Raw genomic sequence first — 55947 nt, forward strand, 5'->3', positions numbered from 1 at the left:
GAAAATTTTTAGGTCGAAAGTCGCCTGGATTTTCGAAAAATATGGTTGAAATTTCGAGCCAACAACGTTGGCAACACTTATTCACGGATTCAGGTTTTGTGTAAACGGTCAGTTGTCGAGAATCGCCCCCCCCCACAAGGAGACGACATGACCGCACGCAAGACACTTCCCGTCGACCTGATCGACCCCCTCTTGGCGGACGATAAGAAGCCTGAAGACCTTTTCGGCGAGGAAGGGCGTGACCTGCCGGGAAACTTCGGACCACTCAATTCTTGAGGGTTTCCCCACGGTTCAGGTTTTTTCCATACTGCCGACAGAAGTGTTCGGGCGTCATGTTGATCAGGTGGCCACGACCCAGTCCTTGCTTCTGGCAGCTTTATAGGAGCTTGTTCCCGCCGGGGTGCTGATCAGTTCGGGGAAAGGCGTCTTTGCTCCGCCGGAGTTTTTGAAACGGATCGATGGGCCAGGCTGTAACTTCGAGGCTTGCATGCCAGTATCGCAATCTTCTTCGTGTGCTGAAATTTGGCTTCCACGATCTTGACAGGATCGAAGGGAAACGCCTATTTGCCCAGTTAATTAGATATGACTAATTATTATATTTTATTTATTCATTTAAATTGTTAATATTAATCAGTTTTTAATATAAATATGAAAAAAATATTTAAGAATATCAAATTTTGCGAGGGCTCAGAACGCACTGTCGCCAAGATGAGTGCACAATCGCAGGGCTGGCCCTGTCAAGAATCGGGAGGTCTGGAATGAACATGTTCATGGATGGATTGCAGGGAGGAGAGACGACCGGGGTGACGGTTCCCCGGCGCAGGAAAGTCTGGGAAATCGATCAGGTTTTCAGATGTCCGGTGGTGGGCATGTGTCTGAGCATTTCCGAGCAGCGATCGCTTTGCCGCAAGGTCGGGGCTGGGGTGCATGCAAAATCCGATTTTGCCGTGCACGAGATGGTCGTGTCCACCATGGATGCGGAAAACCCTCTGTCCCGAAAGCTCGAAAGTCTTCTGTCCCGCAAATACGAAGCCGCCAACTCCACGTATCTGTCCATGTCCGAAGAGGAGTTTTTGGACCATTGGCGTGGCAGTCTTGCCCGGGGAGATTACGCCGGAATGCTCTGGGCGGCAGCGGTGCGCCCCCTCAGCCATGTCGGGCTGGTGGAGGTTTTCGGCACAATGCACATGAGCATGCACGAGCACGTCAAGGCCTACGGAACGCTCAAGGCATCCCTTGCGGTTGCCGAGCGGAACCATTGCGCTGCGCGCTCCGACAAGCGCGATGCAGAAAAGCAGAACGTCGTTCTGCGCTCGGAGAACTCCCGCTTGCGCCGGGCCTTGTCCAGTACTCAGGCCATGCTGGAGCAGGAGCGTCGAGCGGAACCCGTCGAGCAGACTGCCGCGAACATGGACACGGGCAGTGACCCCGAACATGACCGTTTTGCCGCTCGCCTGGAGCGTCTTGAGCAGGAGTTGGCCGTCAAGGACCGCGAGCTTGAGGACTTGCGCAAGGCGTTGCGCACGGCGCAAAGGGAAAAGCACCGTTTGCAGGACGAATTTCTGTCTCACCTGGCAAAGGAGGAGAGTGCACCAAAATCCTGTTCGGGCAGCGACTGCGGGCGCGTTGATTGCACCCCGCAATGCCCGTCCTATGACTTGTGCAGGAAACGGGTGCTCATCGTCGGCGGCATTGAGCGCATGGAAAAGTCCTACCGCAAGCTTATCGAGGAGCGCGGCGGCGTGTTCGAATATCACGCCGGTCATATGAAGTCGGGTTGCAAGGGGCTTGAAAACAGCGTGCAGCGGGCGGACCTGGTCTTGTGTCCGGTCAACTGCAACAGCCACGGCGCGTGCCTGAAGGTCAAGAACCTGGGCAAGAAGTTCAAGAAGCCCGTGCACATGCTCAGCAATTTCAGCCTGAGTGCCGTAGCCCGCACCATGGAGGAACTGCATGGTGCGAATTGAGATCGTCCTGTTCGCCTATCACGTTCTTTTTGTTGCTATCAGTCTCCGTGAAACATTGATCAATTGAAATCATATCCAAATCAGCAAGGTTGAAGAATAATGAAGCCATCGTCCGTCATGAATGCTCTTGAAACCCTGATCCATGTCCAGCAGCCCGTGTTTCTGTGGGGCGCGCCCGGAGTGGGCAAAAGTCAGGTCGTGGCTCAGGCCGCGAAAAGGCTCGGCCTTGAACTGGTGGATGTTCGCGCCGTGCTCCTCGATCCCGTGGATCTGCGCGGCATCCCGCGCATAGACGATAACGGCAATGCGATCTGGTGCCCACCGTCATTCCTCCCTCGTCAGGGCCGGGGAGTTCTCTTCCTCGACGAACTCAACACAGCCCCGCCCCTGGTGCAGGCTGCCTGCTACCAGCTCATCCTGGACCGCAAGCTCGGGGAATACACCTTGCCCGACGGCTGGACCGTCATCGCCGCCGGGAACAGGGAGTCGGACCGCTCCGTAACCCATCGCATGCCCACGGCCCTGGCCAACCGCTTGGTACATCTGGATTTTGAGCCTGATCTGGACGACTGGCTGGCCTGGGCTGAAGGGGCGGGTATCGACGCTCGGCTTTGCCACTTTCTGCGCTTCCGCCCCAAACTCCTGCATTCTTTTGATCCGACGCGGGCGGAGAAGGCATTTCCCTCGCCCAGGTCCTGGGAGTTCGTGTCCCGTATTCTGGGTGCAGGAACCCGCTGGAACACGCTGCGCGATCTGCTCAAGGGAGCGGTGGGCGAGGCCGCGGCGGCGGAATGCATGGGATTTCTCAAGGTTCATAGCCTCATGCCCGATGTGGAGCAGGTGCTGGCGGATCCTGGCGGAGTGGCGTTGCCTGGTGATCCGGCGGTTCTGTACGCCATGTGCGAGGCTCTGGCCCGCAGGGCTTCGGAACTGACCATGAACAGCCTGGCCGTCCTTGCGTCACGCCTGCCGGTGGAGTTTGGCGTGTTGCTCATGCGCGATGCCGCCGGAACGGATCCGGACATCGTCGAGACCGACGCGTTCCAGATCTGGGCCTGCGCCAACAGCGACGTATTGGTCACCGCATGAGTCCGGCCGAATGGAAGATGATCAAGGCCCGGGCCGAGCTCATCCTGGACCACCCTTTTTTTGCCACTCTGGCCTTGCGGCTGGAGCTGCGCGAGGATGACGGATGCGCCACGGCCTGGTCCGACGGGCGTATCATGGCCTTCAACCCCGCGTACATAGAGGCTCAGTCCCTGGCCCGAGTCAAGGGCATGCAGTGCCACGAGGTGCTTCATCTGGCCTGCTCGCATCATACGCGGCGTGGGAATCGAGATTCCAGACTCTGGAACAAGGCGTGCGACTATGCCATCAATCCCATTCTTCTCGATGCCGGTCTTGAGCTGCCGGACGGCTATCTCGACGACCCCGCGCATCACGGCAAGAGCGCCGACGCCATCTATGAGAATCTGCTGGCGGAGATGGACGAGGTCCGGGGTGGAGCACAGAGCGGGGCCGAGCAGGATGCCGAGTCCGACGAGGACATGGACGCAGCGGCAGGCGGCGACAGGAGCCTGGGAGGTCGCGACAGTGCTGCTTCCGGCGGTCGGCCCGAGAATCGCTCGCCCGGCCTGACCCCGGCTGGCGGTGGCGGCGGGCAAAGCGCGGGCAGCGGCGACAACGCCGATCCCGGACAATCCGGGGAAGTGCGGGACGCTCCGGCCCAGGCAATGGGTTCCGCCAATGACGGGGACGGTCCCGACCAGGAGGACGAGTGGCGCATGGCCGTGGCCCAGGCCGCGCGCGTTGCCAGGGAGGCCGGCAACATGCCCGGCGCACTGGAGCGTTTGCTGGACTCCACCCTTGAGCCCCGCCTCGGATGGAGGGAACTGTTGCGCCGTTTCGTGACCGAGTCGGCGCGTAACGACTTTTCCTGGGTCCGCCCCAATCGGCGATTCATCCATGCCGGGCTCTATCTGCCCGGGCTGGACAACCCCGAGCTGGCCCGCATCGCCGTAGCCGTGGATGTCTCGGGCAGTATCGCAGAGGAGGCTCTGAACAGTTTCGCGGGGGAGCTCTCGTGCGTGCTGGAGGAATTCGATACCGAGCTCTGCGTGATGACCTGCGACGTGAACGTGACCGCCTCCCGGCGCATGAGCCGTCATGATCTGCCATTGCGGCTCAGCGCCGGCGGAGGAGGCGGCACGGATTTTTGCCCGCCCTTCGAGCTTATCGAGAAGGAGGGCGAAGTCCCGGCTTGCCTGATCTATTTCACGGACCTGCAATGCAACCGCTACCCCGAGGAACCCGGTTACCCCGTGCTGTGGGTGACTGCAAAGGAACCGCAGACCCCGCCCCCTTTCGGGGAGGTCGTGGTCATGGAGCACGCCTTGTGAACATCGAATGGAAGATCGAAAAAAAGCGCGGCAATTATCGCCCCCTTCTGCACTATACCGTTACTCTGAATGAGTTCGAGCGCGGTCTCTGCCTGCCCGCCGTGCGGGTGCAAAGCGTCATTCCAAAGCCGCCCGAGTCGAGCTGGAGCTATTGCTGGCCGGGACAGAATGAGAGGGGAGAGTGGATTCCGTCGGACTGGTATCTGCTCATGACCCCTTCCCACAAGGACGGAAGTTCATCTCATACTTTAAAGCTGCCTTGGCGTGAAAGCAATGCGTACCCTGAAGTGGAGGAATCCTTCGCTCTGCTGCGCGAAGCCTTTGAGCGCGAATTGTTCCGTGCCGTTGATAGCGCCCCTTTGAATCTGAACGGCAGTATGGAAATGTCTTCGAGCATGCGCAAAAGCGTTGCTCCTGCCTATGCGGCCCAGCGAATCCTCAGAGCCGTGAACCGTTAAAGAGAGAATTCATGAAGTCCCTCTTCTTTTTTATTTCAATTTTATCTAACGTTTCAGAAATTCTATATTCATTTTATTCTTGGTCTCAGAGACTCAGTCGTCCCGCAGATTTATTCATTCCTGAGTCTATGAGACCTGATTCCGGATTTGAGGTTTTGCACGTGGGTCACACGACATGACGTATTGTTTGATCTCGTGAGCAAAGTCCGATTGTACGTTTATGGTTTCGTATTCTGTTTGTGGGGAATTGATAAACTGGAGGATGAGATACTCCTTGCGGTCATATACTGGACAAGCCCCGGCGAAGAAGAATCCCATGTCCTCAAAAGCTGAGGTCATCGTCCTGGTGGCCGGGTCCTCAAGCGGGAGGGCCATCTGGATTGCCGTGATTCCCTGTGCGCAGGCGTGTCGCACTCTTTCAGACACCTGAGCCAGTACGTCACGTCCATATCCATCTATGCCGATCATGGCCCATCCTTCCACTATATCGAGTGTGCTCCACAGGGTCGTCTCGCCACCTGGAGCAAAATCGTTTGGGAGACTGTCTTCCATATTTACCACAAAGCCGTGCTGCGCATATATACGCTCGACAATCTGCCGATGACGATCAGGGACATGAAGTACTTTTGCGGCAATACCTTTGAGGTATTTGATGTAAATCACATTCCCAATTCGCGGCCTGCCAGCTTCACTGTCCACCCAGGAACGGGACGCGGAGCTTGTGTCCAAGAGCAGTCCGGATTCTAAAAATCCGTTGCTCAGAACTGATCGCTGCGAATGGACATGGCTGGTCACGGCAAACACCTCGATGGCGTATACTCCACGCTCCACAGCGTTCCTCTCCAAGAAGTTCGCCATGGCGGTCGCGCCGCCCCGGGACCTGAAGCCCGGATTCATAATCCCGAACGTCATTTCTTCGACATGAGCCTCCGGAGCGCTTTTGACGAGCGCCCCATGGCCAACAATCTCGCGCCTGCTCGCAGTCTCCAGCACAACCGAGGTCATTTCTTCGGAACGAATCATTTCCCGGACACGGTCAGGGTAGTAGATGTTTTCAGTGAACAGGACATTCCCATGAGATTGAAAGGCCAGGCGGGATATGGCTTCGGCATCTTCCGGCAGCGCCTGGCGGAGGATTGGATCTGCGCTGTCATCTGGTTCCAAGGGTCTCGCAGCTTGTGCAGTATCGGCAGCGATGTGCGCCGGGAGGTGCTTGTCCATGGATACAGTTCGTAGACCGTCAGGACCAGAAGAAAAGGATGCGCTGTCGAGCATCCTCTCGATGAGAAGGAGGCTTATGCCCGTGACATCGCCGTATTCCAGGGCTCTGGCCGGATCGTACTTGGGCAGCAGCTCGACGTTCAAGGGCAGGCCGTGGAATGTGGTCGCCAAGCGGATGCCCAGAGACGTGCGGGAGATCGTAATTTTTAGCGTCTCCCTGTCGCCTCCGTAACCGAATTCAAAGGCATGCACGCATGCCTCCTCCATGGCCAGGCAAATCCTTTCGACGTCCTCGTCCGAAAAGCCGATCCTCTGTGCGCAGTGCCTGGCTGCAAAGGTCGCAACGGGGATATACGAGGCGTCCGCAGGTAAGTCTAAGGTGAGAGAGTCTATTCTTTTCATGTTTTGTGTTGCCTGTACTTCGCCAGATTTTTTTTCAGGTTCTTAACCTTGTACAATTCAGCTTCGGATCTGTAACAGGATTTCCTGGATATATAGTATTATCGCCATAAAATGAAATTTTTGCCACTTCTGAAATAAACATGACTTCAAATTATCAGATTCAAGGTTTTATTCTTTGTTTATATTTCTAAAATGTTTTGGTGTTAATAAAATGGCGTTAAGCACCTGTTTCTTTGTGCTTTTTCTTTGTCTTTCTGGAAATTATTGCTTTATGTCAGCCTCGCGATGAACTCGGACGGCTCAAGTACGCATCGATTTTCAATATAGCCATATAGTGTAAACATTCGGGGAGTCTCTCGAAAATTAAAAACGCGGTATAAATAATATTTAGAAGAGTGCTCTCTTGAAAAATTGAGTTCATTGGGCGTAACAAAAAAAGGAGTATTCTTGCCATACTTGGTCGTTTTTGCTTCGATAAAGCGGTCTGAGCCGTTATTCTCGAAAGATCGTATGTCAAATCCGGCATGTGGTCCAATGGTTACGGACACTTGCTCTACACGATCAGCTAGGGATTCATTCCCTGCGTGTATCAACCGGGCGCGTTCATAATTGATGACAAATTTTTCGCCAGTTTCTCCGAGAGACCTATTTCGTGCTTCCTGTTCCAAGTAGTTGATGCCTCCCGGATTGTAGATTGCCCGTGGTTCGGAAAAATTTGGAATTTTTTTTCCTTCTGATACGGGTGGATCTTCCAAAGCAGAAAGAAAGTCTTCAACAGTTGGAAATGAAGGAGTTGCGAGTGAGTCAGTATCGAATAATGTCTGGATCTCCGGGTTAGATTTGAGATAATTGACCACTGCGTCTGGAAGCAAAGATCGCTGGTAGTTAAAGCGAGGTTTGTAGCCATTGATGTATGGAATTCCCATCTCAATCAAAACCGCGCTAATATTCTGATGCTTGAGTTCCACTGAGGCAGCAGAACGATTGTTTAATTTCATCATTAGAGTTCTTCGATGCTTGGTCTTATTGTATTTACAAGCAGACAGCTCTAGTCGAAGCATGCTGAAGTAGGAATCTACTGTATTTTCGACTTCTGAGTATGACCAGTGGTTAGTGATAGGCACTATAGAAGCCTCACAAAAATATGAGTTCAAACATAAGGTTTGGCCGAGTTGACGTTAATTTTCGTCGAATCATATCTTCATGAACTCGCCAGCATTCTTGAAGGCCGCTTTAACCCACGCTTTTGTTTCAGGAAGTGGGCTTTGGGCTCCCTTTTGAACGAACATACTCGACGTCGCATGAATGGACGTGACGTTGCCCTCTTTCGTCTGAGAACTCAAGGTAATAAGGGCTTTTTTCGCCTCTGATTGTGGGCCAAATAAGTCTTCGTAGCCCTGCCAGGTCGGGCCGGTGACGATGACGTAGCCCAAGTCGGTACGCGGGAGCGTCGTAGTCAATTTTTCATTCGCACGAACGCAGGCCCGCAAGGCGAGGGTCTTGGCCTTGTTGTCGAAGAAAAGCAGTATCACATTCTGTCCTCGATCTTCCTCAAAGACGAAAGCGATCGTCTTTGCAGAATTGTCCGACGATACCGCGTGAGTTAGTGGAAATGTTGCGGGTTGAATTGATTGCTGTCCATCTGGGATAGGCTTTGCTGGGGCCTGCTTGGTTTGCGTTTGTGTGCGGCTGAAAATGCTGGTCACTGTGGCCTGAATGGTTTTGAAGGCACCGATCAAAAGGAGGGCGGCCAGAGCGCATGCTGCTAATTTGAGCGTCAGCGCAGTCCACTTAGTTTGTTGGGTTGACGATTGTTTGTGTTGCGAATCCTGGTCGGAAAGAAGGGCTTGCAATGTCGTGGTTAAGTCCTTGGGGGCTGCCGCCTGGGAGGACGTGCTGCCGTGAGGTGAATTCGTCTGGGCGCGGGCGTAGATGACGCCGCATTTCGGGCATTCGCCCGCGCTAAAGTGCAGATCATCGTTTTGTGTGCGTTCATGAAAGCATTTCGGACAGATAATGCCGCCGGTCTGGGACTGAAGGACCATTGGGCTGGGTTGCGCTGCCTGGTTGGACAACGCAGCGGCCAGCAGGGGGATGATTTGATCCCTCGCCTGGACCGGAAGACTCCCGCGCTGCGAAAGAATATACGGCCGCAGGTAGCCGACATTGAGCACGGCCACGCCCCGCACCGGCCCTCGAATTTCAACGAATCCCCGCGAGAAGCAAAGGATTGGCTTGATCGACAGTCCGCGCAGTCTCTCTGCGTTCAGGTGATCCCGGAGCGAGTAGGCTTGGCTCCAGCACTGCTTCAAAAAATCCTTGAAGAATTTGCGTCCGTTTCTAAGCAAGACGTCGTGTTCCTGAGTTATGTTCCCTTTCTGGCTTTTGGTCTCAACCAAAAAGATGCCGTTGGGGCCGAGGACAACATGGTCGATGTTGAAACCAGGGAATTCGAGGTCATGGAAGACGTAGTAATCGTCAGGGAGTTCCTGAAGGGCGTCGGCGACGGCTTGTTCAGCTTTGGCGCCTGTGTCGGCGTGGGAAATGCGTTTTTTGAGCTTGATTCCGGTTTCTTCAAGCGACTCGATGGAGACGACATAGATGACAGCGACCACCGCACTCCAGAAAAGGTGGCCACGTGTGAGCAGATAGTATCCGACAGGAAGTAGCAACAGAAAGGACAGCATGGGCAGGACGATGCGGGAGATCAGGTCCTGGTATCGAGTTTCCCCCATGGCAAAAGCACTTTTGCCCGCTGATCCATAGACCTGAGCCATTTTCTCCTCACCCGCCTGATGCATGAGCATCTGAAATATACTGCGCATTTTATTGCAGCCATTCTGATAAGCCTCACCTGCGCAAGAGTGTCAAGAATTATAGGATGTAAGACATGTTGAACGGTGTTATTGAATTCGTGTCGAAAAATAGCGTTTGTCAGACGCGAGGCGAAACAGAGTGTTTCTAATACGCCTTCCTTGGGGCTTTTTCGTCTTGAATAGTGGACATCGTTTCAGGCTGTTGGGACGATGTCCGGATCTGGCATCAAATTTGGCCGTCCAGCTTTCGCTGAGCGGCCTTGAGAGGTGTCTAGAATCTGTCGAAGATGTCCGCGACTGTGGTTTTTAGCCTCGGATATACCCTGATTCTCATGCCAACCCGGTGGGGTAGCCGCTTTCTTGTCAGCTTAAGACCTATTTTGTCCCTCTCTGTTCAGCAGAGACTCCGGGTATGCAGAGCTTGCAACTCCGATCATGAGATATTCTAGAAATGTGAGGCGTGTTGGTCCGAAATTATTCCATATGCCGACTTCAGAACTCCGCCAAGCCTTGGCCCAAAAATGAACAGGAATTTTTAGTTTGGGGTATTGTCTTGGAAATTCTTCAAAGAGTCGAGAAGCCCAATTGGTATACTTGGATGTTACCTTTTCGCGCGGATGATCAAGCACAGCGACAGCACTCAAGTCACCTATGTGGTAAGCGTAACCATCTCCCCATCGTGCGAATTTTGATTTGTCTCGGTGTAGGTTAGCAATATTTGCAGAAAGATTTCCGCCATTTTTTCCAATACTCTCAGCTTTTCCGATGTATAACGGGATTACATCATCGTGGTTGCTAATGGTGTACATGAGATAAATTAGACCGTCGTATTCCCCGCGTCCGGATTTCCAGTCATCAATTAGAATATCAGATTCAGCCAGAACAAGGGTTTCCATTTGAATGCTCCGCCGAAGTACCTGTCTCGGTCGAGAGCGGCCAATTGTGTCCGTTGAGACAAATTTTTTATCGAATGTGTCAAACAGAGGTACGCCATTTTGGGCAACTTGTTGAACGAGACAGAATTTATTCCATATCTCCAGATGGTTCATATTACTCACTGAGTAAATCTAATAACTATTTTAATTAACGAATTAAATAAGTATGATGCATTGAAATTTCATAAATGTGTCGCTGATTATGATAAAAACATCGGCTCAATCGAGTTTGAAACGATGCCGATGCCACTCCAGATTCTCCGTTGCAGGGTAGTAGCACTCCCTATCCGGCAGGATCATGGGTCGGTGCGCAAACTGCTGGATATGTCCGGGAAGGTTGCCGTCGCGGGTTATCGAACGGGCGACAATGACGCGGTAGTCGTCGTCGAAACCCACCAGGCCGCTGTCGAAGGTCCAGTGGCAGAGCTTGCACAGGGCCAGGCCGTTGGTGGGGCTATCGTCGTGGGACACGGCCCAGTCCTTGATGTGGGCGGCGTCCACCACGGTGCGGCTATCCGGTGAGATGATGCGGATGCCGCACAGGGCGCAGCGGTGGTCGTAGACTTTGACGATGACCCTGCGGAACGCCTGGTCGCGGACGGGCTTTTCCACCGGCTTTTCGTAGGCCGCCGGAGTTTCCCGGAGGAGTTTGGCGGCATAATTGAAAGCCGAGACCTGGGTCTTGGCCAGATCGAGCAGGGGCTTTTCCAAGGATGGCACGAAGCATCGGCGGATCAGTTCCAGTCGGGCCGTTGCGCGGGTCAGCGGGTTTTGGAGTAGTTCGAAGGCTGCCTCGTCCAGGGAAGCGAAGGCGTATCGCTCCCGCACGTTCTTCCAGGAAGACGGTTCGGTTGCGGGCAGCATCTTGCCGGGAAGAGGGTGCAGTACCCAGAAACCGTCCGTCTGCAGATAGAAGAAGGGCAGATGGATGCTCGGGCGCAGGCGGTCGGGCAGGATGGCGTTCCAGTAGAGCATGAACGCGTCGGTCAGGTCTTCGTCAGGCACGATCCGATTTTCCGTGATCCTGCCAGCATCCATGAGGTCGAGCACGGCCAGGAGCAGGAAAGGCTTGTACGGCGCCCGGCCAAGGGTTTCCTCCGTCCAAGTGCTTCTGTTGGTATCCTGCCTGATGGATGGGAACGTGAAGGGCGGGTTAAGCATGGGGCCTTTTAGCGCCCATGGTAGGAAATGTCAGTAGCGGATCATGAACTTCAGCAACTTTTCATGCTCATGATGACAGCCGAGGCAAGATTGGTGCAGTTTTGAACCGTTCCTCCCCCTTACGATCAATTTCCCGGCGTCAGGAAATTGATCCTTGAATTCGACAAGGTGATAATCTGCGTTCATCAGCGCAATCCGTGGAGTATTTATCATTGTCAAAGGGGGTGATTTCGCCCCCTGACCTGCCGGGAAACTGCGAACCTTCAATATTTGGGGGGCCTCACGGTTCAGGTTTTTTCCATATTGGCGACAGATGTGTTCGGGCGTAGTGTTGTCCAGGTTTGAATGTGGGCGAACGGAGCTGTAGCGCCGTCGTCCAAAGAACGACGCGAAACGTGGAGGTGTAAGCGTGAATTATGTGGGATCGTGTCTGTGCGGCAAGGTCGCCTTCGAGGTCGAAGGCGAATTCGAGAGTTTCTATTTGTGCCATTGCGAACGGTGCCGCAAGGATACCGGGTCGGCCCATGCGGCCAACCTGTTTTCGTCCACGGCGAATCTACGCTGGCTATCGGGCGAGAACCTGGTGAAGACCTTCAACTTCAACAATACAGGTCACATAAAGAGTTTCTGTGCCGAATGCGGCTCTGCCTTGCCGAACATCCAAATGGACGGCAAGCTGCTGGTGCTCCCAGCGGGCAGTCTCGACTGCGATGCCCCAATTCCGCCCACGGCCCATATCTTCGTTTCCCGTAAAGCCAATTGGGACAAGGGGATGGAAATGCTTCCCACTTTTGAGGAACTGCCTGAGTAACCCGTTTCGTCCTTCTTCCATCCTGGAGTAATGGCTCAGGCCGTCCAGATGGCTCGTCGGACTTCCAATGCGCACAAAAGTGGAATTAAGCGTCGAGCTTTGTGAATAAGTATCAGCAAGTTAGTTCAGGCCATCAACCTGGTTTTGAAGCGTAATTGGTGCCTGCCATGGAGCGGTAGATGATCTTCAGCCATTTTGGTGAGCAGGTGTCGTCGCCCAGGGCGTGCAGGAGCCGGGTAGGTAGGGTTCGAGCTTCCCTTAGTCGGGGGAGAAGTCTTCGACTGTTTCGCATACGGATGCGCACGTTTCTGGCGCGTGCCGCGTTTGCGTGAGGGAAGCCTGAACAACACGAAGGCTCACTCAGGGCCCGGTCGTGCAAAAGGGGGAAAGCAAGGCCGCCATTTCCGCCTGTATGGCCTGATGGTCCACGAGTCGTTCAAACCAGTCATCGACTGTCATGCCGCACGACAGGCCGACAATGCCTCCGAGCACCGCGCCGCGATGGGCGTTTTCGCCGCCCAGGTTGGTGTTGGCCAGCAGGGCGGCCTTGAGATCGGTGCGGTATTTGAACGCCAGGAACAGAAGGCTGGGCCATGAATCGCTGATGTAGCATGCGGTGGAATACCTGCCGCCGACGATATCCCGGTCTGTCCGGGCGCGTTCGGCCATCTGCGCGAGATCAAGGCCCATGGTTGTGCGGGCTGCCTCCAGCAGATGGCGGTCAGGGGACTCGTCCGCCTCGCGCAGCAGCAGGCCGGCGACAAGGGCGACATACCCGTCGCAGATGCGGCCCAACGACTCGTCCGGGTGGGTCAGGAAGAGGTGCTCCCGGCAGGTCGCCTGCACCGTGGTCAATGCGGTTCCCTGCAGCAGTTCGCTGATGGCCAGGGGGCCGATGGTGACCAGCCCGCCCATGGACGGGGTGTCGTGGGTCCGTGCGCCGCATTTATGGGGAGGCTTTCCGGCGACGAGGTTGGCAAAGAAGCCGCGGTGGTACGATTCGGCGTAGGTGTCCCGGTGCCGGGGCGGGTCGGCGGTCATGAACTCGATGTAGGACTGCAGGAAGTGGTCGCGGCTGTAGCGGCCGTCGTTCTCGATGATGGAACGCATGAGCACCCGGGCGCAGTGGGCGTTGAGGGTGTTGTCGCCGGCTTGCATGCCATGGTGATAGTGCCGGTTGGCCTGGCCCCAGAGGTGTCGCCGGCCCTTGAGGATGACCGATCCGATGATCTCCGGAGAACCTGGCTGGCCTTGGTCCTGCCCCGACCGTCCGCCACGCCGGGTGGAATGGAGCGACATGATCGATGAGGGGTGGAATTCCGGCGCGGCTTCAAGGTCTTTGATGCCGCCGGGAAAGGCGCGTTCGATATCGGCGGTATTGTAGTACCAGTGCACCGGCATGGCCAGGGAGTCGCCGACAAAGAGCGAGGCGAGGGCCGCCGACGCCCGCTGCAGGGATACGGATGGCGCAGGGCGGTGGTTTTGCGTTGGTTCCATGGGAACATCCTGCACGACCTCCGCCTTGATGTCCATGGTGCCTGCCATGGATAGATGGTCGTCACCGATTCCAGTGAGAGGCATCGTCGCCCAGAGTATGCAGGAGTCGGAATATGTCCAAGACGCGAGCCACGCTTTGCGGGTCGTCGACTGATCATGCCGAGCAACAAGAGAGGGTAAGAGCGAACATGGCCGGGCGGGGGATAAACGTGGTCAGCGTTCTTCAGCATGAATTCAACTTGTCGGCATTCATTTTTCGAGATACTTAATTTTGATGCTTGAATTAACACTCTGTCTTCCTTAAAGGAAAAACAGCAAATTCAAGATAATAATTTAACCCCTTCAACATGCCAACATTTCGCCATTATGATTTGAGCCTGCTCAACCCCGCCTTTGACTCGCCGTTGGTGGACGTGCTGACTGAACTGGAGCACTTGCGTCGACTGCGCCTGGTAGGCACCACGATATTGGATACTTATGTCCAAAACAAGGTTCGCTGTCGCCTTCTTGTAAATTGACTTGTACGTAATGTGTCCCGACTTCTTTGATCTCAATCTGGTCCAATTGAATCGTGATTTTTAAATGACCTTATTTTTCCCAGAGATTTCTTTTTCAATACACTCGACAACAAAAGAATTAATGCTCTTTCCGCGCATTGTCGCTGCATTTGAAACAGTTCTATGCAATTAAGATGTCATTCGAATTTAAATTTTTTCACAGTATGGTTTTTCTGGTGTCTTGCCAAGCGCTGCACAATGGTCAATATAGTCATCTATCGCATCCTTCATCGCTTCTTTTAGATCATCGACAGATTTTGCATAAAAAGTGATCGTGTCGTTAATATCCAGTATCTCTCCTCGTAATAACTCGCATTCATTGTCAAATTCAATAAGAGCAGAATATCCGTTATATGCCATTGGACTGTTCATGGTGTTACTCCCATTTTTTGTCTGTCAGGGCCGAGCCCGATTGATGCCTCTGTTAACGTGAAGATAGCTCATTGTTCCCAATTCCAAACCAAGCCTAGATGAGTAAATTCCTGCCCGCCAATCTACTCACTTCCCCCAACGCTACGCCTGTCCCTTCGAGTTTAATCCTGCCAGTTGGTTCCATTTTCCCAGGGCACGACGATGATCGCCGCAGGAGGAGCTTCGGCAAGAAAAAGCCTCGGAATCCGAGGCAATTGTTTTTGAACCACCACTTTTCATACGCGTTTTGTGGCCACGGTCTCTTTTTCCTTGTCCCACAACAGGGTGGGTTTGGGATATTTTTTGTCCAGTTCGTAGGCTCGCTGGAAATCGCGGTAGGCTTCGGTGATGTTTTTGAGCTTCAAGAGAACAGTGCCGCGCTGATAGTGATAATCGGCGACTCCCGGCCTGAGGTTTATCAGCTGGCTCAAGTCCTTGTAGGCTTGTGCGTGCAGCGCCATGCGACGGCAGAGCTGCGAGCGGCCGTAAAGCGCCTTGGCGTGGTTTGGGTCCAGGGTGACCGCCAGGGTGTATCTGACAAGAGCCTCCTGAAAGTGCTCGGCCCTGGCCAGAGCCTCTCCCAGCGCAAAATGGGCATCCGCCGAATCGGGAGCCTGATTTGCGGCTTTGGTGAATGATGCGATGGCTCCTGCAAGGTTTTGTCCTTCTTGCGATCCTTGTTCGACTTTCATGTTTTGACTTGCCTGTGTTGCCGCCATGCGCGCATTTTTTACGTCAGGCGATGCAAACGATGCCTGATCTTTCGCATGGAACTCCCCGGCTCGGCACATGATCGGGCCGACGAGAGTCAGGAATGCGAGAGTAACCAGGCAAATGAGTAGGGTGGAGTTTTTCATGTTTCCTCCTTGTGTATGTACGTACGTTGTTGTTTTTTGCGGGACGCAATGTTTCCAGTTTTTCCTGGATTGACCAAAAATACCGATTAGTATTTATTTGATCGTCATTTGGTGTTATTAATTAAACCGTATTTAATATTTTTTATGTATTCTAATGATTATAATTTAATAACATGCTTAATTTTTTAATGATTTAAATTCTTAAATTTGGCGATTCGAGCTCTTTTATACGTGTTTATATGTATGAAATTTTATAAAAAAGTAAACACTAATAACTAATTTTCTTCCAACAAATAAAAATACCTACATATATTTTTCATAAATGAATTTAATACGTAGGTATTTATTTTTAAAAACAGATTTGTTTTTCCGCCAAACGAAATTCAAAGTGTCTTTGTTTGTTAAGTTGAGTATACATAATTTTTCAAAATAGTTAGTTATGTTTATTTATTTCAGGCTGATTCTCAAATTATGTTGAACGCATTTAATAGAGACATGCACATGCTTTCCGATACATATTTTCAATATGTTATGGGGAAGATGCAAAAAGCCGTGAGAGAACCTGGACGCAATGTCAGCGAAGGCGGAAATCGAAGCGTTTTCTTGGTGGTTAAAAAGGCGCGGGTTTTTTTTTGAAGGGACTAACGGCTTTTTGTAGTGAACTCTGTTCTGAAATAAAGCGGAAAAACTTTTTATCCAGGACTTGCCATGAACACGGATCAGGAACCAATGCAGGATGTTGAAGGCTGCACAGATGATGATTCGAAACTCCAATCAGGCCAGAAACCTTACGTGATGGTCGTTCCCGATGCCGAGTTGTTGCGTCATGAGCGGTTTCGCGAAGCCGTGAAGCAGGTTTTGTCGCAACAGAGCAAAGCGCTCAATGAACCGATCAAGAAGGGCAGGGAAGGGGCGGGGCGCTACAAGAGTTTACTGACAAAGAATGAGCTCAATTTTCTGTTGAAGTGAAATTTCGTTGTAAGGCGCAGTACAAACACGAATCCCCGGGGCAGACGGCTGTCCCGGGGATTCGTGCTTGTCAGGCCGTCCAAAAACGGCAATCTGCTGCGTCAGCGGAATAATCCAGACCGCTTATGTATGCCAAATACACTGCGCGCCCTGGATTTTTTCGCTTCCTTGCATCTCGCCATTTTTGAACGGCCTGCGAATTTTGAATTTTTTCAGTTAGTTGTGGTGAAGCAAAAACGGCAATCAACCGGCGCAGGCCCTCGGGCCAGTCATGCACAGAGCCTTGTGCAGCGCAACCTGCGCCTTGGCGAACTGGCTGCGTTCGACCACGAACTGCATGTTGGTCTGGCGGGCGGTCTGCGAGACGGCCAGGATGTTGATCCCGTCGGTTGCCAGCGCGCTGGCCGCCTTGGCCATGATTCCGGGCTGTCCGATGTTGGAGCCGATGGCGCAGACGATGGCCACCTTCTGAAGGGTGATCTGCTCGAACCTGTCTTGCAATTCGGCGATCATCTCGGGGCGGCAGTCGCGATCATTGATGATCATGCCGATGGTGTTGGCGTTGGTGGCCTTGCTGATATAGGAAATGTCATGCTTGGCCAGCACCTGCAGGATGCGCAGGTCAAAGCCGACCTCGCCGACCATGCGCGTGTCGTGCACTTCCAGGCAGGTGACCTTCTCGGAGCCGGTCACGATCTCGACCATGGACTCGGGTGCGATGAAATCCTTGGTGATGAGCGTGCCGCTGTGGTCGGGATCAAAGGCGTTCTTGATCCGGATGGGGATATCGTTGACTTCCAGCGGTTTGGACGCCTTGGGATGGATGGCCTCCATGCCTACGTCGGCCAACTGGTCGGCCACGTCGAAGTTGGTGTTGCAGACCGGGTGGATGTTTTCCTCGCCGATGAGCACGGGGTCGCCGGAACAGAGGTGATATTCCTTGTGGATTATGGCTTCGCTCGCGCCCAGGATCACCGCGACCTTGGAGAACGTGACCTCGGAATAGCCCCGGTCGAATTCGCGCATGATGCCTTCGGTGCCCTTGGTGTAGCCGGTGGCGAAGCAGATGGTCGAGAAGGGATCGATGCCTTCGAAGCTGGCCCTGATGCGCTCGTCGATGGTCAGCTGCCTGCTGTCTTCCCAGCCGCTCAGGTCCACGAAGGTGGCATCGTAGCCGCGATTTTGCAGGATGTTGGCGGAGTTGAAGGCGCTGTGCATTTCGCCCAGGGACGCCAGCAGCTCGCGCGCCGCCAGGAACAGGGCCGTGCGTGAAACGTAGCCCGAGGCCAGCACGTTATCCATGCTGCGCAGGATGTTTATGGCCAGATCGATGTGGTCGTCGACGAACTCATTGGCGGCGGCCAAGTCGAGTCCCGCGGGCACGAAGGTCTTGTTCAGCTCGAAGAGGGTGTCGCGCAGGGCGAGCATCTTCCTGGCGTAATTTTCCTGCTGCCGGAAGAGCTGGTAAATGCCGGGCTGCCCGGTTTTCTTGTGCTCCAGCAGCTCGTTGGTGACTCCTCCGTAGGCGGAGACAATGTAGATCCGGCCAAAGATGTCGGCAGGATTGCGAAGAATGATATTGTCGATGATTTGCGGGAACCGCGACATGGATGTTCCGCCGATCTTTTCAACACGAACTTTAGCTTTCATGGACTTTCCCGGACTGAAGTGATGTTGACGGGCGCCGACGGCCAGGGCCGGCTGCTCTGGATAACCCCTGAGCGATATTGCCTAAAGTGCCAGGGCGTCAATATGAAGGGAAAAGAAAATCGATTTTCGACAACCTCTTCGTCGCCATGCCCGGCCAGTTCCTTGTTTACGCGCCGGACTTGTTTGACGCTCCCGGCCGCTACGGCTAAAAGGGCGCAAATTCGCCAACTCAAGCAGGTTCATCATGAAGCATCTTTTCCTTCTTGTCCTTCTCCTCGGTACTGTCCTGCCTGCGTCGGCAGGGGATTCTTTTCACGCCCTGGCCATGAACGGACAGCCCCGTTACCCTGCTGATTTCAGCCATTTCGACTATGTCAATCCCGACGCGCCCAAGGGCGGGCAGGTGCGACTGGCCGCGACGGGCACCTTCGACAGCTTCAACCCCTTCATCGTCAAGGGCAACTCCGCCGACGGCCTGGGACTTCTTTTCGACACCCTGACCGAACAATCCCTCGACGAGCCCTTTACCGAATACGGCCTGCTGGCCGATCGGATCGAGGTGGCCAAGGATCGCTCCTCCATGACCTTCCATCTGCGCGAAGGGGCCCTGTTTCATGACGGCACCCCGGTCACGGCGCAGGATGTGGCCTTCACCTTCAAGATCCTCGTGGAGCAGGGCAACCCCCACTACGCCCAGTATTACGCCGATGTGGAGCGGGTTCACATTGCCGATGCGCAAACCGTGACCTTTTTCTTCAAGCCGGGCAGCAGTCAGGAACTCCCGCTCATTCTTGGGCAGTTGCCGGTGCTGTCCGAAGCATCCTGGAAGGGCCGGGATTTTGCCGCTTCAAGCCTGGACATTCCCGTGGGCAGTGGTCCGTATCGCATCGGGGAATTCAAGGCCGGACAGCGCCTGACCTTCGTGCGCGATCCCGAGTATTGGGGACGGGATCTGCCGGTGAACAAGGGGCGGCACAATTTCGACACCATCATTTATGACTACTATCGCGACCTGACCGTGACCCTGGAGGCCTTCAAGGCCGGGGAGTACGATTTTCGCCAGGAATACAATTCCAAGCAGTGGGCCACGGGCTACACCGGCCCGGCGGTGAATGCCGGGCTGATCCGCACCGAGAACATTCCGCACAAGCTCTCGCAGGGCATGCAGGCCTTCGTCTTCAACACCCGCCGCGACATTTTCTCCGACCCCCTGGTGCGCAAGGCGCTCAATTTCGCCTTCGATTTCGAGTGGAGCAACAAAAGCCTCTTCTATGGCCAGTATGCCCGCTCCACGAGCTTTTTCTCCAATTCCGACATGGCTTCCTCCGGTCTGCCTTCGGAACAGGAGAAGGAGCTGCTGAAACCCCTGGACCTGCCCGAGGAAGTGAGCACCCAGGCATTCTCCCTGCCGGTCAGCGACGGCAGCGGCAACATTCGCGACAATCTTCGCGAGGCCGCGGGGCTTCTGCGTCAGGCCGGGTGGAGCGTCAAGGATGGCAAGCTGGTCAAGGACGGCAAGCCCTTCGTCTTCGAGATGCTGCTGGTGCAACCCGATTTCGAGCGCGTGGTCCTGCCTTTCCAGCGCAACCTTACGCGGCTCGGCATCACCATGAGGGTGCGCATGGTGGACACTTCGCAGTATCTGGAGCGGCTGCGCGGCTTCGATTTCGACATGATCGTGTCCAGCTTCCCGCAGTCACTGTCTCCTGGCAACGAGCAGCGCTCCTTCTGGCATTCCTCCTCGGCGGACATGCCCGGTTCGCGCAATTATTGCGGCATCAGGAACCCAGCCATCGACGCCCTGGTCGACCTGGTCATCGCCGCTCCGGATCGTGAGGCGCTCATCCTGCGCTGCAAGGCCCTGGACCGCGCCCTTTTGTGGGGCTGGTACGTCATCCCGCACTGGCACGCCACGTCCTGGCGTGTGGCCTATTGGGACAAGTTCGGGCGGCCGGAGAAGCCGGCTGATTACGGACTTGATTTTCAGTCCTGGTGGATCGACCCGGAGAAGGAACGGGGATTGGCGGACAGGCGCGGGCGGCTGGGGCTCAAGTAGGGCCTGGACATTGATCCGGCCGCCATCATGGACCGCCATGGACCATCATTGATTTGGCGAGATTGATGCATGAATCCTCGCCGTCGCGGGGATGACACAGTGGTGATGTGGGCGGCTTGCGCCAGAAGATAACTCGATTTCGAGTCGAGTTTAAAACAGTGGATCCCCGCCTTCGCGGGGATGACGCCGGGACGATGTGGGCGGCTTGCCATAAGAAAAAACCGTTCTGCCGCGCGGGCTGATACGTCATTCCCGCGCAGGCGGGAATCCATGTCTTGCAACAGAATTAACGATAAAATCCGGAACCAATGTTCACATACATTCTGCGCCGCCTGGCTCTCATCATTCCGACCTTGCTTGGCATCCTGACGCTCAATTTCTTCATTATCCAGGCCGCGCCCGGCGGGCCGGTGGAGCAGATGATCGCCCGGTTGCAGGGGCTGGACGTTGCCGCCGCCGCGCGTGTCAGCGGATCGGGGGGGGAAACGGCCGGGGCGAATGTCTCGGCCCAGGCGTCCTCCAAGTCCGCCTATCGCGGCGCCCAGGGCCTTGATCCGGACGTGGTGCTGCGCATCGAGCGCATGTACGGCTTCGACAAGCCAATGTGGGAGCGTTACGTCCAGATGCTGAAGAACTACGCCACGTTCGATCTGGGCGAGAGTTTTTTTCGCAGCAAGGGCGTGCTTGAACTCATCGGCGAAAAGATCCCCGTGTCCCTGTCGCTCGGGCTGTGGAGCACGCTCATCATCTACACCCTGTCCATCCCGCTCGGCATCATGAAGGCCGTGCGCCACGGTTCGCGCTTCGACATCTGGACCAGCACGTTCATGATCGTGGGCAACGCCATTCCGGTTTTTCTGTTCGCCATCCTGCTCGTGGTCCTGTTCGCAGGCGGCAGCTACCTGAACTGGTTCCCCCTGCGCGGCCTGACCTCTCCGGGCTGGGACGATTTTTCACTCCTGGACAAGATCCTGGACTATTTCTGGCATCTGGCCCTGCCCGTCACGGCCATGGTCATCGGCGGCTTCGCGACCCTGACCATGCTGACCAAGAACTCCTTCCTGGACGAGGTCGGCAAGCAGTACGTGACCACGGCCCGCGCCAAGGGCCAGACCGAAGGGCGCATCCTGTACCGTCACGTCTTCCGCAACGCCATGCTGCTCATCATCGCCGGCTTCCCCGCGGCCTTCATTTCCATGTTCTTCACGGGCTCGCTCCTGATCGAGGTCATCTTCTCCCTGGACGGCCTGGGCCTCCTGGGCTTCGAGGCGACCATCAACCGGGACTACCCGGTCATGTTCGGGTCCCTCTACATTTTCACCCTGATCGGCCTTTTCACCAAGCTGCTCTCTGATCTGACCTACATGCTGGTCGATCCGCGCATCGATTTCGGCGCACGGGAGGAGCGATGAACCCCATCACCCGTCGCAGGCTGCGCGCCTTTCGCGCCAACGGCCGTGCGTTCTGGTCCCTGTGGATCTTTCTGTTCCTGTTTCTCTCAAGCCTCGGGGCGGAATTCATAGCCAACGACAAGCCGCTCTTGGTCTACTATGACGGGGGCTTCTACGCCCCGGTCTTCAAGGCCTATCCCGAAACGGTTTTCGGCGGCGATTTCGAGACCCAGACCGTGTACCGCGATCCCTACGTGCAGGAACTGATACAGGCCAAGGGCTGGATGCTCTGGCCTCCGGTGCGTTACAGCTACCGGACCATCAACTACGACCTGCCCGTGCCCGCCCCGGCTCCGCCCTCGCGCGAGAACCTGCTCGGAACCGACGATCAGGGGCGTGACGTGCTGGCGCGCATCATCTACGCGGTGCGCCTGTCCGTGCTCTTCGGCCTGGCGCTGACCCTGGGCAGTTCCGTGGTTGGGGTCTGCGTGGGCGCCATGCAGGGCTATTACGGCGGGATCATCGATCTGGCCGGACAGCGCTTTCTGGAAATCTGGTCCGGCATGCCCGCGCTCTTCATCCTGATCATCCTGGCCTCCATGGTCGCGCCCGGGTTCTGGTGGCTTTTGGCCGTGACCATGCTTTTTTCATGGATGAGCCTGGTCGACGTGGTGCGGGCCGAGTTCCTGCGCGGCCGCAATCTCGAATACGTGCGCGCGGCCAAGGCCCTTGGGCTGCCGGACCGGGTCATCATGTTTCGCCACATTCTGCCCAACGCCATGATCGCGACCGTGACCTTCATGCCCTTCATCGTCAGCGGGTCCATCACCACGCTGACCTCGCTCGATTTTCTGGGTTTCGGCCTGCCGCCGGGTTCGCCGTCCCTGGGCGAACTGCTGGCCCAGGGCAAGAACAATCTTCAGGCCCCTTGGCTTGGTCTGTCGGCCTTCATGGTCCTGGGCACGATCCTGAGCCTTTTGGTTTTTATCGGAGAAGGAGTGCGCGATGCCTTTGATCCACGCCACGGAAGCTAGCCGGATGGCGTCCGCTCCGGGACCCGGCACACGGGGCGAAGCCCTCCTGGCCATCCGCGACCTGAGCGTGGATTTTTCCGTTGAAGGGCGGACCATCGCGGCCGTGCAGGGTGCCAGCCTGTCCGTGTATCCGGGAAAGACTTGCGCCCTGGTGGGCGAGAGCGGCTCCGGCAAGTCTGTCACCGCCCTGTCGATTCTGCGCCTGCTCCCGGCCCGGATCGCGCGCACGAGCGGTGAAATCCTGTTCGAAGGCCGCGACATGCTGCGCCTTGACGAAAAGTCCCTGCGCGAGGTGCGCGGCGGGCGCGTGGGCATGATCTTCCAGGAGCCCATGACCTCGCTCAATCCGCTGCACCCCATCGGCCGCCAGATCGCCGAAAACGTGATCCTGCACCAGCCCGGGGCCGATGCGCAAAAGCGCACTCTCGAACTGCTTGAACTGGTCGGCATCCCGGACGCGGCTTCGCGTCTTTCGAGTTTTCCTCACCAGTTATCCGGTGGACAGCGCCAGCGGGTCATGATCGCCATGGCCCTGGCCAACGACCCGGTCCTGCTGATCGCCGACGAACCGACCACCGCCCTGGACGTGACCATCCAGGCCCAGGTGCTGGAACTCCTGAAAGACCTGCAAAAACGCCTGAACATGGCCATCCTGCTCATCTCCCATGATCTGGGCGTGGTCCGTCACATGGCCGACGAGGTGCATGTCATGCGCGAGGGCAGGATCGTGGAGAGCGGGACGCGGGACGAAATCTTCCAGAATCCCGGCCATGCCTACACGAAAACCCTGTTGACCAGCACCCCGTCAGGCAGGCCGGGCCCCCTGGCCGCGGACGCGCCGACCCTGATCGAGGCCCGGGGAGTGCGGGTCTGGTTTCCGCAGGGCAAGACCCTGCTTGGCCGTCCCAAGAGCTACATCAAGGCCGTGACCGACGCGGACCTCTCCATTCGCCAGGGCGAATCCCTCGGCGTGGTCGGCGAGAGCGGATCGGGCAAGACCACCCTGGGCCTGGCCCTGCTGCGCCTGCAGTCCTGCCGGGGCGAGGTGGATTTCGACGGGCAGCGGATCTCGGACATGCGCGAAGGACGGATCCGTTCCCTGCGCCGCAATTTTCAGATCGTGTTCCAGGACCCCTATGGCAGCCTCAGCCCGCGCATGACCGTCGGTCAGATCGTGGCCGAAGGCCTGGATGCGCACCGTCTGGCCGTGGGAGAGGAACGCCGGGAGCGCATCGCACAGATACTTGAAGCCGTGGACCTTGACCCCGGTGCCATGCATCGCTATCCGCACGAGTTTTCCGGCGGCCAGCGTCAGCGCATCTCCATTGCCCGGGCGCTCATTCTGCGGCCCAAATTCGTGGTGCTGGACGAGCCGACCTCGGCCCTGGACCGCACGGTGCAGTTTCAGATCGTGGAGCTGCTGCGCAATCTGCAGGACCGCTTCGGCCTGACCTACATGTTCATCACCCATGACCTGGCCCTGGTCCGGGCCCTGTGTCACCGCATCGTCATCATGAAGGACGGGAGCATCGTGGAACAGGGGCAGACCGACACCATTTTCGCAAGTCCGGTCCAGGAATATACCCGCACCCTGCTGGCCGCCGCCCTGGAATAAGGCATGAAACACGCGCAAAAATTCCTCTCTCCGGCATTTCTTCCGGTCTATTTCTTCATCGCGACCATCCTGCTCGGCGGGGTGCTGCTGCATCTGCCCATTTCGCTGAACGGAACGCAGCTGGGCTGGGTCGACGCCATGTTCACCTCCGTGTCCGCCACCTGCGTGACCGGGCTCATCGTCGTGGATACGGGGACCATGTTCTCAAAGTTCGGCCTGACCGTCATTGCCTTGCTCATTCAGATCGGCGGCCTTGGAGTCATGACGTACACCAGCCTCGTTTTCTATCTGTGGCGACGGCGCGTTTCGCTGACCGACCGCATCGCCGTGGGCCAGTCCCTGCAGGGGGACCCGTCGTTCAATCTGGGGCGTTTTCTGGTACGCCTTTTCCTGGTTTGTTTTGGCATCGAGGCTGTCGGAGCCATCATTTTTTATTCCCTCGGCCTTGGCGAGGTGGATTGGTTCAGCTCCTTTTTTCATTCCGTGTCCGCCTTCTGCAACGCGGGGTTCAGCCTCTATCCGGACAGCCTGATGCGTTTCTCCGGGAACCTGCCCATAAATCTGCTCTTCATGCTCCTCATTTTTTTGGGCGGGATCGGCTTCCACGTTCTGGTCGAACTTCCCGGATTTCTGGGCTCCGCCTTCAAGGCCCGCCGGATGCGGGACACGCTGAGCTGGCAGAGTTCGCTGGTCATCCGTACCAGCCTGTGGCTGATCCTCATCGGGTGGGTGGTGTTTTTTCTCATCGAGCAGAGGCAGGACGGACTGTTCACGGCGCTGCTGCAGAGCCTTTTTCAGTCCGTCACGGCCCGCACGGCCGGGTTCAACACCATGGACATCGGGATCATGACCGACACGTCGCTCTTCATCATGATTCTGCTCATGGTCATCGGCGGTTCTCCGGGCTCATGCGCGGGAGGCATCAAGACCACGACCCTGCGCGTGCTCCTCGGCTTTGCCGTTTCCCAGATCAAGGGCCGCGACCAAGTGGTGGTGGATCGCTGCGGCATTGACGCCCCCACCGTGAACAAGGCCATGACCCTCGTGATTTTCGCCTTTGTCCTCATAATGTGCTCCGTCTTTGTGCTCACCGTGACCGAAGGGGCAAACCTGCCGCATCAGATTGTGCGAGGAAAATTCATGGAACTCTTTTTCGAGGCGGCTTCGGCATTCGGTACCGTTGGCCTGAGCACCGGGCTCACGCCGACTCTTTCGACCCCGGGTAAATTCGTCATCATGATGCTCATGTTCGTCGGCAGGCTCGGTCCCATCGTCTTCTTGACCATGCTTCAGGCATGGCAGACGAGGGAACGCTATCGCCGCGCGGAGAAGAGCATGCTCATAGGCTAGGAGGTTTTCATGGCTCGCAGGGAATTTGGCGTCGTTGGTCTGGGCAAGTTCGGCCTGAGTCTGGCAAAGTCCTTGATGGCGCATGGCCAGACGGTTGTCGGAGTCGATAGCGACCCGGAGAAGGTCAAGGCGGCTTCGGAGGTCCTGACCCAGGCCTACCAGGCCGAGGCGGTGGACAAGGTCGCCCTGGAACAGCTCGGCCTGGGCGAACTGCCGTCGGTCATCGTCAGCACGGGACACTCCATGGAGGCGAGTATCCTCATCACGCTGTTTCTGAAGGAGCTCGGCTGCAAGAGCGTGACGGTCAAGGCCATGAGTCGCGACCACGAGAAAGTGCTCATCAAGGTCGGAGCCGACGCGGTCATCTTCCCCGAGCGCTACGCCGCCGAACAGTTGGCGGCCAAGCTCGCCGTGCCGGGCCTCATCGACTATCTGCCCCTGGGCACCAATGTCATCCTCAAGGAGATCATTGTGGAGGATTGGGCCGGCAAGACGCTGCGCGAGCTTGACCTGACCAATACCATCGGCATCCAGGTGGTGGCCGTGAAGCGGCTTGAGGAGAAGCAGTTCGTGTTCGTGCCCAAGGCCGACGAGCCGTTGCAGAAGGGCGATGTACTGGCTGTCATCGGACACGGGGAAGAGCTTTTGGACCTGGATTCCTGATGGGAGGGCGCAGGTGATGGAAGAGGCGGACGCGATGGGCGCGATGGACAGAATGGACGAAATGGACGGGTGACATGGCGCGAGTACAGATTGAGTTGCCGCGGTCCTGGTTTTTCCGGACCCGGCTTTCCGTGCGGGTGACCGACGTGAATTATGGCGGACATCTGGGCAACGACCGGGTGCTGGGGCTGGCGCACGAGGCGCGGGTGCGGTGGCTGGCGTCCTGCGGCCTGTCCGAAAAGGACGTGGGCGGAGTGGGGCTCATCATGGCCGATGCGGCCCTGGTTTTCCGGGGCGAGGCATTTCTGGGCGATGAATTGGATGTGGCTGTCGGCGCCATCGAGGTGCGGCGTTCGAGCTTTGATCTTGTCTATCTTTTGGCCCGTCCCGCCGATGCGGTCGAGATCGCCCTGGTCAAGACCGGCATGGTCTGTTTCGATTACTCCTTACGCAAGGTCTCCCGTCTGCCCCAGGGATTGCTCCGATGCCTGGGGAGTGACGCCTGATGCAGTGCAGGATCGCCCACAAGCTCTTTCTGACCGACATCCCGGAGCCCATCAAGAACCAGGTCATGGCCGAGCTGACCCTGGAAAATCCCAAGTGGCTCGAAAACCTGAAGATGGGGCGCACCAACTACAAGGTCTCCCGGCATCTGAAGTTCTATTCCACACGCACGAACGGAGGGCTCATCCTGCCGCGCGGCTATGGCGGCCGGTTGGCGAGGATCTGCGCGGAGCATGGCGAGGCCGTGGAGTACAAGGACGAACGGCGCAGCCTGCCGGAGGTGGACTTCACCTTTGGCGGAGAACTGCGCCCCTATCAGGACGCCGCCTGCCAGGCCATGCTCAGGCGTCGTTTCGGGACTCTGTGCGCGCCCACGGGAGCGGGCAAGACCGTGTGCGGCCTGGCGCTCATCGCCAAGCGCCGCCAGCCCGCGCTGATCGTCGTGCACACCCGGGACCTGGCCATGCAGTGGGTGGAGCGCATCGAGCAGTTTCTGGACATCCCGGCCCGCAAGGTGGGCATGATCGGTAGCGGCAGGAGCACCGTTGGCGAGGCCGTGACCGTCGCCACCGTGCAATCCGTGTACAGCCGGGCCAAGGATCTCAAAAAACGCGTCGGCCACATCATCGTCGACGAATGCCACCGCGCCCCCAGCCGCACCTTCACTACGGCGGTGACCGCCTTCGACTGCGCCTATTCTCTTGGCCTCTCGGCCACTCCCTACCGGCGCGACGGCCTGACGCAGCTCATCTTCTGGCATCTGGGCGAAATGCACGCCCGCATCGACAGCGATGACCTGATGGACAGCGGGGCCATAATGCGGCCGGAAATCTGCATCCGGCCCACGGCCTTCGTGTGCGAGCGCGACCCCACCGAGGAGTACGGCCTCATCATCGCCGACCTGACCGAGGACGTCGCGCGCAACTGCCAGATCGTGGATGAGGTGGCCGCCGAGATCGCGTCCGGGCGCGGAGTCAGCCTGGTACTGTCCGACCGCAAGTGGCATTGCCGGGTGCTGCAGGAGCTTCTTCAGGAGCGTCACGGAATCAGCGCGCCGGTCCTGACCGGCGACACGCCCCTGCCGGAACGCAAGCGGTTGGTGGAGCAGATCCAGTCGAACCGGATCAGCGCGGTCTTTGCCACGGGCCAGCTCATCGGCGAAGGCTTCGACGCCAGCAACCTGACCTCCCTGTTTCTGGCGACGCCCATCAAGTTCAGCGGCCGCCTGATCCAGTATCTGGGCCGGGTGCTGCGTCCGGCAAGCGGAAAAGCTCAACCAAAGGTTTATGATTTTGTGGACGAGAAGGTCGGCGTGCTCAATGCGGCCGCCCGGGCGCGGGCGGAGGTTTATGCCGGTATTGGAAGCTAGGCAGTCGGGAATTACCCCTTGAAGAAGCGATCCGCCAGGGTCGTCATGTAGAAGATCTCGAATTCGATCATGTCCGTGTCTTCCCGGCGCAGCCATTCCGCCAGCCAGGCCGTGCGCAGGGCCAGGGTCCAGGTTGGCAGGTGCGGTTCCAGCGTGCCGTCCAGCAGGCCGCAGGAGCGCAGGGTGTCCAGAAAGGCGGTGATGAAGGGGCCGTCCAGCGCGTTTTCGTCTTCACTGCCGACGCAGCCAAGGATCAGGGCCATGTCGTGCAGGACGCATTTGGGTCCGCAGAATTCCCAGTCGATGGCCGCCAGGATGCGGTCCTTTCCCCAGATCATGTTCAAAGGGTGCGGGTCGCCGTGGCAGAAGGCCACGGGCAGGCTTGGGCACGCTTCAAGTCTCCTCTCGACGAGAGCGAAGACGGGGCGGAGTTGTGCGTGCGCTTTTGGATGCAATCTTCTGGCGTCGTCAACGATCCTCAAGACATAAGCGCGCAGGTCGAAGGGCTCTTCGTCAGCGGCCAGATCCCGGCTTGCCTGACGCAGGTCGCGCAGAAAGTCGGCCATGGCCCTGCCGCGCCATGCGTCCCGCCAGTAACTGTCCCTGTCCGGTTCAATCCCGTTCAGAAAAGGCGTCAATTGCCAATGGCGAGCGCCTGCATGCTGCACAGTGTCCCCGTCAAGCCCTGCCAGAGGCGCGCTGGCGGGCAATCCCCTGGCCGCCAGATGGGTGATGCGTCCGGCGACCACCCTTTTGCGCGGCAGTGTTCGGGAGTCCAGTTCTTCAAGGAAATGAAGCGAGTCTCCGGCGTCCACCACGACACGGTACAGGCAGCGCTCAGGGCTGCCCTGGATGCGGATTTGGGGATGAATGCCGGTGAAAGGCAGTCCCCAGCGGCTCAGGATGTCGCGCAGTAGTTCGTGGGATGGATGCATGGCGGGTGTGCGAGGAAGCGGCGCTTCACCACTTGCGGTTCACGTAGCGGATGACGAAGAAGGCCAGGACGGCGATGACCACGGCCATGGCCGCCAGCAGTCCGAAGATGTCCGTATTCTTGCCTACGAAGCGCAGCGCGCCCATGGTCAGCACGCCGACCACGCCGCCGATCCAGAGCAGGATGGATTGTTTTTTCATTTCGCCCTCCGGGATTCAAGAAAGGGCGGGACACCCGGGTGTTCCGCCCCTTCGATATCCAAGGTTGCCTAGTGTTCGGCCGGCTGATTGGTCAGGCCGAGGTGGTCCAGCAGGTGGAAGATCATGGACAAGGCCATGCCCACCACCGTGCCCAGGGCCATGCCCTTGAGCTGCACCGTGCCGATGTGCAGGGCCGTGCCGCTCAGGCCCACGATGAGCACCACGGCGGTCAGGATCAGGTTGGCGGGTTTGGAGTAGTCGACCTTGGCTTCGACCAGCATGCGGATGCCCGAGGCGGCGATGACGCCAAACAGCAGGATGCAGATGCCGCCCATGACCGGAGTGGGGATGGACTGGATGAAGGCCGAGAGCTTGCCGATAAAGGCCAGACAGATGGAGATGACCGCCGCTCCGCCGATGACCCACACGGAGTAGACGCGGGTGATGGCCATGACGCCGATGTTCTCGCCGTATGTGGTCACGGGCACGGAGCCCATGAAGCCCGACAGGGTGGTGGCGATGCCGTCGCCGAGCAGCGAGCGGTGCAGGCCGGGATCCTTGACCAGATCGCGGCCGATGATGTTGCCGGTGACGACCAGATGGCCGATGTGCTCGGAGATGACCACCAGCGAGGCCGGGATGATGATCAGGATCATGTTGATGTCGAACTTGGGCAGGTACACGGTCGGGAAGGAGATGACCGGGGCCGTGGCGATGGTCGCGAAATCGACCATGCCCATGCTGATGGCCACCGCATAGCCCACGATGATGCCGACCAGGACCGGGATGACCGCCATGAAACCGCGAAACACGATGGACCCGAAGGCGACGACCAGCAGGGTGACCATGGAGACGATGATGGCGTCCATGTTATAGGCCCCGGAATCGTCGGGCATGATGCCGGCCATGCCCGTGGCCACACCGGCCAGTTCCAGACCGATGAGGGCGACGATGGGGCCCATGGTGGCCGGGGGAAGCACGATCTTGATCCAGTCGGATCCGAAGCGGCCGATGATCAGCGCCACGGTGCAGAAGATCAGGCCCGAGGCGATGAAGCCGCCCAGCGCGTAGGAGTAATTACCTCCCCACAGGGCCTGGTCGGCGCCGAGAACGACAAAGACCGGAGACAGAAACGCGAAGCTCGAACCCAGAAACGCGGGTGCCTTGCCCTTGCAGATGAACAGGTAAATGAGCGTTCCGATGCCGTTCATGAGGAGCACGATGGCCGGATCGATCTTGAACAGGGTCGGAACCAGCACCGACGCGCCGAACATGGCGAAAAGATGCTGAAGACTTAACGGAAAGCCTTGAAGTAATGGAACTTTTTCGTCAACCTGGATAATTCTTCTGCTCATGCGTTTCTCCCTTCGAAAATGATGTGTAGCAAGGCCAAATGGGCCCGTCCCGCGCACATGCCGGATGGGGTCCGCCGTGCAAACCCCAAAACTGCAATGTCCTACAAGCAGGGGGCGGCGTGGTCAAGAAAGGTTGTTGGACGGGGTGGGTCAGGAACCCTGGGAGGAGAGGATTTTTTCGATCACGGCCTGTGCGTGGCCATGCGGATTGCGCAGGTCGGCGATGCGGCCGATGACCCCGTGAACGGGCAGCCCGGAGAAGCTTTCGATGGCCGAGCTGTTTTCGGCCCGGTCAAGCTCCGGAACGGCGTCCGTTGGATCGGTCAGGACCACGCCCAGGCAAGCGGCCTTGCGGGCCTTCATGGCTTCCAGGGTCAGCAGGGTGTGATTGATGGTTCCCAGACCGGCGCGGCCGACCACGAGCAGGGAGGCTCCTGCCTGCATGGCCAGATCGAGCATGGTTTTTTGTGCCGTTATCGGCACCATGAGGCCGCCCGCGCCTTCCACAACCGTGATCTCGTGGCGGGTGGCGTGAGCGGCAATGAAACGGCACAGGGCGACGAAATCCACGGGATCACCCGCTAAAAGGGGGGCCTTGGGCAAGGGGCGGCAGGAATGGATGCAGTCCGAGGGCGTCCTGCCCCCCGGCAGACCGCCGGGCAGCAGGTCGTGCACGAAGGAAGCGTCGGAGTCCTGTCCGGGATCGGTACAACCCGTCTGCACGGGCTTCAGGTACACGGCGTCGCGGGCGGCCAGGGCGCGCATGACGAGCAGGCTGACCACGGTCTTGCCCACATCCGTGTCCGTGCCGGTGATGAAGATGATCCTGCCGGAGCTCATGCCTCGTCCTCCTTGTGCAGCGCGCTTGAGAGAGCGTCGCGCAGCCGCGATATGTCGTCCGCGCGGTGCTCGGCGGTCAGACAGACCCGCAGCATGGCCTGTCCCAGGGGCACGGTGGGGTAGCGGGCCGCGAAGACCAGAATTCCCGCTTCACGCAGGGCCGTGGCCAGGCGCCGGCAGCGGTTCTCGTCGCCGATTTCCAGCGCCAGGATGTGCGCAGCTCCGCGAACCTGCAGGCCCGCTTGCGGCAGCTCCTTGCGGGCCAGATTCCCGAGCAGGCGCAGGTGCTCGCGCTGGGCCTCCGACTGGCCGACCCGGTCGAGCATGGCCAGGACCATCTCCCCGTGCCAGGGCGGCAGGGAAGTGGTGTAGATGAAGCCCTGCCCGAAATGGATCAGATGCTCGCGCACGGCCCGGGGGCAGAGGATGAACGCCCCGAACATTCCAAAGGCCTTGCCCAGCGTGCCCACGGCCACATCGGCCACTGCGCGGCCCAGCCCCCGCCCGCCGGGGCCCAGCACGCCGAAGGCATGCGCTTCGTCCACGATGCACAGAAAACCGTTTTCACTCTTGAGCTCTTGAAGTGCCGCAAAGTCCGGGCTGTCACCGTCCATGCTGAACAGCGATTCGGTCAGCACGGCCTGGGCCGGGTGCGCCATGAGCAATTTGCGCAGATGGCTCATGCGGTTGTGGCGGAAGGTGTGGAACTGCGCCCGGCTGTGCCGCACCCCAGCCACGGTGCTGGTATGGGCGCGCTTGTCGAGCAGGAGCGTGTCCCTTTCGGAAAAGAGCGTGGAGATGAGCGTGAGGTTGGCCAGGAATCCACTGCCGAGGATCAGGCAGGATTCATATCCGAAATAGTCGGCCAGGGCCTGCTCGGCGTCCAGGGTGGAACGGGTCGTACCCGTGACCAGGCGCGAGGCGCCGCTGCCGCTGCCAGAGCGTCGGCACAGCTGCGCCAGAGTTTCGGCCAGCTCCGGGTCCTGGGCCAGTCCAAGAAAATCGTTGGAGGAGAAATTGAGATACGCGCGGTCGCCCATGACCACGCTGGCGCCCTCTCGTCCGGTCACGGGCAGAAGCTCGCGGCCGAGACCGGCCTGGCGGCGGGCTTCGGTCTCGTTTTTCAGGCGCTCTAGGAAATTGTGCTCAGGCATGCGAAACGACTTTGAAAAAAGGTGTCCGGGGAGTCGGAGGCGGCATTCATCCCGATGAGAATCCGGCAGGCCGGACCGTCATCCACTGTCACTGCGTAGCTCGCGCCGGCCTTGGTCCTGGCGGTGATGTCGGCCCGGATGGTCAGGGGCTTTGCGCCAAGGCCCGGAGCATAGAGGAGGTCGGCCACGGACACAAGATAGGCCTGGATCCTGAAATCGTGCAGGTACCGCAGATGCATGCCGCAGGTCTGGGCCATGGCCTCAAGGGCCAGGTACGGCGGCAGGGAGTTGGTGCGGGTCACGATTTGCCGTGCATCGCAGGACAGGATGGACTCCAGGGCCCTTGAGGGGTCGAAAGCACAAAAGTCTAGATCCACGGCCGCACCCCCAGGCAGGCGTTTTGCCCTCCGAAGCCGAAGCTTTGCAACAGAAGGCCCCGGGGGTTGCGCTGCAAGGGTTCGCGCAGCAGGGGCAGGTCGTCCCGGCAAGGGTTTTCAAGCCCGGCGATGGCCGGAAAGTGTCCCTGGGCGGCGCAAACAAGGCCGAGCGCAAGCTCAGCGCAGCCGCAGGCCGCCGCCAGATGGCCGATCCTGGACTTGAAGGCCGTGATGCCCATGGCCCGGGGCGCTGTCCGGGCCAGAATCTCCCCCTCCACCGAGTCATTCAGGACCGTGCCCGTGCCATGCGCAAGGACAAAGAGGTCATCGGCGCCAAGCGTTTCCAGGCAGCGCAGCACGGCGGTGCCGGCCGCTTGCCCGGCGGGGTCGGGGCCGGTCAGGCTCCCTCCGTCCAGGGAAGAGGAGGCGCTGACGATCTCGGCCAGAATCCGGGCTCCGCGAGCCTCGGCATGTTCCAGACACTCCAGCGCGAAGACCGCGCCGCCTTCGCCGATGGCAAAACCGCAGCGGTCCCGGTCGAAGGGCCTGCAGGCCAGTTCCGGGCGATCGAAGCCCGTGGCCAGGACTCCGGCCTGTTTGTAGGCGCGAACTCCCTCCACGGAGAGGCGGGAGTCTCCACCGCCGGCCAGGGCCACGTCCGCAAGTCCCGTCGCCACGGCGCGAAAGGCCTGCCCCAGCGCCTGGGTCGAAGCCGCGCAGGCGGTCAGGATGGTCAGGTTTTCTCCGTGCATGCCCAGCATTTCGGCCATGACCGAGGACACGGTATTGGGCAGATAATCCAGAAGCCACAAGGCCTTGTCGTCCCGTGGGCGGGCCTGCAGATTTGGGCCGAGGCCCAGAAAAAGTCCGGCCTGACCCAGTTCGTTGGGGCCGAGCCCGGCGTCGTCCACGGCCCTGACGGCGGCGGCCAGGCAGAGCTGCTGGCCCCGGGTCAGATAGCGGGCGTTCTTGCAGCGGCTGACATGGGCCTTGAGATCAAAATCGGGGACCGGGCAGACCGCGACCTCCGGATCTGCCACGGAGCGAAGAAAAGGGCCGTGCGGCCGTTGCAGGGCGGAGAAGACCTCTGCCCTGTTCGAGCCGAGCGGCAGCACGAAGCCGCTGCCGGTGATCACCACCCGGCGCGCGCCGTTCATCTCAGTTTCCTGCCGTGGCGGCCGGGAAGGCCTGGGCATAGGCCACCAGATCGCGCACCTGCAGCACCGGTCCGGCGGCCAGGTCGTCCAGGATTTCCTGTAGGCGGGTTTCGGGCAGATAGGGGTATGCCGACTCGAGGGCCGACAGGGCACCTAAGTTGTCGCGCTTGGCCCGGTTCAGGATGATGCGCACGTTCTTGAGAAAAAGCAGGTCGTCGTCCACGGCGATGCCCAGCCTGTGCTGCATGGCCACTCCGATCTCAAGCAGGTCGATGGATTCGGCCTTGAGAGTGCGGATGACATAGGTCTCGGGGGTGATCTCCGCCGGGTCCAGGTCCAGGATTTCGGCCAGAATGGAACAGATGGTCGGGAAGTGATTCATGCGTATTTTTGCGCCGTCAGTCCGGCGTCCATGGTAATGGTTGTGCAGGTCAGGGCCAGGGCCTGATCGGAGAGCAGGAACAGCAGCGTGCCCGCCGCCTGGTCCACGGTCACGATTTTTCGTGACAGGTCTTGCCGCCTGTTTTCCCTGTCCAGGAAACGCTCCCCGCGCCCCGCATCGACAAGGCCAAGACGAAGGCTCAGGCTCGTAATGCCGCGCGGGCCCAGTTCCAGGGCCAGGCTTTGGTACAGTCCCTCGGCCGATCTCTTGGCCGCGCAGTAAAATCCCTGACCGGGAGCGGGCATGGCGGCGGCGGTGGAAGAAAGATGCACGAGGCGACCGAAACGGCGCGCCAGCATGGACCGGGTAACCGCCTTGAGCAGGAGCAGTCGGTTGGCGATGTTGGCCTGGAAATAGGCGTCCATGTCGGTTTCGCCTGACGCCGCCAGGAGCACTTCGTGGTCGGCATGGGCAAGATCGACCAGATAATCCACCCCGGTTTGAAGCAGGGGGGCAAGGGTGGCCTGGCTGGCCTTGTCGCCGAGGTCCAGCCACGGACTCTTGCCCGTCAGTTCCGGAAATTTGCGGTATATGGCGGCTTTTCCGTCTTCCGAGGCATGCGTCGGGATGACGGCCAGGCCTTCCTCCAGCAGCAGGCCGGTCAGGGCCAGGCCGATGGAGCAGCCGCCTCCGAGGACAAGGACTGTCTTGCCGTGAAAGTCGAGCTTCATGCGGTGATCCTGCCTTGGGCGAAAATCGTGTCCTCGCGGCTCAGGGTGCACAGATACGTTCCCCCTTCGTCCTCTATGCCCAACGCGTACTCCCCGGGGGAGGCGAAGCGGGAAAAGGAGAAACGGCGGATGTGAAGCGGTCCCTTGTGCCCAAGAAAGCTTGAAATGGCCTGCAGGCAAAGGCCCGTGACGAGCGAACCGGGCACCACGGGATTGCCGGGAAAATGTCCGTTGAAACAGCTGTCGGCCGGATCAAAGGAAACCGACATCTGCAGCGGATCGCGCGAGACGAGACTCAAATCCATGCGCCCTGCTCCAGCATTTTGAGATCCGCGTCCAGATCGCGCCCCTTTGTGGTCAGGTAGTTGCCGATCATCATGCCGTTGGCTCCGGCCAGGGGCAGCCAGGACTGATAGTCGCCCAAGACCCGCTCCCGGCCACCGGCGATGGTGATGCTTGCTTTTGGGAGCATGAAGCGAAACAGGGCCACGGATTTGAGGGCGTCGTGCACGGACAGGAGCGGACTGTCCTGAAGGGGTGTGCCCGCGATGGGCGACAGGAAATTGAGCGGCACCGTATCCACGTCCAGTTCGGCCAGGGTGGCGGCCAGTTCGACGCGCTGCGCCCATGACTCGCCAAGGCCGAGGATGCCGCCCGAGCAGATGCGCAGTCCGTGCTCTTTGGCCAGGCGGATGGTGGCGATGTCCTCGTCGTAGGAGTGGGTCGTGCAGATGGACGGGAAGTGGGAGCGGGCCGTTTCCAGATTGTGATGGTAGCGGGTCAGTCCGGCCCTCGTCAGACGGCGCGCGTAGTCCGGGTTCAGGAGCCCGAGGGAGGCGCTGAGCTGAAGCGAGGTCCGGGATTTGAGAGCGTCGATGCAGGCGGCGATGCGGTCGATTTCGTCGATGGAGAGCATCAGCCCGCTGGTCACCAGCGAATAGCAGGCGGCTCCGGCCTGGTGCATGGCCAGCCCGCGGTCGATGAGCTCCTCCAGCGGGAGCAGCGCATGGGTCGGGCTGTCCGTATCGTAATGTCCGCTTTGAGCGCAGAATCTGCAATCCTGGGAACAGGTCCCGGATTTGGCGTTGGTGATGGAGCAGGTGAAAGGGCGATGCCCCATGGCCCGGGTGATGGCGTTCGCCGCGAACAGAAGTTCGGTGGTGTGCCCGCTTTCAAGATCGGCCAGCAGATTCCCCTGCTCTTCGCTCAAGGGTTTGCCGTCGAGGATCTGGCTGGAAAGACGTGTAATCAGTGGATGCAGCATGGTTTTCCTGTGAAAGGGGCATTAGTCGCGGGGTCTGGGCGTTGTCAAATTCCAGTGTGTTTTTTCAGCGTCAATCCGAAGAGCCTTTTGACCTCGCAACCCGATTAGGCTACCGATCACCCGTTATGAATGCAAAGAAAAATTCCGATCCCACGCCCATGGACCATGCCTCCGTGCAGTGGTTGGCTACCTCCCTGGACAGCCAGCATCCGGCCGATACCGCCGATGAGCTGGAAAACCTGTCTCTGGCGGAACAGCTTGAATACATTCAGGAAATGGACGTGGAGGACGCTTCGGAGTCCATCACCGAAATGGAGCGTCATGATCGCAATGCGCTCATGACCCAGCTTTCGCCGGATTTTGCCGCCGCCATTCTGGAAGCCATGTCGCCGGACGACGCGGCCGACATTCTCGAAGATCTCGACGTCTCCATCCGCGCCCGCATCTTCAAGAAACTGGAGCGCGAGGACGCCGAGGAAATCTCGGACCTGCTGCAGTTCGACCCGGATTCGGCCGGCGGCGTCATGAACACCGAAATCCTGGCCCTGGACCACTCCATGAATGCGCAGCAGGCCATCAACCTGATACGCGACCGGGTCGAGGAAACCGAAATTCCCTACTATGCCTACATAGTCGACGAGTTCCGGCATCTCAGGGGCGTCCTGTCCCTGCGGGATCTTCTTTTGAGTCCCGGCCGGACGCTGCTTAAAGAGCTGCTGCACGAGCAGAACCTTATTTACGTATCCTTCGACGTGGACAAGGAAGAGGTCGCACGTCTCATCAGCCGCTACAATTTTCTGGCCCTTCCGGTCGTGGACCACGAGCAGCGCCTTCTGGGCATGGTCACCGTCGATGACGTCATCGACATCATCCAGGAGGAGGCCAGCGAGGACATGCAGTCCATGGTCGGCGCGGGTCGGGACGAAACCGTGGTTTCGCCGTGGACCTACTCCCTGCGCATGCGCCTGCCCTGGCTCATTCTCAATGTGCTCAATTCCGCCGTGTCCGCCTATGTGGTGCATCTATTCGAAGGGACCATCGCGCAGATGGCCATTCTGGCCGCGCTCATGCCCATCGTCGCCAACCAGGCCGGAAATACGGGGCAGCAGGCCCTGGCGGTCATGATCCGGCAGTTGGCCATGGAGCGGTTCAACCGCAAGAAGAGCTGGGTGGCGGTGTTGCGTGAAGCCAAGATCGGAACGGCCAACGGGCTCATTGTCGGCGCGCTGGTTTTTTTCGGCCTCTTCATCTGGACGCACAACCTCGGCCTGGCCGTGGTCATGGCCGTGGCCCTGGGGCTCGACATGCTCCTCGGCGCCGTGGCCGGAGCGTCCATACCCCTCATACTCAAGGAACTTGGACGCGATCCGGCCCAGGCTTCAAGCATCTTCCTGACGACCTTGACGGACAGCATCGGCTTTTTCACCTTTCTGGGGCTGGCCGCCGTTTTTCTTTTCTAGAAGGGAGCGGGGCTATCAGACTTTTGAAAAGATCAAATTTGCAGGCCGCTTGAAAATTGGCGAGATGCAAGGAAGCGAAAAAGCCAGGATGCGCAGTGCATTATGCATACATAAGCGGTCTGGCTTTTTTCGCTGACACGGCAGCTCTGCGTTTTGGGGCGGCCTGCTAGTCTTCCGGCTCCACGGCATCCATCAGATCGATGGTCAGCCGCAGGAAGTCGGCTTCGGTGATGATTCCGCAGAGCTTGTCGTCGCAAACCACGGGCAGGCATCCGTACTTCTCTTCCAGCAACAATCTGGCGGCTTCCTTCAAGGAAAGTTCCGCGGTGACGGTGACCACGTCGGTCTGCATGATTTCGCGGATGGGAATTCCGGACTCGATTTCATCCTGGGTCTGACGATCAATGCCGGCCAGTTCGGAGATGGTCGCGGCCAGAATGTCGCGATGCGTAAGCAGGCCCGTGAACTTGCCCTGGCTGTCGACGATGGGGATGTGGCGGATGCGGGCCAGATCCATCAGATCCTTGGCCGCGCTCAGACTTTCGTTGTGATTGAGGGTGAAAACATCCTTGGTCATGATATTTTTTACCTGGAACATGGCATTCTCCTTTTTTAAGCATTCTTTCCGATTCCAGCATCGCGGGCAAGAAAAAGGTTGGCGCGGGCGACGAAGGGCGGTTCACAATGATGTCCGTGTTGACTTGGATGGTGAAATCTGGTTTGCAACCATCTTTCTGGTAATGATTTCCAATGAATCGAGCAGACCGGGAGAGCTTCACGTTGAAGGGATTTCTTCGCAATCGGGAAAGAATGGTGCGGGAGCAGATCGAGGCCAGGGGGATCACCGACGAACGCGTGCTGTCGGTGATGCGTCAGGTTCCGCGTCATGTCTTTGTCGATGAAGCCTTGCAGATGCAGGCCTACGGTGATCATCCCGTGCCCATCGGTCTTGGGCAGACACTTTCCCAGCCATACATCGTCGCCCTGATGACATCGCTTCTGGTCGTCCGTCCGCGCATGCGCATCCTTGAAATAGGCACCGGCTCCGGATATCAGGCCGCCATTCTTGCGGCCATGGGAGCGGAGGTCTTCACGGTGGAGCGGATCAAACAGCTCTACATAACCGCCCGCAGCCGGCTTTTGCAGATGAAATACTTCAATGTACGGGTCAAGCTCGACGACGGGACCATGGGCTGGCCCGACCAGGGACCCTTTGATCGCATCATCGTCACGGCCGGAGGCCCCGAGGTGCCCGCGCCCTTGCTGGAGCAGCTGACGGACCCGGGCATCATGCTCATCCCCGTGGGCGCGACCCGAAGGGACCAGCGGCTGCTCAGGATTTTCAAGAAGGAAGGGCGCATCCATCAGGAAGATCACGGCTCCGTCGCTTTCGTTGACCTGGTTGGATCGCACGGCTGGTGACCCCTGGTGTCGCGGAGCACGGAGCCGCTCCTGGTGCATCGATGCGTGCCATCAATAAACGCCGCGTAACCTTTACATGAATATCTGGCCCACGCAGCCGCTCAGAACGGCTGCGGATGGCCCATATCCCCGGAGGAAAAATGTCCGAAACCAATTCATCCTGTTCCAGTTGCTCCGGCAAGAACACCCTGGGAACGATCCAGGACAGCCCGGAAACCAAGCTCGAACGTCAGGACAAGGTCATCGCCAGCACCCTGTCCAAGATCAAATACAAGCTTTTCGTCATGAGCGGCAAGGGCGGAGTGGGCAAGAGCTCCGTATCCACCAATCTGGCCGCCGCCCTGGCCATCAAGGGCTACAAGGTCGGCCTGCTGGACGTCGACATCCACGGACCCAGCGTTCCGCACCTGCTCGGGCTGACCGGCCTTCTGGACATCGATCCGCAAAAGGGCATCCAGCCCAAGCGATACAGTGAAAACCTGGCGGTGGTGTCCATGGAGTCCCTGCTCAAGGATCCGGATCAGGCCGTGCTCTGGAAGGGCCCCATGAAGACCTCGGCCATCCGCCAGTTCGTGTCCGATGTGGACTGGGGCGAGCTTGATTTTCTGGTCATCGATTCCCCTCCTGGCACGGGCGACGAGCCAATGGCCGTGCTCAAGACAGTCCCCGATGCCCTGAGCATCGTCATCACGACGCCTCAAGAAATTTCTTTGGCAGACGTGCGAAAATCGATTAACTTTCTTCAGTATGTGAAGGCGAACATTCTCGGTGTCGTCGAGAACATGAGCGGTCTGATCTGTCCGCACTGTGCGCAGAAGATCGACCTGTTCAAGAAGGGCGGAGGAGAGGAGCTGGCCAGAAAATATTCGCTGCCGTTTCTCGGCGCCATCCCGCTTGATCCGGTCACGGTGGTCGCCGGGGATCTGGGCAAGCCCGTGGTCATGCTCGATATTGAATGTCCGGCCAAGACGGCCTTGCTTGAGATGGCGGACCGGGTCATCGCCGCCGCCGAAAACAGCCTGGAGGCCGTTTCAAGCAGTCATGTATAGGAAAATGGTGATACGAATTTCATGAAACGTGGCTTGGTACTTTCATTTCTTGTTGTCCTGCAGTTTTTTCTCTTGGCTGGACAAAGCGTCCACGCCAAAGGAATCTATTATATGGTCAAGGAGGATGGAAGTCTTTGCATAACGGACATTCCAAATTCAAGAAAATACAAGCCATACAAGTTTCAAAAGACGATCAATTATATACGGAATGCAATTGTTGCCTTCAAGCGCGATCACAGAAGCGTTGAAGAAGTGAACACCATAGTCTCCGGCTTATGTTCCAAATATGATGTAGACAAAAAACTCGTGATGGCGGTGATTGATGTCGAGTCCGGATTCAATGCCGCTGCGGTTTCAACCGCCGGGGCGCAGGGCTTGATGCAGATCATGCCTGAAACAGGAAGGGATCTCGATCTTGAGGATCCTTTCGATCCATCGGAAAATATCGATGCGGGTATTCGTTATCTCAAGTATTTGCTTGATACATTTCCTGATAGGCGTCTTGCTGTCGCGGCATATAATGCAGGGCCAAATGCCGTTAAAAAATATGGAGGAATCCCTCCATACGCCGAAACTCAAAACTATGTAGATAAAGTTTGGGCGCGACTTCAACATTATGAATAAAAAAATGATGAACGTACCAAATGCCCTCACGGTGTTTCGAATATTGGCGGTGCCTTTTATTATCGCCTTGCTGTATTTCCCCAACCCGACAACCTGTCTGTTGGCGACGGTCTTCTTTCTTGTCGCCATCCTTACCGATCTAGCTGACGGCTTCTGGGCCAGAAAGTACAATCAGGTCACCAATTTCGGGAAATTCCTCGATCCTTTGGCAGACAAGATACTCATTGCATCGGTCCTGATCATGCTGGTGGAGTTGAATTGGATTCCGGCTTGGATCGCGATCATTGTCATTGTCCGGGAATTGCTTGTCACCGGATTGCGAGCCATAGCCGCGGACAAGGGGCAGGTTATCGCGGCAGACAAATATGGAAAGATGAAGACAATCATGCAGAGCGTCGCGCTGGTCCCGCTCATTTATCACTACCCGTTTTTTGGGATCGACACTGCGCAATTGGGCTTTTTGCTGCTGCTTGTCGCGGTGGTGCTCACTCTGTACTCGGGGTGGAATTATCTTTACGGCTTTTATCGGATTTGGGGTGACTGAACTTTGCATTTTGTTTCTCTGAATTTTAGTGTACAGATAAACCCAACTTATTTGAACTGAAGGGTGCGACAAGAATCTGCTTGCCTATCACAGATTTTCATTTTTTGCGGACAGTTCCTTTGGAGGATGGCATAAATGGCTCAAATAGATGCTTTTTTCAAGATGATGCATGAGCTTGGGGCCTCGGATCTTCATCTCTCATCAGGTTCGCAACCGATTATCCGACTGCATGGCGAAATGCAGCGCATCAAGTACAAATTTCTTGAACACGAAGAACTCAAGAAACTGCTTTACGAAATTACCCCTGAAAACAAGATCAAGACATTCGAAGAATGTGGTGATGTGGATTTTTCCTACGAAGTCACCCACCTGGCTCGGTACCGCGCCAACTTTTTCATGCAGAAACGCGGAATAGGCGCGGTTTTTCGCGAAATTCCGCAAAAAATCCTCACCATCGAGGATCTGGGCCTGCCGGGCATCCTCAAGAATCTGGCGCTCTTGCCCAAAGGGCTCGTGCTGGTCACCGGCCCGACCGGAAGCGGTAAGTCGACAACCCTGGCAGCCATTGTCGATTACGTGAACAAGATCCGCAAGGATCACATTCTGACCATCGAAGACCCCATCGAATTCGTGCACGAACCTCAGAACTGCCTGATCAACCAGCGCGAAGTCGGCCGGGACACCCTGTCCTTCAGCGCGGCCTTGCGCGGGGCCTTGCGCGAGGACCCGGACATCATCCTGGTCGGCGAAATGCGAGATCTGGAAACCATTCAGCTGGCCCTTGAAGCCGCCGAGACGGGTCATCTGGTTTTTGCGACCCTGCACACCATCTCCGCCTCGAAAACCATCGACCGCATCATCGAGGTCTTTCCCGGTGATTTGCAGGGCCAGATCCGCTCCGGCCTCGCCGATTCCCTGAGAGCCATCATCGCGCAGAATCTTTTCAAGCGCATCGACCAGCCCGGGCGCGTGGCAGGCATTGAAGTCCTCATCGCCACCCCCGCCGTGCGCAATCTGATCCGCGAAAACAAGATCTTCCAGATCAACTCCGTTATCGAGACCGGACGAAAGTTCGGCATGCAGAGTATCGACGATGCCATCATGAAACTTCTCACCGCCGGTGTCATCGACGCCGAGCAGGCGTACAACAAGGCGGCCACAAAATCGAAATTCAGGGAATTTCTGACCACCCCGCCCCAAGATTTCACCGAGGTGTAGTATGCAAAGAGCGCATCTTGACCATATCCTGCATCAGGTTCTCGATTTCGCACCTGATACCTCGGATATCCTCTTCACGGTAAACAAGCACGTGCAGGCGGAAGTTCACGGCGAGCTCGTCAACGCCAAGCTGGAGCCGAACCCGGGACCGCTCCTGCCCTTTCAGGTCGAAGCCGTGGCCATGTGCCTCATGGGCCGCAATATGCGCCTTTATGAGGATCAGTTGCGCACAGGCTCCTGCGATCTCTCCTACGAACTGCCTGGCCGCTGCCGCTTCAGGGTCAACGTGTTGGGGCAGAAGGGCTCGCTGGCCATCGTGATGCGCAAGCTGACCTCCATAGTGCCCACGATCAAGGACCTCGCCCTGCCTGAAGTTTTTTACGAAATGTCCAAGGAGAAGTTCGGCCTCATTCTGGTCACCGGCGCCACCGGCACGGGTAAAACCACTTCCCTTGCCGCCCTCATCGACAACATAAACCAGATGCACCGCAAGCATATCGTCACGCTTGAGGATCCGATCGAATATGTTCACGAGCACAAGCTCGGGACCGTGAACCAGCGTGAACTCGGCCTTGATTTCGATTCTTTCTCGTCGGGGCTGCGAGCTGCGTTGCGCCAGGCGCCAAAGGTTATCCTGGTGGGTGAAATCCGGGACCGCGATACGATCACCATTGCCCTGGAGGCCGCGGAGACAGGCCATCTCGTGCTCGGCACCCTGCATACCAGCGACACCGGCCAGACGATCAACCGCATCATCGGCATGTTTGAGCTTGCCGAAGAGCGATTGATCAGATCTCGTCTGGCTGAGAGTCTCAAGTTTGTCGTTTCGCAAAGATTGATGCCGCGTCTTGGTGGTGGGCGAGTGCCCGCTTTCGAGGTTTTGAAATCGAACTTGCGCATCAAGGAAGTGATTTACAACGGCGAGAGCGAAGACAAGTCCTTCTATAACATTGTTGAATCCGGTGATGCCTACGGCATGATCACTTTCGACAAGTACATCGCCAACCAGTTTTACGAAAACATCATCACCGAAGATGTCGCCATGCTCTACGGATCGGACAAATCACGCCTGGCCCAGATGCTGGACAAGATCAAAACCGCCCGAGGAGAGAAGGTTACGGATATTGAAGGCCTTGAACTTGATCATGAATATGATCGCAAGAGCTCCTTTTTTTGAGAGGTTAGAATGGACATCACGTGCACTCACTGCAAATCCAGTTTTGTGATACCGGACGACCGTATTCCTGAAACCAGAAAGTTCAAACTCAATTGTCCAAAGTGCAGAGAACCGATTGTCGTCGATCAGGAAAGCGAAAATGAAAAAATCGCCCCGCCTGAACATTTTCCGCATGATGCGACAGTGGCGTTTTTGTTTGTCAAGAACAGGAAACTCTCCGAGAGAATAGGCCTTTTCCTGAAATCGCGCGGCATTTTTGTTTCCGAAACCTCACTTATTCACGAGGCGTTGGATAAGGTTCGCATCAATTACTACAACATCCTTATCCTTGAAGAATCGGAAGAAGCCAAGGCCATCCTGGGTGTTGTCAGGAAATGGAACGGATTGCGCCGCCGGGATGTCAACATCATTTTGGTCGAAGCCGACTGCAAGAGCCTGCATGCCAACGAAGCCTTTTTCAGAGGCGTAAATGCCGTTGTCAGCGCGAAAGACAGTGAAAGAATCGAAAACATTCTTGACCTTGCTATGGGTGAATTCAAAAGCTATAGTGAGCCTTGGGCTGTTGCAGCACAAAGACTGCACATGAAAGGGTAGTTCATGATTCATGGTAAAAATCAGATTTTTCTTTTTCTGCTGTGCATAATCAATATATTTCTTGTCTTCAAGATATTTGATGAAGACAGCGGATTGCCTGTTTATAATGATTTGAAAAACAAGATAGAAAGTGTGCAAGAGAAAATTGACGGTGTCGATTTTCGGAACAGGGAAATCAGTTCTGAAATTCGCATTCTCAAGAAGAATGACCAATATGTAAACAGGTTGATCAAGCGCGAGCTTTTTTACGTCGCCGACAATGAACTGATGTACATCCTGAAATAATATGAACGATACACTACACCTTTTCGACGAACTTCTAGAACATGACTCGGGATCAAAGATTTTTTTTCCTTTGGCCCGGCTGTATCGGAAGCAAGGTCATACGCAACGAGCCATCGAGATTGTACAAAAAGGGATAGAGCATCATCCTGACTATCTTGAAGCGCAGCTGTATCTGATTGAGCTCTTGAGCGAAGTCGGCGATACTTCGGCCGCTGAAAACAAGGCGTTTTCCGTGTTCTCCAAGCTGCTGTCCTATGAAAAATTCTGGGTGAGCCTCCGCGCACACTATGCAAAGTCCCAGCGCTCCGATTTGGCGTTGGCGTCTTTTCTGGTTGAACGAAACGCACGGGGTGAAGATGTCGATCTGCTCAAGCTCCTGACCTACGGCATAGGCCATTACACCGAACTGACCAGTTCGGACTCTCCAAGTGTCGAACCGGAACAGGATCTTGATGCCGAAGAAGTCGCCCAAATTTGTCTCAATTCCGGAATAAAGACGAAAACCATGGCCAAACTCCTGGTGGCCCAGGGGGAATTCGCGCAGGCCATAAAAATTTACGATGACCTGCTGGAAGGGGTGGTCAACGAGGAAGAGCGGAAGGAGTTGAGCGCACTGCGCGCCAACGCACACAAGGAATTGGGCAGCGTGCCCGATCCGGCGGTCGAAAAAAACAACAAACTTTTTTTTGTGCTCAACACCCTGGCGGATCGTCTTGAACAAAAATCCAATCCGCAATCCCTGAATGGCGATTGAAACTTCACGGCGAAATTCCCTCTTGATTCTTTTTTGTCGCAACTATAGGTCCTTATAAATTTTCATTTTTTACATGAGTTTGCCTTTTTTGGTACTTTCTTATTCAATTCCAATCGATTCCGAGAGACTCCATGAAATTTATCATTCCAATCCTTGCGTTGCTTTTACTTGTAGCGTGCAAACCTGTTAAGGTTACGCAGCAATATTACAACGAATACGTTAATCCGGTAGCAAGTATTGATTACGAAGACACACTTTCTGCTGATATTCCTGCAGAATTTCTGGATGATTATTATACTGTTGACAGTAAAATTGTTCGGCTGGCAAACCAGCTCGATCTTTTTGATTCACGAGTGGATGAAAATTGGATTGAATATCAAAAATCTATTCAGCCGTGGATCAAGAATGTCGCGGTTCTGGATCAGGATCAGCTTTTTATTTCCGGTGATGACGCACTTGGCTTCGATCCGGCGATCCGCACTATACTGGCTGACTTCAGTCCTGAGAAGAGCAGGGTTTTTGTATTTAAAGACAATCGACAATTCTTTATCCATCTTTACTCAACGCCTGACGGGCAATACAAGACGACAGTCGTTGAAGTCGATATGAACGCTCTCGCGGTTGAAATACCTGACAACCGAACCGTGATCGCCGTTGACGACCAGATTTGCGGACCAGCAATCGTCAATTTTTCCGAAGCATGCATAAATTTGAGAAATTCATCCAAGTATTCAGGAAGTATTGAGATTAATGACAAACAGTGGTATTGGATCAGAAGCATGGGTTCTGATAATCTTGTATATTTACATCTCAATCAAGAGTAATAAGCATGCGCCAAGTAACAGTTGTCGAACATTTGCTCCTGCGTCAAAAAGAGAGGCCAATGGCCTCCGGTCGTTTCACCAGATTGCTGACCGAACTGATCCTGTCCGCGAAGATCATCGATCGCGAAGTTTCCAAGGCTGGTCTGCTTGATGTTCTCGGCGTTACCGGGGAAGTGAACGTACAGGGAGAAATCGTCCAGAAGTTGGATGATTTCGCCAACCGTGTCATCATCAGAAGAATGGAACGGGCCGGCGTGCTTTGCGCCATGGTATCGGAGGAAAACGCTGATTTTATTCCGATCCCCCGCCAGTACCCCGTCGGCGACTACATCCTGATCTTTGATCCACTGGACGGTTCGGCCAACATCGACGCCAATGTCAGCATCGGGACCATTTTCAGCATTTATCGCCGGACGTCCTTCGATCAGCAGGCCGTCAGCGTCGGAGACCTGCTCCAGAAGGGCTCCATGCAGGTCGCGGCCGGGTACATCATCTACGGTTCCTCGACGATGATGGTCTATACCGCCGGAAACGGTGTTCACGGGTTCACTCTTGATCCCAGCGTGGGCGAGTTCCTGCTCTCGCACCCGGACATAAAAATTCCGGAACGGGGAAGAATCTACTCCGTCAACGAAGGGTATTTTTCCTATTGGGACGAGCCCACAAAAAATATCGTGAATTATTTCAAGTCCAATGACAGCGCTACTGGCCGTCCTTACAGCTCGCGCTATATCGGCTCCCTGGTTTCCGATTTCCACCGAAATCTGATTTACGGCGGCATTTTCATGTATCCCGCCGACTCGCGTGATTTGCGCAAGCCTTCAGGCAAGCTGCGACTCATGTGCGAAGCCGCGCCCATGGCCATGATCGCCGAGCAGGCCGGCGGCCTCGCGACGGACGGAATCCGCCGCATCCTGGACATCGAGCCTCAGGAACTGCATCAGCGCGTACCCTTGTTCATAGGATCCAAGCAAGACGTCGAGGTTGTCCTCAAGTTCTATGCAGACGCCGCCAAAAGCTAGGAATTCACTTTGTCCCCAGCATCTCTTGAAAACATGTGCAGAAGATGATCTGTCTTGGCATTGAAACCTCCTGTGACGAGACTTCCGTCGCGCTTTGGCAAGACGGACATCTCATCACCGATCTCGTGCACACGCAGATTCCCATGCATTCGGTTTTTGGCGGAGTCGTGCCGGAACTGGCCTCGCGGGAACACCTGCGCCTGCTGGACGGGCTTGTCTCCTCGGTGCTTCAAAGCGCGGATCGGTCAGCGGGGCAGGGTATCGACCTCATCGCGGTCACTCGCGGACCGGGCCTGCTGGGCGCGCTTCTGGTCGGCATCTCCTATGCCAAGTCGTTGTCCTTGTCGCTCGGGATTCCGATCATAGGGGTCAATCACCTCCATGCGCATCTGCTGGCCTGCGATTTTACCGATGCCATCGAGTACCCAGCCCTTGGCGTTCTCGTTTCCGGGGGGCATACGCACATCTACGAAATGCCCGCTCCCTGCGAATTCAACCTGCTTGGAAAGACGCTTGATGATGCCGCGGGCGAGGCGTTCGACAAGATTGCCAAGGTTTTGAATCTTCCCTATCCAGGGGGGAAATACATAGACATTCTGGCCGGGCACGGCACTGCGGATCCGCGTCTTTTTTCAAAGCCGTATCTGCACAACGACAACTGTGATTTCAGTTTCAGCGGTCTGAAGACGGCGGTTGCGCAATATGTGCATAAAAAATCATTTGCCGCCATTGACTATGCCTCCTTTGACGTGGAAAGCATCCCTCAGGAAATCAAGGACCTTTGCGCCACGGTGAACGAGACGATCGTCGAGACCCTGCTTGAGAAGACCAGACGGGCCGTGGCGCGCTGTCAAGAGGTCAAAACCCTGTGCCTGGCCGGCGGGGTGGCTGCCAACAGCCATCTTCGGCAAAGATTTTCTACGTTTGCGCGCGACCGGGGATTCAAATTTTTAGCTCCCGCGCAAAACTATTGTGGTGATAATGCGGCTATGATAGCGTACGCAGGAGTTCAGTGGGCGAATAGAGGTCTCATGAGTTCCATGGATTTTGAGGCCATCCCACGGGGAAAGATTGTTCCCAATGATTTTATTGTAAACCCTTTCTTCAAGGAGTGAATAATGGCTGCACAAGTGAACGATGCCGGATTTGAAGCGGAAGTTTTGAAAGGTGATCTTCCTGTATTGGTGGATTTTTGGGCACCGTGGTGCGGACCGTGCAGGGCCATTGCTCCCGTGATTGAAGAACTGACCCAGGAATTCGAGGGCAAGGTCAAGATCGTCAAGATGAATGTCGACGAAAATCCCGGTACACCGAGCAAGTACGGAATCCGCGCCATCCCGACCTTGATCCTTTTCAAGAACGGAGAAGTCGTGGAGCAGGTCACAGGCGCTGTGTCCAAGGCCAGCCTGAAGCAGATGCTCAGTGACAAGGCTCTCTAATTGTTGTTGATCCTTGAGATTGTCTGATGAGGGTGGCTGCGAAAGCGTAGTGGTCACCCTTCCTTTTTTGTGTTGAGTTTGGTGCATTTCGCCGACGATCAGCTAAATGGCATTCAATCTCGTCCCATCACTTCCATTTACCGTGAGCCAGGTAATTGTAATGCGTAACTATTTGATTCTTTTTTCTTTTGTCCTGCTTTTAAACGGGTGTGGAGCCATTGACTATTACTTCTTGACTCCGCCTGAAGACACCGCCCAGGAGCTTTACGAGAATGCTCGTGGCTTCATGCAAGACAAGGAATATGTTGAAGCCATTGATTCCTTGACCAAACTCAATGACAGATACCCGTTCAGCCCTTACGCCACGGAAGCCAGACTCATGCTTGGCGATGCGTATGCCCTTGATGCGCAGTATCTGGAAGCCGTCGATGCATACGAAGAATTCCTGAACATGCATCCACGCCATGAGTCCATCGATTACGTTCTGTTTCAGATTGGCGTGAACAAATACAAATCACATCGATCCATCGACCTGCCGCATACGCAACTCGGTGAAGCTGTCGAGTCTTTCAGAAGACTTGTGAATGCATATCCCGACAGTGCTTATCGAGACCAAGCACTAGAATATATAGTCAAATGCAGAAAGCTGATGGCCGAACATGAAATGTTCGTGGCTGATTTTTATTTCAAGTCCGGCTCGTACAATGCGGCATGGACACGTTACGCATACATCATCGAGAATTTTTCTGAACTGAGTGAAATCGTGCAGCTGGCCAAAACAAAAGCCAAAGTGGCTTATTACTACGCGCAGGAGCAGGATAACGACACCAAGCGCCATCCGAGCAAGCTCAAGCAATATTTTGACTGGCTTTGATTTGGCTGCGGCCGTTATTTGAATTATATTGGGGCGTCTGAGACGCCCCTTTTTTTATTCCAAGCACGCCTGGCGTTTCAACTTCGATTGCGCTTATCCCTCAAATAAACAGCTCGGGTTCGCGACGCTCGGCAAATTTTTCATGCAGGGTGCGCCCAAGTTCCAAAATTCTTGGATGGACCATGACCCTGGCTCCAGTCGGACAGACGCGGACGCAAGCGCAGCAGCGCAGGCACGCCATCTTGTCGGTTTCCACGGTGTCGCTAGTCAGGGTGATGGCGTTGGAGGGACAGGACCTGACGCAATCGCCGCAGAGAACGCATGTGTCGGCGTCGGTCTCGGGTGAGATCGGGGCAGGCTGGACCCCTTCGCGATACGGAAAATTTCCCGGTACCTCCAGCATCTGGGTGTTGCCGTCGCCGTCCCCACCTTCGAGCATTTTTTCCCGCACGCTTCTTCCAAAGCTCAGCGCCTTCTCCAGATCGATCTTGTCCGGTCGTCCGTGACCCACAGGAAGATCCGTCGTAGAAAAGGAATGTTCCCCCACGAAGGCCGCTGCCGCGACCGGCACAAACCCCAGTTCCACGGCCAGATCCCGAAGCTCCAGCAGGGCGTCTTCGTAGGCCCTGTTCCCGTAGACGACCACAAGCACCGCCTTGCGTCCTTTTCCCTCTACGGAAGCGCGCAGTCTTTCCACTGCCAGAGCGGGAATTCGTCCTGCATGAACCGGCATTCCGATGAGCGCGATCTCGCCGTCTTCGATCCGGGCCCCCAAAGAAGATTTCCCTGAGCCAGGATACGTCAAATCCAGTTGCGTACAGGTTTCGGGCGCAAGGCCCGATGCTATGGATTCCAGGATCTTTCTGGTGGTCCCCGTCGGGGAAAACAGAATTTGCTGCGCGTCGAATTTATGCATGTCTTGCTGCTCCGGTTTATATTCGAGAATTTTTACCCTGGCGGTGGTCCGCAAGGATCATTGTTGAAAATTTGATCTGCATTATCCGAATTCTTTCCGTCTCTGGCTTACGGGCGAGTTCGTCACACTCCTGTCACCATCCTGTCATCCGTTTTTGACATTTTCAACGCACAAGACAGCAACGTCGGTGATAGACAATTCTTCAAAATATCCATTTCAAACATCATCTTATTCAAGGTGCGATACTTATGGGAAAAAATCTCGGATTTCAGATCAAGCTTTCTGTCGTCACCATAGCCATCGTTCTTGTGACAGTTCTATGTCTGTCCCTGTCGCAGATATTCATGACGAGAAATGACGTCTTGCGTCAAGGACGTGATGGGCTTTTCAGCATCTCTTCCACGTTGGTGGAATCAGTGGCCTTGCAGCATGCTCTCATGCAAAAAAAGATCATCATCGATCGGGATATCATGAAAACCCAGTTCGAATTGGGTGGTTTTCCTGTTCCTGAAGTGCTCATGGATGCCGAACTTGATCTAGTGAATCAGGAAGGCGGAGAGTCCAGCAAGTCAATCATTCCCGCCATGAAGCACGGGTCAGTCTATCTGCATGAGGATGATGCCGTGATGCGCAAGGTCGCCCAGTTCACCGGTGGAGTGGCCTCGGTGCTGCAAGTTCACGAGGGCAAGCTGGTGCGCATTTCAACATCCCTTGAATCTGTATTGCCGTTCTGGGGCAAGGGTTCTTTCATCGGGGAGGATTCCGAGATCCAGAAGGCGGTCCTGTCCAATCAAAGCTGGGAAGGCATCGTCTGGCTGGGAGGGTCGTGGCGCATGGCGGCCTACGTTCCCTTCACGGATTTGAACGAAGGCAAGGTACTCGGGGCCCTGGAAATTACGCATCCTTTGATCAGTGACGCCTTTGCGGATTTCGTGCGCAATGTCCGTGTCGATGGACACGGCGGGACGCTCGCCTTTGATGCTCTCGGGCGAGACATCATCTCCTTGCCCGAGGAGGGCGAAGTAGCCGCGGGCATCCGTGAGGCCAAGGCAAACAACGGGCATGCTGCCTTTGTCATGCAGGATGGAAGACATCTGGAAGTCGCCCTGCAGACCTTCGAGCCCTGGAATCTGACTTTTGCGACCTGGGTCGCGACAGAGGACCTCATGGACGGGGTCAATGCGCGGCTGATCAAAAATTCTCTGATCAGCCTGATTCTGCCGCTGGCCTTGTCCGTGATCCTGATCTGCATCGCGGGGCGTGTTCTGCTGGCTCCGGTGCGGCGCATGGCCATGCTTGCCGACGAGGTGGCCGCCGGCAATTACACGGCAACCATCGTCTACCCGGCTCGGGACGAGATAGGGCACCTGGCCGATTCCCTTAACTCCATGGTCGCCAAGAGCAGGGAGATGCTCGCGGAAATCGTCACGGCCACCGGCTCTCTGTCCGGTGCGTCCTCGGAGCTTGACGCCTTGTCAACCGGCCTGACCGACAATTCCGCCGGAACCACGCGTAGGGCCGAAGCCGTAAACAGCTCGGCCAAGTCCGTGAGCGAAAACATGCATTCCGTATCTGCCGCCATGGAGCAGGCCACGGTCAACGTCGGCAGCGTGGCCGCATCCACGACCGAACTGGCCGCGACCATTCAGGGCGTGGCCCAGAGCGCCGAACTGGCCAAGCGCACAACCTCGGACGCCGTGGTCAAGGCCGCGGAAACCACTCGCCACATGGACCAGCTGGGCAAGGCCGCCAATGAAATAGGCTCCGTGACGGCAAGCATCGCGGCCATTTCCTCCCAGACCAACCTGCTGGCCTTGAACGCCACCATCGAGGCCGCCAGGGCCGGGGCCGCAGGGCGCGGCTTCGCCGTGGTCGCCGGAGAAATCAAGGAGCTATCCCAGCAGACCGCGGCCGCCACGGAAAACATCCGCCGAACGGTCGCGGCCATCCAGAAGGTGACCACCGTCACCGCCAGCGAAATCGCGGAGATCATATCCGTCATCGAGGACATGAACGACATCGTCATCTCCATATCGGAAGCCATGGAGGAGCAGGCCGTAATGACCAGAGACATCTCCGAGAACGTGAACCAGGCCGCCCGGGGCATCGCTGAAATCAATTCCAACGTCACGTCGAGTTCCGTCATGACCAGGGAAATCAGCGCTGAGATCGAGCTGGTTCTGGATTCCTCCACCGCCATGCAGGACGAGAGCAGGATGGTGCTGCGCAGCGCCGGAGGGCTGGCCGACCTGTCCTCGCATCTGGAGAAGCTGGTCAGCCGATTCAGGTTCTGATCAGTCGGCAGGCTCAAGGTGCAGCAGCTGGCCGGGATCGTGGTCCGTGAGCAGCCACAGGTTGCCGTCCGGGCCCTGGCGCACGTCGCGGATGCGCAGTCGCAGGTTTTCAAGGAGCCGTTCCTCTTCGATCACAACCTCTCCGGCCAGCTTCAGCCGCGCGAGGTGGCGGTGGGAGAGGGCGCCGACGAAAAGGTCTCCTTTCCATGCGGGAAAGGCTTCGCCCGTGTAAAAAGTCATGCCCGACGGGGCGATGGATGGAGTCCAGTGATGCAACGGGTCAGCCATGCCGGGCATGTGCTTGAGCCCCTCCCCGATGGTGAAACCGGTGTAGTCGATGCCCAGGGTGACGACAGGCCAGCCGTAATTGATACCGGGACGGATGATGTTGATCTCGTCCCCGCCCTTGGGGCCGTGCTCGTGGGTCCAGATTTCTCCGGTTTGCGGATGCACGGTCATGCCTTGGGGATTGCGGTGTCCGTAGCTGTATATTTCCGACCATGCGCCGAGTTCGCCAACGAAAGGGTTGTCCTCGGGGACGCGCCCGTCTTCATGGATACGGATGATTTTTCCGGCATGGTCATCCAGCTTTTGCGCGCGCTGCATTTGCCCCCGGTCGCCCACGCTGATGTAGAGATGGCCCTGGCCGTCAAAGCTCAGTCGTGATCCGAAGTGCACCCTGCCCGAAGAGGCGGGTTCAGCCCTGAAGAGAACCTCAACGTCTTTGAGCGTATCGTCCTCAAGCCTTCCCCGGGCCACGTGCGTGGTCACATCGCCATTTAAATTCCCGGAATAACTGAAATAGAGCAGACGGTTTTTTGCAAAATCCGGATGTGGAAGAAGGTCAAGCAGGCCGCCCTGTCCCCGCACCCGAATCTGGGGCAGGCCCTGAACCGCTTCTTCCAGGAGGACTCCATCCCGGACGATGCGCAACCGTCCTGGGCGTTCGCTGATCAGCATATCGCCGTCGGGGAGAAAGGCCAGGCTCCACGGATGCTCCAGTCCGCTGGCCACGGCCGTGACGCGAAAACGGTGATGCTTGGATGAAAACTCTTCGGCCTGCGCCGACATGCCGATGCCGGAAAGCAGCGTCATGGCGCAGATTATGAGGATCACACCGCTGATGCGTGCGGACGCGCTGATTTTCATGGTACCTCCCTTGGACTGGTCCTTGTCTGAAACAAAAGTTCCGTGTTGCGGATAAGATCCGAAACCTCAAGCGTCACATTAGGTATTGCCACGTGCGCTGGAATAAACGAATCCGGCTTTCATGACAAAATCGTCTGACGATGCTTGCCCGCATAACAGACAATTCGCCTGCAAGCAAAAAAGGCCGCCCGGGCGTCATCGTCCCGGGCGGCCTTTTTTTGCCTGTGTCGTAAAGCCCTTAAAGCTTTTCCACGTTTTTGGCGAGGTAGTCGGCCACTCCGCCGGCGTCGGGCTTCATGCCGATGTCGCCTTTTTGCCATCCGGCAGGGCAGACCTCGCCGTATTTCTCGGTGAACTGCAGGGCGTCGACGAGTCGCAGCATTTCATCCACGTTGCGTCCAAGCGGCAGGTTGTTCACGACCTGATGCTGCACCACGCCCTCGCGGTCGATCAGGAAGGAGGCGCGCAGGGCCACGCCTGCATCGGGGTGTTCGATGCCATAGGCCCTAGCGATCTCGTGCTTCACGTCCGCGACCATGCTGAAGCCCACCGGACCGATGCCTCCCTGGTCCACGGGGGTGGAGCGCCAGGCGAAATGGGTGAACTGGGAGTCTATGGAAATGCCAACCACCTCAACGCCTCTGTCGCGAAATTCCTGCAGGCGGCGATCATGGGCGATGATCTCCGTGGGGCAGACAAAGGTGAAATCCAGCGGCCAGAAAAAAAGCACGACATATTTTCCGCGTAAGGAGGAGAGGGTAAAGTCCTCGATGCATCCGCCCGGAGTTACGGAGGGTGCGGTGAAATCAGGTGCCTGTTTGCTTACGAGTACGCTCATTGCTAGCTCCATATGATTGATTGTTCATGATTATGCATGCTTGATGGAATTGGTAATTATTCCTGGCTAAGTCCGAAGTCAACAAAATTTAACTTGTCTAACTTAATTTTCCAAACCACCTTGTGCCGCTGCGACGCGAATCATGAAACCGCGAAGGCAGCCCGCCTCCATCGTGGCGTTTCTTCGGGGACCGTTGCATTTTCAGGCTCAAATTTTCTTGGGATAAAAAGGAAGTCATCGTGAAATACAAAGCTGTCGTTTTCGATATGGACGGAACCCTGCTCGACACTCTGGCCGATCTGGCTGACGCCATGAACCGGGTGCTCGCGGAGCACGGTTTTGCGACGCACCCCGTGGACGCCTACCGGCATTTTGTTGGCAGCGGGGCAAGCCGTCTCGTGGCCCGCGCCCTGCCTGCGGACAGGCAGGATGAAGAACTGCGAGCGCAGTGCCTGCAATCCTTCCTGCGCGAATATGAATCCGGCTGGCGGAACAAAACCTGCCTCTACGAGGGCGTGCCCGAGCTTCTGGATGCGCTTGCGACCCGCAAGATCCCCGTGGCCGTGCTGACCAACAAGCCTCAGGCCTTTGCCGAACTCTGCATGCAGGAATTTCTTTCACGCTGGGATTTCACATTGACCCTGGGGCAGATGCCCGGTGTCGCCGTGAAACCCGACCCGGCCGGGCCAAGGCAGGTCATCCGCCATCTGGGCGTGCAACCGGAGGAAATTCTGTATCTGGGCGACACGGATGTGGACATGTTCACGGCCGTCAACGCCGGGATGCACCCGGTGGGCGTGCTGTGGGGATTCAGGGCCGAGCGGGAGTTGCTCGATGCCGGGGCGGCTGTGATTTTGCGGCACCCAATGGAACTGGTCTCTTTGCTGGACTGAAAAAAACTCACCAAGGGCAGGACCTGGTTTTTTCAAAAAGCGCAGGGGCCGCTACCAGCCCCTGCCGCGTTCCCAAATTTCCGT

General features: G+C 56.9%; 58 protein-coding genes (1 of these 58 only partly in view). 32 read left to right on the forward strand and 26 right to left on the reverse strand.

Annotated elements, in window-relative coordinates; genetic code table 11:
• Positions 1–147: 147 nt before the first annotated feature.
• From H4684_RS21015 to H4684_RS14495, 5 genes are all read left to right on the forward strand, one after another.
• Positions 148–276 (forward strand): hypothetical protein, encoded by a 129-nt coding sequence (locus H4684_RS21015; RefSeq protein ID WP_264080958.1) that lies wholly within the window; start codon positions 148–150, stop codon positions 274–276.
• Positions 277–758: 482 nt separating this feature from the next.
• Positions 759–1967: a DUF2325 domain-containing protein gene (locus tag H4684_RS14480; protein ID WP_192624293.1), complete on the forward strand. Its 1209-nt coding sequence runs from the start codon at positions 759–761 to the stop codon at positions 1965–1967.
• A 99-nt stretch (positions 1968–2066) separates the two neighbouring features.
• Positions 2067–3056 (forward strand): AAA family ATPase, encoded by a 990-nt coding sequence (locus H4684_RS14485; RefSeq protein ID WP_192624294.1) that lies wholly within the window; start codon positions 2067–2069, stop codon positions 3054–3056.
• Positions 3053–4366, forward strand: coding sequence for a vWA domain-containing protein (locus tag H4684_RS14490; RefSeq protein ID WP_192624295.1), 1314 nt, complete (start codon positions 3053–3055; stop codon positions 4364–4366). Before H4684_RS14485 ends, H4684_RS14490 begins: the two co-directional genes overlap by 4 nt.
• On the forward strand, positions 4363–4824 hold the full coding sequence (locus tag H4684_RS14495; protein WP_192624296.1) for a hypothetical protein: 462 nt from the start codon (positions 4363–4365) through the stop codon (positions 4822–4824). The genes H4684_RS14490 and H4684_RS14495 overlap by 4 nt, the downstream gene beginning before the upstream one ends.
• Before the next feature lie 126 nt (positions 4825–4950).
• Here H4684_RS14495 and H4684_RS14500 read toward each other — a convergent pair whose 3' ends face one another.
• From H4684_RS14500 to H4684_RS14520, 5 genes are all read right to left on the reverse strand, one after another.
• On the reverse strand, positions 4951–6447 hold the full coding sequence (locus H4684_RS14500; protein WP_192624297.1) for an ATP-binding protein: 1497 nt from the start codon (positions 6445–6447) through the stop codon (positions 4951–4953).
• Between the two features lie 269 nt (positions 6448–6716).
• On the reverse strand, positions 6717–7448 hold the full coding sequence (locus H4684_RS14505; protein ID WP_225940457.1) for a DUF3883 domain-containing protein: 732 nt from the start codon (positions 7446–7448) through the stop codon (positions 6717–6719).
• Positions 7449–7640: 192 nt separating this feature from the next.
• Positions 7641–9224, reverse strand: coding sequence for a nuclease-related domain-containing protein (locus tag H4684_RS14510; RefSeq protein ID WP_192624298.1), 1584 nt, complete (start codon positions 9222–9224; stop codon positions 7641–7643).
• Positions 9225–9631: 407 nt separating this feature from the next.
• Positions 9632–10159 carry a hypothetical protein gene (locus H4684_RS14515; protein ID WP_192624299.1) on the reverse strand — a complete coding sequence of 176 codons (528 nt, stop codon included), beginning with the start codon at positions 10157–10159 and terminating at the stop codon, positions 9632–9634.
• A 258-nt stretch (positions 10160–10417) separates the two neighbouring features.
• The gene (locus H4684_RS14520; protein ID WP_192624300.1) at positions 10418–11359 is read right to left on the reverse strand and encodes an HNH endonuclease; all 942 of its coding nucleotides are present in this window, start codon (positions 11357–11359) and stop codon (positions 10418–10420) included.
• A 409-nt stretch (positions 11360–11768) separates the two neighbouring features.
• Between H4684_RS14520 and H4684_RS14525 the strand changes: the two genes are divergently transcribed.
• Positions 11769–12170, forward strand: coding sequence for a GFA family protein (locus H4684_RS14525; RefSeq protein WP_092191893.1), 402 nt, complete (start codon positions 11769–11771; stop codon positions 12168–12170).
• A gap of 360 nt (positions 12171–12530) precedes the next feature.
• Here the strand turns inward: H4684_RS14525 and H4684_RS14530 are convergent, their stop codons facing one another.
• The 4 genes from H4684_RS14530 to H4684_RS14545 all read right to left on the reverse strand — a co-directional run bounded on the left by H4684_RS14530 (position 12531) and on the right by H4684_RS14545 (position 15327).
• Positions 12531–13751 (reverse strand): ADP-ribosylglycohydrolase family protein, encoded by a 1221-nt coding sequence (locus H4684_RS14530; RefSeq protein WP_225940458.1) that lies wholly within the window; start codon positions 13749–13751, stop codon positions 12531–12533.
• Positions 13752–14245: 494 nt separating this feature from the next.
• On the reverse strand, positions 14246–14353 hold the full coding sequence (locus H4684_RS21270; RefSeq protein WP_407644773.1) for a toxin-antitoxin system HicB family antitoxin: 108 nt from the start codon (positions 14351–14353) through the stop codon (positions 14246–14248).
• An 18-nt stretch (positions 14354–14371) separates the two neighbouring features.
• Positions 14372–14596 (reverse strand): type II toxin-antitoxin system HicB family antitoxin, encoded by a 225-nt coding sequence (locus H4684_RS14540; RefSeq protein ID WP_192624301.1) that lies wholly within the window; start codon positions 14594–14596, stop codon positions 14372–14374.
• A gap of 275 nt (positions 14597–14871) precedes the next feature.
• On the reverse strand, positions 14872–15327 hold the full coding sequence (locus H4684_RS14545; protein WP_192624302.1) for a tetratricopeptide repeat protein: 456 nt from the start codon (positions 15325–15327) through the stop codon (positions 14872–14874).
• Between the two features lie 873 nt (positions 15328–16200).
• On the opposite strand from H4684_RS14545, the gene H4684_RS14550 reads away from it, so the two are divergent.
• Complete coding sequence (locus tag H4684_RS14550; RefSeq protein WP_192624303.1) at positions 16201–16461, forward strand: hypothetical protein; 261 nt, start codon at positions 16201–16203, stop codon at positions 16459–16461.
• Positions 16462–16704: 243 nt separating this feature from the next.
• Here H4684_RS14550 and H4684_RS14555 read toward each other — a convergent pair whose 3' ends face one another.
• The gene (locus H4684_RS14555) at positions 16705–18111 is read right to left on the reverse strand and encodes an aspartate kinase (protein ID WP_092191885.1); all 1407 of its coding nucleotides are present in this window, start codon (positions 18109–18111) and stop codon (positions 16705–16707) included.
• Between the two features lie 244 nt (positions 18112–18355).
• Here H4684_RS14555 and H4684_RS14560 point away from each other — a divergent pair, with 244 nt between their 5' ends.
• From H4684_RS14560 to H4684_RS14595, 8 genes are all read left to right on the forward strand, one after another.
• Entirely contained in the window at positions 18356–20167 is a 1812-nt protein-coding gene (locus tag H4684_RS14560; protein WP_192624304.1) for an extracellular solute-binding protein, read from the forward strand.
• A 308-nt stretch (positions 20168–20475) separates the two neighbouring features.
• Entirely contained in the window at positions 20476–21579 is a 1104-nt protein-coding gene (locus H4684_RS14565) for a microcin C ABC transporter permease YejB (protein ID WP_192624305.1), read from the forward strand.
• Positions 21576–22592, forward strand: coding sequence for an ABC transporter permease (locus tag H4684_RS14570; RefSeq protein ID WP_192624306.1), 1017 nt, complete (start codon positions 21576–21578; stop codon positions 22590–22592). The genes H4684_RS14565 and H4684_RS14570 overlap by 4 nt, the downstream gene beginning before the upstream one ends.
• Positions 22564–24207 (forward strand): ABC transporter ATP-binding protein, encoded by a 1644-nt coding sequence (locus H4684_RS14575; protein ID WP_192624307.1) that lies wholly within the window; start codon positions 22564–22566, stop codon positions 24205–24207. Before H4684_RS14570 ends, H4684_RS14575 begins: the two co-directional genes overlap by 29 nt.
• A gap of 3 nt (positions 24208–24210) precedes the next feature.
• The gene (locus tag H4684_RS14580) at positions 24211–25557 is read left to right on the forward strand and encodes a TrkH family potassium uptake protein (RefSeq protein WP_192624308.1); all 1347 of its coding nucleotides are present in this window, start codon (positions 24211–24213) and stop codon (positions 25555–25557) included.
• Positions 25558–25566: 9 nt separating this feature from the next.
• A complete protein-coding gene (locus H4684_RS14585; protein WP_192624309.1) occupies positions 25567–26220 on the forward strand; it encodes a potassium channel family protein in 654 nt (217 codons plus the stop codon).
• A 74-nt stretch (positions 26221–26294) separates the two neighbouring features.
• Entirely contained in the window at positions 26295–26726 is a 432-nt protein-coding gene (locus H4684_RS14590; protein WP_192624310.1) for a thioesterase family protein, read from the forward strand.
• A complete protein-coding gene (locus tag H4684_RS14595; RefSeq protein ID WP_192624311.1) occupies positions 26726–28093 on the forward strand; it encodes a DEAD/DEAH box helicase in 1368 nt (455 codons plus the stop codon). The genes H4684_RS14590 and H4684_RS14595 overlap by 1 nt, the downstream gene beginning before the upstream one ends.
• An 11-nt stretch (positions 28094–28104) precedes the next feature.
• On the opposite strand, the gene H4684_RS14600 is transcribed toward H4684_RS14595, so the two are convergent.
• The 11 genes from H4684_RS14600 to bioB all read right to left on the reverse strand — a co-directional run bounded on the left by H4684_RS14600 (position 28105) and on the right by bioB (position 36487).
• Positions 28105–29028: a phosphotransferase enzyme family protein gene (locus tag H4684_RS14600; protein ID WP_192624312.1), complete on the reverse strand. Its 924-nt coding sequence runs from the start codon at positions 29026–29028 to the stop codon at positions 28105–28107.
• Positions 29029–29053: 25 nt separating this feature from the next.
• Positions 29054–29227 (reverse strand): hypothetical protein, encoded by a 174-nt coding sequence (locus H4684_RS14605; RefSeq protein ID WP_192624313.1) that lies wholly within the window; start codon positions 29225–29227, stop codon positions 29054–29056.
• 68 nt (positions 29228–29295) lie between these two features.
• Entirely contained in the window at positions 29296–30582 is a 1287-nt protein-coding gene (gene uraA / locus H4684_RS14610; protein WP_192624314.1) for a uracil permease, read from the reverse strand.
• Positions 30583–30732: 150 nt separating this feature from the next.
• Entirely contained in the window at positions 30733–31422 is a 690-nt protein-coding gene (gene bioD, locus H4684_RS14615) for a dethiobiotin synthase (RefSeq protein ID WP_192624315.1), read from the reverse strand.
• Positions 31419–32576 carry an aminotransferase class I/II-fold pyridoxal phosphate-dependent enzyme gene (locus H4684_RS14620; protein WP_192624316.1) on the reverse strand — a complete coding sequence of 386 codons (1158 nt, stop codon included), beginning with the start codon at positions 32574–32576 and terminating at the stop codon, positions 31419–31421. The genes bioD and H4684_RS14620 overlap by 4 nt, the downstream gene beginning before the upstream one ends.
• Complete coding sequence (locus tag H4684_RS14625) at positions 32555–32953, reverse strand: hypothetical protein (protein ID WP_192624317.1); 399 nt, start codon at positions 32951–32953, stop codon at positions 32555–32557. The genes H4684_RS14620 and H4684_RS14625 overlap by 22 nt, the downstream gene beginning before the upstream one ends.
• Complete coding sequence (locus H4684_RS14630; protein WP_192624318.1) at positions 32944–34110, reverse strand: beta-ketoacyl-[acyl-carrier-protein] synthase family protein; 1167 nt, start codon at positions 34108–34110, stop codon at positions 32944–32946. The genes H4684_RS14625 and H4684_RS14630 overlap by 10 nt, the downstream gene beginning before the upstream one ends.
• A 1-nt stretch (position 34111) precedes the next feature.
• Positions 34112–34492 (reverse strand): acyl carrier protein, encoded by a 381-nt coding sequence (locus tag H4684_RS14635; RefSeq protein WP_192624319.1) that lies wholly within the window; start codon positions 34490–34492, stop codon positions 34112–34114.
• A complete protein-coding gene (locus H4684_RS14640) occupies positions 34489–35223 on the reverse strand; it encodes an SDR family NAD(P)-dependent oxidoreductase (RefSeq protein ID WP_192624320.1) in 735 nt (244 codons plus the stop codon). Before H4684_RS14640 ends, H4684_RS14635 begins: the two co-directional genes overlap by 4 nt.
• Entirely contained in the window at positions 35220–35528 is a 309-nt protein-coding gene (locus H4684_RS14645) for a hotdog family protein (protein ID WP_192624321.1), read from the reverse strand. The genes H4684_RS14640 and H4684_RS14645 overlap by 4 nt, the downstream gene beginning before the upstream one ends.
• Entirely contained in the window at positions 35519–36487 is a 969-nt protein-coding gene (bioB, locus tag H4684_RS14650) for a biotin synthase BioB (protein ID WP_192624322.1), read from the reverse strand. Before bioB ends, H4684_RS14645 begins: the two co-directional genes overlap by 10 nt.
• Positions 36488–36612: 125 nt before the next feature.
• On the opposite strand from bioB, the gene mgtE reads away from it, so the two are divergent.
• Positions 36613–37947, forward strand: coding sequence for a magnesium transporter (gene mgtE / locus H4684_RS14655; RefSeq protein ID WP_192624323.1), 1335 nt, complete (start codon positions 36613–36615; stop codon positions 37945–37947).
• Between the two features lie 166 nt (positions 37948–38113).
• Here mgtE and H4684_RS14660 read toward each other — a convergent pair whose 3' ends face one another.
• Complete coding sequence (locus H4684_RS14660) at positions 38114–38545, reverse strand: CBS domain-containing protein (RefSeq protein WP_192624324.1); 432 nt, start codon at positions 38543–38545, stop codon at positions 38114–38116.
• A 152-nt stretch (positions 38546–38697) separates the two neighbouring features.
• On the opposite strand from H4684_RS14660, the gene H4684_RS14665 reads away from it, so the two are divergent.
• The 14 genes from H4684_RS14665 (at position 38698) to bamD (ending at position 49773) form a co-directional block, all read left to right on the forward strand.
• Positions 38698–39369 carry a protein-L-isoaspartate(D-aspartate) O-methyltransferase gene (locus H4684_RS14665; RefSeq protein WP_192624325.1) on the forward strand — a complete coding sequence of 224 codons (672 nt, stop codon included), beginning with the start codon at positions 38698–38700 and terminating at the stop codon, positions 39367–39369.
• 140 nt (positions 39370–39509) lie between these two features.
• Positions 39510–40418, forward strand: coding sequence for an Mrp/NBP35 family ATP-binding protein (locus H4684_RS14670; protein ID WP_092191841.1), 909 nt, complete (start codon positions 39510–39512; stop codon positions 40416–40418).
• A gap of 21 nt (positions 40419–40439) precedes the next feature.
• Entirely contained in the window at positions 40440–41042 is a 603-nt protein-coding gene (locus H4684_RS14675; protein WP_225940459.1) for a lytic transglycosylase domain-containing protein, read from the forward strand.
• Between the two features lie 4 nt (positions 41043–41046).
• Positions 41047–41586, forward strand: coding sequence for a CDP-diacylglycerol--glycerol-3-phosphate 3-phosphatidyltransferase (gene pgsA / locus H4684_RS14680; protein WP_192624326.1), 540 nt, complete (start codon positions 41047–41049; stop codon positions 41584–41586).
• Positions 41587–41721: 135 nt separating this feature from the next.
• Positions 41722–42804 carry a type IV pilus twitching motility protein PilT gene (locus H4684_RS14685; protein ID WP_192624327.1) on the forward strand — a complete coding sequence of 361 codons (1083 nt, stop codon included), beginning with the start codon at positions 41722–41724 and terminating at the stop codon, positions 42802–42804.
• 1 nt (position 42805) lies between these two features.
• A complete protein-coding gene (locus tag H4684_RS14690; protein WP_192624328.1) occupies positions 42806–43981 on the forward strand; it encodes a type IV pilus twitching motility protein PilT in 1176 nt (391 codons plus the stop codon).
• 9 nt (positions 43982–43990) lie between these two features.
• Positions 43991–44575 (forward strand): zinc-ribbon domain-containing protein, encoded by a 585-nt coding sequence (locus H4684_RS14695; RefSeq protein WP_192624329.1) that lies wholly within the window; start codon positions 43991–43993, stop codon positions 44573–44575.
• Positions 44576–44578: 3 nt separating this feature from the next.
• A complete protein-coding gene (locus tag H4684_RS21275) occupies positions 44579–44860 on the forward strand; it encodes an FtsB family cell division protein (protein ID WP_092191831.1) in 282 nt (93 codons plus the stop codon).
• A 1-nt stretch (position 44861) separates the two neighbouring features.
• Complete coding sequence (locus H4684_RS14705) at positions 44862–45614, forward strand: tetratricopeptide repeat protein (protein WP_192624330.1); 753 nt, start codon at positions 44862–44864, stop codon at positions 45612–45614.
• Positions 45615–45745: 131 nt separating this feature from the next.
• Positions 45746–46438: a hypothetical protein gene (locus H4684_RS14710; RefSeq protein ID WP_192624331.1), complete on the forward strand. Its 693-nt coding sequence runs from the start codon at positions 45746–45748 to the stop codon at positions 46436–46438.
• 5 nt (positions 46439–46443) lie between these two features.
• Entirely contained in the window at positions 46444–47460 is a 1017-nt protein-coding gene (fbp, locus tag H4684_RS14715; protein WP_092191825.1) for a class 1 fructose-bisphosphatase, read from the forward strand.
• Between the two features lie 44 nt (positions 47461–47504).
• Positions 47505–48575 carry a tRNA (adenosine(37)-N6)-threonylcarbamoyltransferase complex transferase subunit TsaD gene (gene tsaD / locus H4684_RS14720; protein WP_192624346.1) on the forward strand — a complete coding sequence of 357 codons (1071 nt, stop codon included), beginning with the start codon at positions 47505–47507 and terminating at the stop codon, positions 48573–48575.
• A 3-nt stretch (positions 48576–48578) separates the two neighbouring features.
• Positions 48579–48899 (forward strand): thioredoxin, encoded by a 321-nt coding sequence (trxA, locus tag H4684_RS14725; protein WP_092191823.1) that lies wholly within the window; start codon positions 48579–48581, stop codon positions 48897–48899.
• 160 nt (positions 48900–49059) lie between these two features.
• Entirely contained in the window at positions 49060–49773 is a 714-nt protein-coding gene (bamD, locus tag H4684_RS14730) for an outer membrane protein assembly factor BamD (RefSeq protein WP_192624332.1), read from the forward strand.
• A 100-nt stretch (positions 49774–49873) separates the two neighbouring features.
• On the opposite strand, the gene H4684_RS14735 is transcribed toward bamD, so the two are convergent.
• Positions 49874–50689, reverse strand: a complete 816-nt coding sequence (locus tag H4684_RS14735; protein ID WP_192624333.1) for a 4Fe-4S binding protein — start codon at positions 50687–50689, stop codon at positions 49874–49876.
• Between the two features lie 344 nt (positions 50690–51033).
• Between H4684_RS14735 and H4684_RS14740 the strand changes: the two genes are divergently transcribed.
• On the forward strand, positions 51034–52983 hold the full coding sequence (locus H4684_RS14740; RefSeq protein WP_192624334.1) for a methyl-accepting chemotaxis protein: 1950 nt from the start codon (positions 51034–51036) through the stop codon (positions 52981–52983).
• Here H4684_RS14740 and H4684_RS14745 read toward each other — a convergent pair whose 3' ends face one another.
• Both H4684_RS14745 and H4684_RS14750 read right to left on the reverse strand, forming a co-directional pair.
• Positions 52984–54132, reverse strand: coding sequence for a PQQ-dependent sugar dehydrogenase (locus H4684_RS14745; protein WP_225940460.1), 1149 nt, complete (start codon positions 54130–54132; stop codon positions 52984–52986).
• A 238-nt stretch (positions 54133–54370) separates the two neighbouring features.
• The gene (locus H4684_RS14750; RefSeq protein WP_092191815.1) at positions 54371–54970 is read right to left on the reverse strand and encodes a peroxiredoxin; all 600 of its coding nucleotides are present in this window, start codon (positions 54968–54970) and stop codon (positions 54371–54373) included.
• 239 nt (positions 54971–55209) lie between these two features.
• On the opposite strand from H4684_RS14750, the gene H4684_RS14755 reads away from it, so the two are divergent.
• Positions 55210–55863, forward strand: coding sequence for an HAD family hydrolase (locus H4684_RS14755; RefSeq protein WP_192624335.1), 654 nt, complete (start codon positions 55210–55212; stop codon positions 55861–55863).
• A 51-nt stretch (positions 55864–55914) separates the two neighbouring features.
• Here the strand turns inward: H4684_RS14755 and H4684_RS14760 are convergent, their stop codons facing one another.
• On the reverse strand, positions 55915–55947 hold the final stretch of the coding sequence (locus tag H4684_RS14760) for an alanine racemase (RefSeq protein ID WP_192624336.1). The gene runs 1146 nt beyond the window's last position; the window shows 33 of its 1179 coding nt (coding positions 1147–1179); its start codon lies off the right edge, out of view; its stop codon occupies positions 55915–55917.

This window comes from Desulfomicrobium macestii (genome assembly GCF_014873765.1).
In the GTDB taxonomy this organism is placed as follows: domain Bacteria; phylum Desulfobacterota; class Desulfovibrionia; order Desulfovibrionales; family Desulfomicrobiaceae; genus Desulfomicrobium; species Desulfomicrobium macestii.

Bases quoted from the DNA above. Each gene is read 5' to 3' on its own strand.
- H4684_RS21015 (WP_264080958.1), top strand. From the start codon at position 148: ATGACCGCACGCAAGACACTTCCCGTCGACCTGATCGACCCCCTCTTG.
- H4684_RS14480 (WP_192624293.1), top strand. From the start codon at position 759: ATGAACATGTTCATGGATGGATTGCAGGGAGGAGAGACGACCGGGGTG.
- H4684_RS14485 (WP_192624294.1), top strand. From the start codon at position 2,067: ATGAAGCCATCGTCCGTCATGAATGCTCTTGAAACCCTGATCCATGTC.
- H4684_RS14490 (WP_192624295.1), top strand. From the start codon at position 3,053: ATGAGTCCGGCCGAATGGAAGATGATCAAGGCCCGGGCCGAGCTCATC.
- H4684_RS14500 (WP_192624297.1), bottom strand. From the start codon at position 6,447: ATGAAAAGAATAGACTCTCTCACCTTAGACTTACCTGCGGACGCCTCG.
- H4684_RS14505 (WP_225940457.1), bottom strand. From the start codon at position 7,448: ATGATGAAATTAAACAATCGTTCTGCTGCCTCAGTGGAACTCAAGCAT.
- H4684_RS14510 (WP_192624298.1), bottom strand. From the start codon at position 9,224: ATGGCTCAGGTCTATGGATCAGCGGGCAAAAGTGCTTTTGCCATGGGG.
- H4684_RS14515 (WP_192624299.1), bottom strand. From the start codon at position 10,159: ATGGAAACCCTTGTTCTGGCTGAATCTGATATTCTAATTGATGACTGG.
- H4684_RS14520 (WP_192624300.1), bottom strand. From the start codon at position 11,359: ATGCTTAACCCGCCCTTCACGTTCCCATCCATCAGGCAGGATACCAAC.
- H4684_RS14530 (WP_225940458.1), bottom strand. From the start codon at position 13,751: ATGCCTCTCACTGGAATCGGTGACGACCATCTATCCATGGCAGGCACC.
- H4684_RS14540 (WP_192624301.1), bottom strand. From the start codon at position 14,596: ATGAACAGTCCAATGGCATATAACGGATATTCTGCTCTTATTGAATTT.
- H4684_RS14545 (WP_192624302.1), bottom strand. From the start codon at position 15,327: ATGAAAGTCGAACAAGGATCGCAAGAAGGACAAAACCTTGCAGGAGCC.
- H4684_RS14550 (WP_192624303.1), top strand. From the start codon at position 16,201: ATGAACACGGATCAGGAACCAATGCAGGATGTTGAAGGCTGCACAGAT.
- H4684_RS14555 (WP_092191885.1), bottom strand. From the start codon at position 18,111: ATGAAAGCTAAAGTTCGTGTTGAAAAGATCGGCGGAACATCCATGTCG.
- H4684_RS14560 (WP_192624304.1), top strand. From the start codon at position 18,356: ATGAAGCATCTTTTCCTTCTTGTCCTTCTCCTCGGTACTGTCCTGCCT.
- H4684_RS14565 (WP_192624305.1), top strand. From the start codon at position 20,476: ATGTTCACATACATTCTGCGCCGCCTGGCTCTCATCATTCCGACCTTG.
- H4684_RS14570 (WP_192624306.1), top strand. From the start codon at position 21,576: ATGAACCCCATCACCCGTCGCAGGCTGCGCGCCTTTCGCGCCAACGGC.
- H4684_RS14575 (WP_192624307.1), top strand. From the start codon at position 22,564: ATGCCTTTGATCCACGCCACGGAAGCTAGCCGGATGGCGTCCGCTCCG.
- H4684_RS14580 (WP_192624308.1), top strand. From the start codon at position 24,211: ATGAAACACGCGCAAAAATTCCTCTCTCCGGCATTTCTTCCGGTCTAT.
- H4684_RS14585 (WP_192624309.1), top strand. From the start codon at position 25,567: ATGGCTCGCAGGGAATTTGGCGTCGTTGGTCTGGGCAAGTTCGGCCTG.
- H4684_RS14590 (WP_192624310.1), top strand. From the start codon at position 26,295: ATGGCGCGAGTACAGATTGAGTTGCCGCGGTCCTGGTTTTTCCGGACC.
- H4684_RS14595 (WP_192624311.1), top strand. From the start codon at position 26,726: ATGCAGTGCAGGATCGCCCACAAGCTCTTTCTGACCGACATCCCGGAG.
- H4684_RS14600 (WP_192624312.1), bottom strand. From the start codon at position 29,028: ATGCATCCATCCCACGAACTACTGCGCGACATCCTGAGCCGCTGGGGA.
- H4684_RS14605 (WP_192624313.1), bottom strand. From the start codon at position 29,227: ATGAAAAAACAATCCATCCTGCTCTGGATCGGCGGCGTGGTCGGCGTG.
- uraA (WP_192624314.1), bottom strand. From the start codon at position 30,582: ATGAGCAGAAGAATTATCCAGGTTGACGAAAAAGTTCCATTACTTCAA.
- bioD (WP_192624315.1), bottom strand. From the start codon at position 31,422: ATGAGCTCCGGCAGGATCATCTTCATCACCGGCACGGACACGGATGTG.
- H4684_RS14620 (WP_192624316.1), bottom strand. From the start codon at position 32,576: ATGCCTGAGCACAATTTCCTAGAGCGCCTGAAAAACGAGACCGAAGCC.
- H4684_RS14630 (WP_192624318.1), bottom strand. From the start codon at position 34,110: ATGAACGGCGCGCGCCGGGTGGTGATCACCGGCAGCGGCTTCGTGCTG.
- H4684_RS14635 (WP_192624319.1), bottom strand. From the start codon at position 34,492: ATGAATCACTTCCCGACCATCTGTTCCATTCTGGCCGAAATCCTGGAC.
- H4684_RS14640 (WP_192624320.1), bottom strand. From the start codon at position 35,223: ATGAAGCTCGACTTTCACGGCAAGACAGTCCTTGTCCTCGGAGGCGGC.
- H4684_RS14645 (WP_192624321.1), bottom strand. From the start codon at position 35,528: ATGGATTTGAGTCTCGTCTCGCGCGATCCGCTGCAGATGTCGGTTTCC.
- bioB (WP_192624322.1), bottom strand. From the start codon at position 36,487: ATGCTGCATCCACTGATTACACGTCTTTCCAGCCAGATCCTCGACGGC.
- mgtE (WP_192624323.1), top strand. From the start codon at position 36,613: ATGAATGCAAAGAAAAATTCCGATCCCACGCCCATGGACCATGCCTCC.
- H4684_RS14660 (WP_192624324.1), bottom strand. From the start codon at position 38,545: ATGTTCCAGGTAAAAAATATCATGACCAAGGATGTTTTCACCCTCAAT.
- H4684_RS14665 (WP_192624325.1), top strand. From the start codon at position 38,698: ATGAATCGAGCAGACCGGGAGAGCTTCACGTTGAAGGGATTTCTTCGC.
- H4684_RS14670 (WP_092191841.1), top strand. From the start codon at position 39,510: ATGTCCGAAACCAATTCATCCTGTTCCAGTTGCTCCGGCAAGAACACC.
- H4684_RS14675 (WP_225940459.1), top strand. From the start codon at position 40,440: ATGAAACGTGGCTTGGTACTTTCATTTCTTGTTGTCCTGCAGTTTTTT.
- pgsA (WP_192624326.1), top strand. From the start codon at position 41,047: ATGATGAACGTACCAAATGCCCTCACGGTGTTTCGAATATTGGCGGTG.
- H4684_RS14685 (WP_192624327.1), top strand. From the start codon at position 41,722: ATGGCTCAAATAGATGCTTTTTTCAAGATGATGCATGAGCTTGGGGCC.
- H4684_RS14690 (WP_192624328.1), top strand. From the start codon at position 42,806: ATGCAAAGAGCGCATCTTGACCATATCCTGCATCAGGTTCTCGATTTC.
- H4684_RS14695 (WP_192624329.1), top strand. From the start codon at position 43,991: ATGGACATCACGTGCACTCACTGCAAATCCAGTTTTGTGATACCGGAC.
- H4684_RS21275 (WP_092191831.1), top strand. From the start codon at position 44,579: ATGATTCATGGTAAAAATCAGATTTTTCTTTTTCTGCTGTGCATAATC.
- H4684_RS14705 (WP_192624330.1), top strand. From the start codon at position 44,862: ATGAACGATACACTACACCTTTTCGACGAACTTCTAGAACATGACTCG.
- H4684_RS14710 (WP_192624331.1), top strand. From the start codon at position 45,746: ATGAAATTTATCATTCCAATCCTTGCGTTGCTTTTACTTGTAGCGTGC.
- fbp (WP_092191825.1), top strand. From the start codon at position 46,444: ATGCGCCAAGTAACAGTTGTCGAACATTTGCTCCTGCGTCAAAAAGAG.
- tsaD (WP_192624346.1), top strand. From the start codon at position 47,505: ATGATCTGTCTTGGCATTGAAACCTCCTGTGACGAGACTTCCGTCGCG.
- trxA (WP_092191823.1), top strand. From the start codon at position 48,579: ATGGCTGCACAAGTGAACGATGCCGGATTTGAAGCGGAAGTTTTGAAA.
- bamD (WP_192624332.1), top strand. From the start codon at position 49,060: ATGCGTAACTATTTGATTCTTTTTTCTTTTGTCCTGCTTTTAAACGGG.
- H4684_RS14735 (WP_192624333.1), bottom strand. From the start codon at position 50,689: ATGCATAAATTCGACGCGCAGCAAATTCTGTTTTCCCCGACGGGGACC.
- H4684_RS14740 (WP_192624334.1), top strand. From the start codon at position 51,034: ATGACGAGAAATGACGTCTTGCGTCAAGGACGTGATGGGCTTTTCAGC.
- H4684_RS14745 (WP_225940460.1), bottom strand. From the start codon at position 54,132: ATGAAAATCAGCGCGTCCGCACGCATCAGCGGTGTGATCCTCATAATC.
- H4684_RS14750 (WP_092191815.1), bottom strand. From the start codon at position 54,970: ATGAGCGTACTCGTAAGCAAACAGGCACCTGATTTCACCGCACCCTCC.